Origin of the sequence: Hydrogenophaga sp. (assembly GCF_019264445.1) — a bacterium.
Classification (GTDB): Bacteria; Pseudomonadota; Gammaproteobacteria; order Burkholderiales; family Burkholderiaceae_C; genus Hydrogenophaga.
This window is the reverse complement of the sequence record NZ_JAHVAB010000063.1, coordinates 1-50,595: the sequence shown is the minus strand read 5'-3', so window position 1 is coordinate 50,595 and position 50,595 is coordinate 1. Positions and strand designations below refer to the sequence as shown.

The following is a 50,595-nucleotide window of genomic DNA, read 5'->3' as shown; positions in this document are numbered from 1 at the left end:
ACACCCGCATCGGCCAGACGCTGGAACAGGTGAAGGCGCTGGAAAAGGAAGTGGCCGCGCTCAAGGGCAAGCTGGCTTCGAGCCAGGGCGATGAGCTCGTCGCGCAGGCGGTGGACGTCAAAGGCATCAAGGTGCTGGCGGCGGTGCTCAATGGCGCCGATGCCAAGACGCTGCGCGACACCCTCGACAAGCTCAAGGACAAGCTCAAGACGGCGGCCATCGTGCTGGCCGCGGTGGACGGCGGCAAGGTGCAGCTGGCCGCTGGCGTGACCGCCGACAGCATGGGCAAGGTCAAGGCCGGTGAGCTGGTGAACTTTGTCGCCCAGCAGGTGGGTGGCAAGGGCGGCGGCAAGCCCGACATGGCCATGGCCGGTGGCACCGATGCCAGCGGCCTGCCCAAGGCGCTGCAGTCGGTTCAGGCGTGGGTGGCCGAGCGGCTGTGAACGCCTTGAACCGCCGGCAATGGATGGGTGCCTGCATCGGCGGTCTCGCCGCTGCCGGCCTGCCGGCGGTGGCGGGGGCAACCGGTGCAGCCCCTGCGTTTGAACGCAGCGCGTGGCCTCGCGGCACCCCCACGCCGGCGCTGGCGACGCTGGACCTGCAGGGGCAGGCCGTGCGTCTCGTCGATCTCAAGGGCCGGGCGGTGCTGCTCAACTTCTGGGCCAGCTGGTGCGAGCCGTGCCGCGCAGAGATGCCGCTGCTGCAGGACTTGCCCGCGTTGCTCGGCGAGGACAGGCTGGCGGTCATCGCGCTCAACTTCAAGGAGCCACCGCAGCGTGCCTTGCGTTTCGTCGCACAGACCAGCCTGAGCCTGCCCGTGTGGCTGGACCCGCTGGGCGAACACGCGCGCAACTGGGGCGTACGCGTGTTCCCCACCACGGTGCTGATCGACCGCCGGGGCAACGCACGGGAGCGCGTGCGCGGCGAGGTGGACTGGAGCAGCCGCGAAGCGCTGGGCTGGGTCGAACGGGTGATGGCGGCCTGACCGTGCCGCGGCGCACCCGGACCACGCGAGCGCCATAATCGGCCTCCCACGGCAAGCAGCGCTTTCCGTGACCCCTCAAGGCGATGCATCGCACCCTGTGTGTGTGGTTCCGCCGGTTTTTCCACATTCCGGAGCTCTCTACATGACCCCCGATCGCCGCCTGTTCCTGCAGCGCGCCGCCACGACCGTGGCCGCCGCTTCCCCCATGTTCCACGCCGCTGGAGCGTTCGCCCAGGCCGGTGCCGCCCAGCGCGAGTTCAATCCCCAGCCGGGCGCGTGGCGCACGTTTGACGTCACCACGCGTGTCGACATCGACGTGCCCCGTGGGGCCTCACAGGTCTGGCTGCCACTGCCTTCCGTCGAGAGCGACTGGCAGACCTCGCTGACCAACGAATTCCGCACCAACGGCACCGCGCGCCTGACCGAAGACCGCCACTACGGCGCGCGCATGTTGCACGTGCAGTTCCCGGCCAGCGGTCCTGCGCCGTTTGTCGAGCTCACCAGCCGTGTGCAGACGCGCAACCGCGCAGCCGATTTCGCGCAGACATCGGCGGCCACCGAAGATGCGACCAGCCTGCGTTTCTGGACGCAGCCCACCGCCTTGCTGCCCACCGACGGTATCGTGCGCGAGACCGCGCTCAAGGCCACGCGGGGCGCGCGCACGGATGAGCAGAAGGCCCGCCAGATTTACGACTGGGTGGTGGCCAACACCTACCGCGAGCCCAAGGTGCGCGGCTGCGGTGAGGGCGACATCAAGACCATGCTGGAGACCGGCAACCTGGGTGGCAAATGCGCAGACCTGAATGCCATCTTTGTCGGCCTGTGCCGTGCGGCAGGGCTGCCTGCCCGGGACGTCTACGGCATCCGCCTCGCCCCGTCGGCCTTTGGCTACAAGGAGCTCAGCGGCAACTCCGCCAGCCTCAAGGGGGCGCAGCATTGCCGGGCCGAGGTGCACCTGAGTGGACGGGGATGGGTGGCCATGGACCCCGCCGATGTGGCCAAGGTCATGCGTCTGGAAACGCCGGAGTGGATCAAGACGACGCAGCACCCGGTGGTGACCCCTGTGAACCGCGCGCTGTTTGGCGGCTGGGAAGGCAACTGGATGGCCTGGAACATGGCGCACGACGTGAAGCTGCCGCAGGCGCAAGGCCCTGAGCTGGGCTTCTTCATGTACCCCGTGGGCGAGACGGGCGGCCAGCGGCTGGACTCTTACGCGCCCGACGATTTCAAGTACCAGATCACGGCGCGCGAGCTCAAGGTCTGAGGTTTCAGGCCGGCCAGTCGAGCCTCCACCGGCTGTCAAACTCGCGGGCCTCGCCCGTGACGGGGTCGGTGAAGGCGATGCGCCGGGCCAGCAGGCGCAGCGGATCGGAGAAATCCTCGGGCTCGTCCGGCCCGCGCAGCACGCGCGGGTAGAACTGGTCGCCGGCGATGGGCAGGCCCAGTGCGTTCATGTGCACGCGCAGCTGGTGGCGCTTGCCCGTCACGGGCTCAAGCCGGTAGCGGGCCCAAGTACCGCGCGTGTCCAGGCGGTCCACGTGTGTTTCGCTGTTGGGCTCACCCGCGGCCTCGACCATGCGGAAGAAGGCCTGGTCTTCCTCCACGATGCGGCTGTGCCTCACCACAGGCCAGCGGTGGGCGGTGCTGTCAGGCGCGATGGCCTCGTACACCTTGTGCACGCTGCGCTCGCGAAACAGCGCCTGGTAAGCCGCACGGTCCTGCGGGCGCAGGCTGAAGAGCACCAAGCCCGCGGTTTCGCGGTCGATGCGGTGAATGGGACTCAAGCTGTCGATGCCCAGCCGGTTCTTCAGGCGCACCAGCAGGCTCTGCTGCACGTAGCGCCCGCCGGGCGTCACCGGCAGGAAGTGCGGCTTGTCGGCCACCAGCAGGTGGTCGTCCTGGTAGATCACCGCTTCTTCGAACGGCACCTCGGTTTCGTCGTCGAGCTCGCGGTAGTAGTAGACCCGGGTGCCAGGGCGAAAGGGCGCATCGGGAGGCAGCGGCTGCCCCGCCTCGTCCAGCACTTCCCCACGCGCCATGCGCTGGGACCAGGCCATGTGCGACACCGCGCTCAGGCGCTCGGCGAGGAATTCAATGAGATCCCCCCAACGCGCGGGCTTGTCGCTGGGCAGCGCCACGCAGCTGGCCGACACGCCACGGCGTGAGGGAATGGCAGCGTTTTTGGGTGGGCGCCCCATGGCGGCCAGCAGGTGTGCGCGTCAGACCCGGCGGAACACGAGGTCCCACACGCCGTGGCCGAGCTTGAGGCCACGGTTTTCGAATTTGGTGAGCGGGCGGTAGTCGGGCTTGGGCACGAAGCCTTCGCTGCCGGCGGCGGCCGTGTTGGCGAGCAGCGGTTCTGCGCTCAGCACCTCGAGCATCTGCTGCGCATAGGGCTCCCAGTCGGTGGCCAGGTGCAGGTAGCCGCCGGGCTTCAGGTGGTGCGCCAGCCGGTTCACGAACGGCCCCTGGATCAGGCGGCGCTTGTGGTGACGGCTCTTGTGCCAAGGGTCGGGGAAGAAGATGTGAACGCCATCCAGACTGGCTTCGCCCAGCATGTGGTCGAGCACTTCGACGGCGTCGTGCCGCAAGATCCGGATGTTTTCCAGCTGCTGTTCGCCGACCAGCTTGAGCAGGGCGCCCACACCGGGCTCATGCACTTCGCAGCACAGAAAGTTGTCTTGCGGCCGCACCGATGCGATGTGCGCGGTGGCGCCGCCCATGCCAAAGCCGATCTCCATGATCAAGGGCGCCTGCCTTCCAAACGCGGCAGCGGCGTCGAATGGCCCGGGTGCGTAGCCCAGCAGAAAGCGCGGGCCGTGTTGCTCGAAGGCGCGGGCCTGTCCCGGGCCCATGCGGCCGGCGCGCAGCACGTAGCTCTTGACCTCGCGCATGAAGGTCGTGTCGGCGGGTGCGGGGCGGGGCTGGGCGTGGCGGGGATCGGTCATGGAGGGCCTGAAACGAGCGGGGGAGCGCTGGATTTTAGGCGGCGCGCTGCATCAGGCCGACCAGGCACTCACCCAGTGCCGCAGCGCTTCGCTCACGCCCGAGCCCGGTGCCGGGGGCAAGCCCAGCGCCTGCGCTGCCTGCTGCAGCGCGGCCAGCGGGTGGTCCGCATCAAAAGGCTGCGCGCCGTTCTGCTTGCTCAGCTTCTCGCCGTTGTCACCGAGCACCAGCGGCGTGTGCCGGTAATACGGCTCGGGCTGGCCCAGCGCGCGCTGCAGCAGGAGCTGGCGCGGGGTGTTGTCGGCGAGGTCCTCGCCACGGACGATGTGCGTGATGCCCTGATCCGCATCGTCGACCACCACCGCGAGCTGGTAGGCCCACAGACCGTCCGCGCGTCTGAGGATGAAGTCGCCCACTTCGGTGGCCACGTTCTGCGTTTGGGGCCCCAGGCGAGTGTCGGACCAGTGCACAAGCGCGCGATGCGGCTCGATGGCGAAGCGCCACGCCCTGGGAGGCTTGCCTTGCAGGCCTCCCCGCTCGGGCCGGCAGGTGCCGGGGTAGACCGCGGCGTGGTGCCGTTCGCGCGTGACGCCGGCGGCCTGCAGCGCGGCTTCGATGTCCCTGCGGGAGCAGCCGCAGGGGTAGGCGTTGCCTTGTGCGATCAGCTGGTCCAGCGAAGCCTGGTAGAGCGCTCCCCGCGACGATTGCTGCACAACCGGCTCGTCACTCACGAGCCCGCAGGCCGCCAGCTGCCAGAGGATGTGTGCGCCCATGCCCGGCACGCAACGCGGCGTGTCCACGTCCTCCATGCGCACCAGCCAGATGCCGCCATGGGCACGCGCGTCGAGCCAGCTGGCGAGCGCCGCCACCAGCGAGCCAGCATGCAGGGGACCTGTGGGAGAGGGGGCAAAGCGGCCCCGGTAGGTGGCCATCCAGGGGGGCGGGTGGGGCTATCGCCGGGCGCGGCCCAACGCAATGGGAACGCGCCGCCTCACGCGACCGTGAGCGCCATTTCCAGACCGGACACAAATGCGTCTTCCACCCGGTGACCCAGGCACCAGTCGCCACACACGCCGATGCCCAGCGCCTTGTCGTACAGGTGGCTTTTGCCCAGCGGGGTCTGCGTCTGCGCAAAGCGCCAGCGGTGCGCCACCGCGTGGGTGGGCGTGGCACGGATGCCGGTGATTTCGGCAAAGCCCTTGAGCAGTTTGGCCTTGACGCGTTCGGCGTCGTCTTCCAGGTGCTTGGTCGACCAAGCCGGGCTGGCCTGCACCGTCCAGCGTTCGATCGGGTCGCGCCCGGGCTTGCTGGATTCGCGCGCCAGCCAGCTGATGCGGTGGTGCGTGCTGCGCGCGGCATTCCACTGCGGGCCCAGGTGGGGCAGGCCCGGCTGCATGGCTTGCGGGTAGGCCACCATCAGCGTCCAGCAGGGCGCCACGTGCACGGCAGTGAGGGCTTGGCGCAGCTCGGGCGCCAGACCGGAAGCGAGCAGCAGGTCATGGATCTGCGGGTGCGGCATGGCGAGCACCACGCGGTCGAAACCACCCAGCACCTGCTGGCCGCCCTGGGTGTCTTCCGAGCGCAATTGCCATTGCTCCGGGTGCAGCGCATCGCGCTCCACGCGGGTGACGCGCGTGTCCAGCAGCGTGCGCGCGAGCAGGTTGCCGTGCATGGCGGGTTGGGCCAGCGGCTGCGCCCACAGGTTGACCAGCGCGCTCATGCCGGGCGAGGCCACAAAGTGGGGTTCGGTGGGCGGTGGCGCGCTGGCCAGCACGCGGCCGAGTTCGTCGAGCACGCGCACGGTGCTGGCGCTCCAGGGTCGCACCACGGCGGTGGCGTTGCTGCGCAGTGCCGTCTCAAAGCGCGCATCGCGCACGGTGAAGTACTGCGCGCCGTGGTCGAAGCCACCAAATTCGGTGCGGCGTGTGGCCATGCGCCCGCCAAAGCCCCGGCTCTTCTCGAACAGCGTCACGCGGTGGCCCGCCTGCACCAGCGTGCGCGCGCACACCACCCCCGCCATGCCACCGCCGACCACCGCCACATGCAGCGGAGTGGCAACAGCCTTGCCGGCTCGGGATCGGGGGGAGGGCGCTGCGATTGCGCGAGGGTTTTTGGTGTTCTTCATGTCTCTGTGCGCGTTGGTGGGGAAGGTGTGACCGACTGTAGCAGCGGTGCGCGGGCTGCGCGGCGGGATTGTCAAATCTGGTGGTGGTTATTGAGCAGCGCGCTGCGCGTGGTGGGGTGCTGCAGGCGGTCCAGCCACCAGCGCAACGCTCGGCCGGTGTCGGCGGCGCCGCTCGACTGGCGCCAGGCGTACGAGACGCGCAGGCTGCGGTTGGGGCGCTGCACGGTTTTCACCACCAGCCGCCCGGCGTTGATGAAGGGCTGCGCCAGCGACAGGGGCAAAAAACCGCCGCCCAGCCCTCGCAGTTGCGCTTCGAGCTTGTGCTGCATGGTGGGCACCGTGAGCACGTCCTGCCCCGGCAGCAGGTTGTGGGTGACGCCGCGCCCGCGCTGGGTGCTGTCGGCCACCGCCACGGCGCGGTGCTCGCGCAGCTCTTCGTCGCCCAGGCTGTGCGTGGCGGCGGCCAGCGCGTGGTGCGGGGCCACGGCGTAGACGAACGACAGCGTGCCCATGGGCGCCGACTGGAATTCGGAGAGCGCCAGCTCGCTGGGCACGCCCAGCGCAATGTCGGCCTGGCCGCTCTGCAGCGCCTCGATCGTGCCCGACAGCGTTTCAGCGCGCAGCTTCAGCCGCGTGGGAGCGCCTTCGGCATAAAACGCCTCGCACAGTTCGAACAGCGTGGCGCGCGCCACGATCGCGTCGGCGGCGATGGTGATCTGGGGCTCCCAGCCGGTGGCCACGCGCTTGACCCGCTGCGCCACGGCATCCAGCTCGTTCAAGAGGTATTGGCCCGAGCGCAGCAGCTCGGCGCCTGCCGGTGTGAGCGCCGCGCGGCGCGCGCTGCGGTCAAACAGCAGCACGTCGAGCGCGTCTTCGATCTGCCGGATGCGGTAGGTGAGGGCGCTGGGAACCATGCCCAGCTCTCGGGCGGCTGCGGCCATGCTGCCCAGTCGGGCCACGGCGTCGAGCAAGCCGAGGTTTTCCGGGGACAGGGCGGCGCGGGGGGATGAGTTGGCCATGGTGTCGGGCGTTCCTGTCATTCAAATAATTTGAATGATGCCATCAAATCCGTGCAGCCACAGAGGCGTGTCACCGGCCCAGAATTCACCCCATGCCAGCCGCCACCGACCCGGTGAACCGGCCAGCCCCACCGACGACGGAAAGGAATCCACCATGCTCCAGATTCGACGCTCCGATGCCCGCGGCTACGCCGACCACGGCTGGCTCAAGAGCCACCACTCGTTCTCGTTTGCCGACTACTTCGACCCCGCCTGGATGGGCTGGGGCAACCTGCGCGTGATCAACGAAGACCGCATCGCCCCGGGCACCGGCTTCGGCACGCACGGCCACCGCGACATGGAAATCATCAGCTACGTGCTGCAGGGCAACCTGGCGCACAAGGACAGCATGGGCAACGTCAAGGGCATTCCCCCGGGGGACGTCCAGCGCATGAGCGCGGGCAGTGGCGTGCGCCACAGCGAGTTCAACCACGCGCCCAACAGCACCACGCATTTCCTGCAGATCTGGATCGAGCCCAACGTGCGCGGCATCGAGCCGGGCTACGAGCAGAAGAGCTTTTCCGACGACCAGAAGCGCGGCCAGCTGCGCTTGGTGGCCTCCAACGAGGGCAAGGACGGCTCGGTCACCATTCACGCCGATGCGTCCATGTATGCCGGCTTGCTCGACGGCCAGGAGACGGCCGAGCTGACGCTGAACCCGGCACGCAAGGCCTATGTGCACCTGGTGCGCGGCGAGCTGGACGTGAATGGCCAGCGCCTCAAGGGCGGTGACGCCGCCGTGCTCGCTGGCGAAAGCCAGCTTCAACTCGCCAATGGCCAGGACGCCGAAGTGCTCGTCTTCGACCTGGCCGCCTGATTTCCCTTTCCTTCCACCTTTCTTTTTTCCAAGGACTCACCATGAACGCTCTGCAAAACCCCCTGGCCCTGATCGGCCGCATCCTGCTGGCCATCGTTTTCATCCCGGCCGGCTTCGGCAAGATTGCCGGCTTTGCCGGCACCGTGGGCTACGCCACCGCCATGGGGTTGCCGCTGCCGCAGGTGGGCGTGGCCATTGCGCTGGTGATCGAGTTGTTTGGCGGTCTGGCGCTGCTGATCGGCTTTCGCACCCGCTACGCCGCGCTGGCCCTGGCCGTGTTCACGCTGGTGGCCAGCTACTTCTTCCACGCTTTCTGGGCCGTGCCGGCCGAGCAGCAGATGGTCCAGCAGCTGATGTTCTTCAAGAACATTGCCATCACCGGTGGTCTGCTCGCCTTTGCCGCGTTCGGTCCGGGGGCATTCAGCATTGACGGCCGCCGCACGGCTGCCTGAGCCGTAGATTCCAGTTTCTCCGCACGCGGCGCCGCGGCGCTGCGTTTTTTTCCTTCAACAGAAAGTCCAATCATGTCCAAAGTTGTTGTGGTTTATCACTCGGGTTACGGTCATACGCAGCGCATGGCGCAGTCGGTGGCAGAGGGCGCTGGCGCCGAACTGCTCGCCATCGATGCCGATGGCAACCTGCCCGAAGGCGGCTGGGAAACGCTGGCCGCTGCCGACGCGATCATCATGGGCTCGCCCACGTACATGGGCAGCGTGAGCTGGCAGTTCAAGAAGTTCGCCGATGCCTCCAGCAAGCCCTGGTTTGGCCAGCAATGGAAAGACAAGATCTTTGCCGGCTTCACCAACAGCGCCACCATGAACGGCGACAAGCTGTCTACGCTGCACTACCTGTTCACCCTGGCCATGCAACACAGTGGCATCTGGGTCGGCACCGGCCTGATGCCCAGCAACAGCAAGGCCGCCCAGCGCAACGATGTGAACTACGTCGGCTCGTTCAGCGGCGCGATGGCGCAAAGCCCGTCGGATGCCGGTGCCAACGAAATGCTGCCGGGCGACCTCGAAACGGCCAAGCTGTTTGGCCAGCGCGTGGCCGCCACGGCCGCGAAGTTCAAGGCCTGACCTTCCCTCGTTCAAGGCCAGCCGCTGCCCGCACCGCCGCTGGGTGTGCGGGTAGCATCCGGGCATGAAGTTCCTCAGCATCATTCCCTGGGCAGACTGGCTCGCGCTGGTCTGCTTTCTGGCTTTGTGGGTCGGCTATGCGTGGTTTGCGCGCGAGTGGGGCCGACGAATGGGCTCGCTCATCCACACCACCAACCGCTACCGCGGCTACTGGATGACGCAGACCACCGCGCGCGATCCGCGCATGCTCGACGGCGTGATCACCCAGACGCTCTCCACCACGCCGGCCTTCTTCTCGTCCACGTCCATCCTCGTGATCGGCGGCTTGTTTGCCCTGCTGGGCACCACCGACAAGGCCACCGAACTCATGAGCGAGATCCCGTTTGCGCAGACCACGACCCTGATCGTTTTCGAGTTCAAGATCCTCGTGATGGTCGCGATCTTCGTGTACGCCTTCTTCCGCTTTTCATGGTGCATGCGGCAGTACACCTTTGTGGCGCTGGTGATTGGCGCCATGCCGCCGGCCGAGGATTTTGATGCCGGCAAGCACGACCGGACTGCCTTCGCGCAGCGGGCAGCCGCCATGGTGGGTGCCGCCGCTGAAACCTTCAACGATGGCCTGCGGGCGTACTACTTTTCGTTTGCGGCGCTGGCCTGGTTCATCTCGCCGCTGGCCATGGTGATCGCCACCTTGGCGGTGGTGGCCATTCTTTATTTCCGCGAGTTTCGCTCCGAGGTGCTGGGCATTTTGAAAGACGAAATGCCACCCCCGAATTGAGCCTGGCGCCGCCGCCGCGGCTCCTAAAATGGCCCGATGTTCACCCATCTGCGCCTGCACACCGAATTCTCCGTCGTTGACGGCACCAACCGCATCGACGACGTGGTGGCCGCCGCCGCCGCCGACGCCCAGCCCGCGCTGGCCATCACCGACCTCAGCAACCTGTTTGGCGCCGTCAAGTTCTACAAGGCGGCGCGGGGCGTGGGCGTCAAGCCCATCATCGGCGCCGAGGTCATGCTGCAAGGCTTCACCGAAGAGACCCCCGGCGCCATGCCCGGCAGCCACCAGCCCGCCGCACCACGCGTGCTGCTGCTGGTGCAGGACATGCAGGGTTACCTCAACCTGAGCGAGTTGCTGGCGCGCGCCTGGACGCGCAATGCCGGCCGCGGCCAGGCACTGGTGCAGCGCGACTGGCTGCAGGAGTGCAACGCGGGGCTGATCCTGATCTCGGGTGCGCAGGCTGGCCCGGTGGGGCAGGCGCTCTTGCAGGGCGATGCCCAGCGCGCCGCAGACATTGCCCTGCAGCTCTCGACGATGTTCACGCACCGCTTCTACATCGAGCTGCAGCGCGCGGGCCGCGCAGACGACGAACGCCACGTGGCGCAGGCCGTGCAGCTCGCGGCCCGGCTCCACCTGCCGGTGGTGGCCACGCACCCGGTGCAGTTTCTCGACGCCGACGGCTACGAGGCCCATGAAGCCCGCGTGTGCATTGCCGAAGGCGAAATTCTGGGCAACAACCGCCGCGTGCGCCGCTTCACGCGCGAGCAGTACTTCAAGAGCACCGCGCAAATGCAGGCGCTGTTTGCCGACGTACCGTCCGCGCTGGCCAACTCGGTGGAGATTGCGCGGCGCTGCAACCTCACGCTCACGCTGGGCAAGCCGCAGCTGCCCAACTTCCCCACGCCCCTGATCGACGGCGTGCCCATGCCGATGTCGGACTTCTTCCGGCAGTCCTCCTTTGAAGGCCTTGAAGAGCGCCTGGCGCACCTGTTTCCCGACGTGGCCCGGCGCGACGCCGAGCGGCCGCGCTACGTGGAGCGCCTGGAGTTCGAGATCAACACCATCCTGAAGATGGGGTTCCCGGGCTACTTCCTGATCGTGGGCGACTTCATCAACTGGGCCAAGAACAACGGCTGCCCGGTGGGCCCCGGCCGGGGCTCGGGTGCAGGCTCGCTGGTGGCTTATGCGCTGAAGATCACCGACTTGGACCCACTTCAGTACAACCTGCTGTTCGAGCGGTTCTTGAATCCGGAGCGGGTGTCCATGCCCGACTTCGACATCGACTTCTGCCAGACCAACCGCGACCGCGTGATCGACTACGTCAAGGACAAGTACGGCAAGGACGCGGTCAGCCAGATCGCCACCTTCGGCACGCTGGCGGCGCGCGCGGCCATTCGCGATGTGGGTCGCGTGCTCGATTTCTCGTACGGCTTCTGCGACGGCATCTCCAAGCTGATCCCGAACAAGCCGGGCATGTCGGTCACGCTGCAGTACCCGCCCGTGCCGAAGAAAGACGGCGACAAGAACAACTACGCGATCGAGATGGAGCCGGTGCTGGCCGAGCGCATCCAGAAGGAAGACGACGTCAAGACGTTGATCGAGCTCGCCCAACAGCTCGAAGGCATGACGCGCAACATCGGCATGCACGCCGGTGGCGTGCTGATTGCACCGGGCAAGCTCACCGACTTCTGCCCGCTGTATGCGCAGCCGGGCAGCGAGTCCGCGGTGAGCCAGTACGACAAGGACGACGTGGAGGCCATTGGCCTGGTGAAGTTCGACTTTCTGGGCCTGGCCACGCTGACCATTCTGGAGATCGCGCGCGAGCTCATCATGAAGCGTCACCCGGGGCAGGAGAACTTCCGCTTCGAGGACGTGCCGCTGGATGACGCGCGGGTGTACGCACTGTTCTCGCGCGGCCAGACCGAAGCCGTGTTCCAGTTTGAAAGCCGCGGCATGCAAGGCATGCTCAAGGACGCCAAGCCCTCGCGCCTGGAAGACCTGATCGCGCTCAACGCGCTGTATCGCCCGGGCCCGATGGACCTGATCCCCAGCTTCGTGGCCCGCAAGCACGGCCGCGAAGAGGTGGAGTACCCGCACCCGGCCGTGGCCGAGATGCTGTCCGAGACCTACGGGATCATGGTCTACCAGGAGCAGGTCATGCAGACCGCGCAGATCCTGGGCGGCTACTCGCTCGGTGGCGCCGACTTGCTGCGCCGCGCGATGGGCAAGAAGAAGGCCGAGGAAATGGCCGAGCACCGCGAGAAGTTTCGTGCGGGTGCCCTGGCCACCCACGGCATCACGCAGGAGAAGGCCGACGAAGTCTTCGACTTGATGGAGAAGTTCGCCGGCTACGGCTTCAACAAGTCGCACGCCGCCGCATACTCCCTGCTCGCGTACCACACGGGCTGGCTCAAGGTGCACTACACCGCCGAGTTCTTCTGCGCCAACATGACCGTGGAAATGGACGACACCGACAAGCTCAAGGTGCTGTTCGAAGATGCGCAGAAGATGGGCATGGCGTTTGAGGCGCCCGATGTGAACCGGGGCTTCTACCGGTTTGAGCCCATCAGCAACAAGTCCATCCGCTACGGGCTCGGCGCCATCAAAGGCACCGGGCAGCAAGCGATCGAAGCCATCGTGGCGGCGCGCGAGGGTCGCGGCGAAGGCCCGCGTGGCCAGGACAGCGGGCCGTTCAAGAGCCTGTTCGACTTCTGCGTTCGCGTGGACCGCACGCGCCTGAACAAGCGCACAGTGGAAGCGCTCATCAAGGCCGGTGCTTTCGATTCCCTGCACCTCAACCGGGCCGAGATGCTGGCTTCGGTGGACCGCGCTTTCGAGTTCGCCGCGGCCAGCCTGGCCAACGCCAACCAGGGCGGCCTGTTCGACATGATGGGCGACGACGACCACGGCTCCAGCACGCAGGAGCCCGATCTGGTAGCGACCACACCCTGGGGCGTGAAAGAACGCCTCACGCTGGAGAAGACCGCCATCGGCTTCTACTTCTCGGGCCACTTGTTTGACGAAGTCGAGCGTGAAGTGCGCCGCTTTGCGCGCACGCCGCTGGGCGATGTGGTGGAGAGCCGTGATCCGGTGATCCTCGCGGGCATCGTGACCGACTTCCGCGTCATCAACGGCCAGCGCGGCAAGCTCGCGCTGTTCAAGCTGGACGACAAGACGGGCGTGTTTGAAACGAGTGCGGATGAAAACCTCATCAACGCGCACCGCAACCTGCTCAAGGACGACGAGCTCATCATCGTGCAGGCGGTGGCGCAGCCCGACCGTTTCTCAGGTGGCGTGCGGCTGAAGATCCAGCAGGTCTGGGACCTGGCTGCGGCCCGCTGCCGCTTCGGCAAGTACCTGCGCGTCGCTGTCAACGGCACCGCGCCTTCCATTGCCGAGCTGGTGCGCGAATTCCCTCCGAAGCGCGAGTTCACCGAGCAAGGTGAGCTGGTGCGCGGCCTGCCGGTGCGTCTGGCGCTGCTGCGCGAAGGCGCGCAGTGCGAACTGCAGCTGGACGACCGGGCCTTGTTCTTCCCCACCGATGCCGCGCTGGCCAGCTGGACGGCGCAAGCGCACGAACGGCGGGCCGAGATTGTGTTTGATTAGAAGGCTCCCCCCTGCGCCGCTGCGCGGCTTCCCCCCTGAGGGGGGACAGTGCCTACGGCCCGGCAAAGCCGGTTCCGTGGCACTTCTGGGTCGGGCATGTGCGCCGGAGACGTTTTTTGATCAGTCGAGCGGGCGCAGGCCGATCACGAGTGAGGAGGGCACGCGGCCGTCGGTGTCCTTGGGCAGGGTGCTGGTGCGGTCGATGGCGCGCAGCACGGCTTCGTCCCAGTCGGGGTTGCCGCTGCTCTTGACCAGGCGGCGCGAGGTGATCGTGCCATCGGGCTGGGTGCGCACCTCCACCTCGGCGCGCGGGTTGCCCGGCGCCACGTCGGTGAACACCACGTTGGGCTTGATGCGCGCGGCCACCTTCGCGCCATAGCCCGGTGTGGGGCCGCTGGACTGCTGGGCGGTGCCGGTGCTTTGCGGGCCACCGCTGGCGCCGGCCTGGCCCATCATGCGTTTGATCTGGTCGGCGCGGAGCTCGGCATTGCGCTTCTCCTCTGCGGCTTCCTTGCGCTCCTGTTCGCGCTTTTCTGCGGCGGCGAGTTTCTGCTGGCGTTCCTTCTCGGCAGCGGCTTTTTCTGCGGCCAGTTTCTTGTCGGCCGCCGCTTTCTCCGCCGCAGCCTTTTTCTCGGCCGCCGCTTTTTCGGCCGCCTTGGCCGCGGCCACTTTCCTGGCCTCTTCTTCGCGTTCCTTCTTCTCCGCCTCGGCCTTCTTCTTCGCCTGGGCGGTGGCAATCTCGGCCTGCGTCGGGCCAGGCGGTGGCGGTGCCGGGGCGGGCGCTGGTGCGGGTTTGGGTGCGGGGGCTGGAGGGGGCGCCGGTGCAGGCGGCGGGGGCGGTGGCTCGACCGCGCGAGGCGCTGCCTGCTGGGGCGTGCGCGACCACAGCTCGGCCTCCACAGACACCGGCTCCGCATCGTTCTGCCAGCTCACGCCCCAGGTGAGGGCCACGACCAGCAGGCCGTGCGCAATCAGCGCCAGACCCATGGGGCCCAGCCAGCGCCCGTTGCGCGGCGGTGCCAGGTCGAGGTGGTCGGCGGTCGATTGCATGGGTGTCAGGGCTTCAGCGCGAGGTTTGCACGGACAGGCCGACGCGCGCAATGCCCGCGCGCTGCAAGGTGTCCATCACGCGAACAACGGCTTCGTACTTCACGTTCTTGTCGGCGCTGATGACCACCGGCACGCCGCCTTCAGGTGGGGTGCCGCGCAGGGACTGCAGCTGCTGCACGCGCACCACCAGCTGGCTCAGGGCGACCGACTGAGGCTCGTCGCTCGACGAACCTTCGCGCACCTTGATCTGCTCGTCCTTGTCGATCACCACCGCCACGAAGCGGTCAGGCTGGCGCCCGGCCTGTCCCACGCTGGGCAGCGCGATCTGGCTCGGCGTGATGAGGGGCGCGGTCACCATGAAGATGATCAACAGCACCAGCATCACGTCGATGAAGGGCACCATGTTGATCTCGTTGATGGTGCGGCGGCCGCGGCCGCGTGAGGAGACGGCGGGCATGGCTCAGTGCCCCGATGCGGTCTGGGCCTGCGCGCCGAGGTTGCGCTGCAGGATGTTGGAGAACTCTTCCATGAAGGTCTCCATGGCGTTGGCCACCCGGTCGATGTCGTGCGAGAAGCGGTTGTAGAACACCACCGCCGGAATGGCGGCGAACAGGCCGATGGCCGTGGCCACCAGCGCTTCGGCAATGCCGGGCGCCACGGTGGCCAGCGTCACCTGGGCCAGCGCAGCCAGCCCGGTGAAGGCGTGCATGATGCCCCACACCGTGCCGAAGAGGCCCACATAGGGCGACACGGAACCGACCGAGCCCAGGAAAGACAGGTTGGTCTCGAGCACGTCGAATTCGCGCTGAAAACTCGCGCGCATGGCGCGGCGCGCGCCGTCCAGCAAGGCACCGTTGTCGGTGATGCGGCGCTCGCGCAGTTTCTGGTACTCGCGCATGCCGCTGGCGAAGATGCGCTCCATGGGCCCGCCGCGCCGGGCGTTCTGCGCGGCGCCGGCGTACAGGTCATTGAGGTTGGTGCCCGACCAGAACTCGCGTTCGAAGTCTTCGTTGAGGGCGCGCACGCGCTTGAGTGCGAACACCTTGCGGAAAATCGCGGCCCAGCTCATGACCGAGACCGTGAGCAGCAACACCACCACGGCCTGGACCACCCAGCTCGCGTTGAGCATCAATTGAACGATGGAGAGATCTTGGGTCATGGGTGTTCGGAGGCGGTGGATGAAAAAAAAGTTTCGCGGCGAACGGTCAACGTGGCGCCTGCAGCGCGGCCAGTACCTGGGCCGGAATGCGTTGGGGGCGCAGGTGCCGGGCATCGACCCAGCCGATGCGGATGGTGCCTTCGCAGAGCAGCAGCGGGGGCAAGTCGGCCTGCGCCGGCTGCAGAAACGCGCGCTGCTCGATTGTCAGCGAGGCCCGGCCGGCATCCCGGACGCGGGCTGTAACCAGAAGCAAATCATCCAGACGCGCCGGCCGGTGGTACTGCACCTGCGTTTCGCTCACCACGAACATGCCGCCCACCTCGTCGCGCAGGGCCTGTTGCCCGATGCCCAGCTGGCGCAGCCATTCGGTGCGCGCGCGCTCAAAGAACTTCAGGTAGTTGGCGTAGAAGACGATGCCGCCCGCGTCCGTGTCTTCCCAGTACACGCGCACGGGCCAAGTGAACGCGGCCTGTTCGCTCACAGGGCATGCTCCAGGCGGGCCACGGCTTCCTGGAGCTGGGCCATGGCATTGGCGGTGGAGAAACGCAGGTAGCGCCCCGGCGCGGCCAGGCCGAAGTCGCGCCCGGGCGTGGTGGCCAGCTGGCAGCGCTTCATCAGCTCGAACGCGAGGGCCCAGCTGCCGCCTTCGTCGGGCCGCGCGCCCGCGGGCGGCACACCCCAGCGCTGGCACAGGCCGGTCACGTCGGCCCAGGCGTAGAACGCGCCGTCGGGCATCACGGGAACGGTCAGACCCAGCCGGTTGAGCTCGGGAATGAAGTAATCGCGCCGGGCTTTGAACTCGTGACGCCGGCGTTCGTATTCGGCCAGGCTGTCGGGCTCAAAGCAGGCCAGCGCGGCGTGCTGCGCGATGGTGCTGGCGCAAATGAAGAGGTTCTGGGCGAGCCGCTCCACAGCGGGCACCAGGGCCGGCGGCAACACGAGCCAGCCCAGGCGCCAGCCCGTCATGTTGAAGTACTTCGAGAAGCTGTTGATGCTGATGACCTCGTCGCCGAGGCCATCGGGCAAGCCGAGCGCGCTGTGGCCGTAGGCTTCCTCGTAGCTCAGACCGAGGTAGATCTCGTCAACAAGCGTGATGCCCTGGCGGCTGCGCACGAAGCGGGCAATGCGCTCGAGCTCGTCGCGCGCGATGCTGGTGCCCGTGGGGTTGGACGGGGACGCCAGCAACACGCCGCGCGTGGCGCCGGACCACGCGGCTTCCACCTGTTGCGCGCTCAGCTGAAAGCGCTGCTCGGGGCCCGAAGGGATCAACACGGCGCGGCCCTCGGCAGCCTGCACGAATTGCCGGTTGCAGGGGTAGCTCGGGTCGGGCATCAGCACTTCGTCACCGGCTTCGATGAGCGCCAGGCAGGCGAGCTGCAGCGCGGCCGATGCGCCTGCGGTGACGACGATGCGCGCAGGATCGATGTTCAGGCCGAAGCGCGCCGCATACCAGCCGCTGATGGCCTCGCGCAGCGCGGGCAGGCCCATGGCCTGCGTGTACTGGCTGCGGCCGCCCCGAATGGCGCGCTCGGCCGCCGCCATGACGGCGGGCGGCGCTGTGAAATCGGGCTCACCGATGTTGAGGTAGATCATCGCCCGATCGCCCTCACGCGCTTGCTCGGCCATGGCAGAGGCGGCCTTGGCCAGCTCCATCACGTAGAACGGTTCCACGCGCTGCGCGCGCTGGGCGATCCTCATGGGGCGGGCTTGCGTGCGGCGGCGGGTGAGGCAGCCACTTCGGCCGGGCGCAGTTGGGAGGCCAGCTGGTGCAGCACGCCGTTGACGTACTTGTGGCCGTCGGTGCCACCGAAAGACTTGGCCAGCTCGATGCATTCGTTGAGCACGACGCGCCAGGGCACGTCCAGGCAATGCTGGAACTCGTAGGCGCCAATCCAGAGCACGCCGCGTTCGATGGGCGAGAGCTCGGCCAGCGGGCGGTCCAGCCGGGGCGTGATGAGCGCGTCGAGCGCGTCGGCTTCGGCAACGCAGCCATGCAGCAAGGCGTCGAAGTGCACGCTGTCGGCCTTGTGGAAACCGGCGAGGTCACGGGTGAAGGCGTCGATGTCGATCGCTGCGTTGCGCCCGACCAGGTGCTGGTACAGGGCCTGCAGCGCAAACTCGCGCGCGCGGGTGCGGGCCGACTTGTCGGCCGCCTTGCGGACAGTGCCGCCGGCTTTGGTGCGGGGTTCGCTGGTCGGGGTGTTGTGGTCTGCGGACATGGTCAGCCAATCTCTTGGAGCAGATGGGCCATCTCCACCGCGACGCGGGCGGCGTCTCGCCCCTTGTCGGTCTGGCGGGCCATGGCCTGCTCCAGGTTTTCGGTGGTCAGGATGGCGTTGGCAATGGGGATCTGGTAGTCCAGCGACAGGCGCGTGACGCCCGCACCGGATTCGTTGGCCACCAGTTCGAAGTGGTAGGTCTCGCCGCGGATGATGCAGCCCAGGGCGATCAGTGCGTCAAAGTCGTCGCGCTCGGCCATGGCCTGCAGGGCCACCGGCACTTCCAGTGCGCCAGGCACTTTCACATGGGCGATGTTTTTTTCTTGCACACCCAGCGCGAGCAACTCGGCCAGGCAGGCGTCGAACAGGGCGTTGGTGATGGCTTCATTGAAGCGGGCCTGCACGATGCCGATGCTGAATTTCTTGCCATCGAGCACACCGGGGGTGCCTTTGTCTGCGCCGAACATGAGGAAATCCGTTTCTGAAGGGAATTGAAGGGAAGAGGGTGGCTCAGTCGTTGCGACCGAGGTATCCCGTGATTTCGAGGCCGTAGCCCGTCATGCTGGGCATGCGGCGCGGATTGCCCATGAGCTGCATGCGGTGCACGCCGCAGTCGCGCAGGATCTGTGCGCCCACGCCGTAGGTGCGCAGGTCCATGCGGCCACGCTCGGGCGCCTGCGCGGAGCGCGCCGTGCCTTCGAACTGGGCGAGCAGCTGGGCAGCGGTTTCGCCGCAGTTCAACAACACAGCGACACCGGCACCGGCCTGCGCGATGTGGCGCAGGCTGGCCTCCAGGCTCCACGAATGCATGGAGCGGCCGACCTCCAGCGCATCGAGCACCGACAGCGGCTCGTGCACCCGCACGGCCACGCTGTCCTCCGGGCCCCACTGGCCTTTGACGAGGGCCAGGTGCAAGGCACCGCTGGGCGCATCGCTGAACGCGGTCGCCTGGAATTCGCCGAACGCGGTCTGCAGGCTGCGCGTGCCGAGCTTCTTCACCAGACACTCGTTGCGGCTGCGGTGCTCGATCAGGTCGGCAATGGTGCCGATCTTCAAGCCGTGTTCGGCCGCGAACACCTGCAAATCCGGCAGACGCGCCATGGTGCCGTCGTCTTTCATGATTTCGCAGATGACGGAAGCGGGGCTGCAGCCGGCCATGGCCGCAAGATCGCAGCCCGCCTCGGTGTGCCCGGCGCGCATCAGCACGCCGCCTTCGACCGCCTGCAACGGAAAAATGTGCCCCGGCTGCACCAGATCGCTGGCCTGGGCGTTGGGCGCCACGGCCACCTGCACCGTGCGTGCGCGGTCGGCTGCCGAAATGCCCGTGGTCACACCTTCAGCTGCTTCGATGGAGATGGTGAATGCCGTGCCCATCTTGGTGCCGTTGCGCGGCACCATGGGCGGCAGACGCAGTCGCTCGCAGCGTTCGCGAGTGAGCGTGAGGCAGATCAGGCCGCGACCAAAACGCGCCATGAAATTGATGGCTTCCGGGGTGACGTGGTCGGCGGCCAGCACCAGGTCGCCCTCGTTCTCGCGGTCTTCCTCGTCGACCAGGATCACGATGCGCCCGGCGCGCATGTCGGCCACGATGTCTTCAACGGGCGAGATGGTCACCGGGGTGGGGATTTCACGGGCATTCATGCGGAGTCCTTGGGTGTGAGTTGGCCGGCGCTGAGCATGCGCTCGACGTAGCGCGCGACGGTGTCGATTTCGAGATTCACCGTGCTGCCAGCGGCGAGTTCGCCCAGCGCGGTGTTCTCAACGGTGTGGGGGATGAGGTTGATGCTGAACTCGCAGCCCTGGGCGGTGTCCACGATCTGGTTGACCGTGAGGCTCACGCCGTTCACTGTGATCGAGCCTTTGTAGGCCAGGTATTTGCCGAGCTCAGGCGGCGCGTTCACCCGCAGTTCCCAGCTTTCGCCCACCTGTGCGAAGCGGGTCACAGCCCCGATGCCATCCACGTGGCCCGAGACGATGTGCCCGCCCAGGCGGTCGTGGGCGCGAAGGGCTTTCTCCAGGTTGACGCGCCCGCCCGCCTGCGCAAGGCCGGTTGTGCGGTGCAGCGACTCTGCGGAAATATCGATGGTGAAGCGTTGCTGGGGCAGATCCAGCGAAGTGACGGTCATGCAGGCGCCATTGAGGGCGATGCTGTCGCCCAAGCCCACGTCGTCGAGGTAGCCCGGCGGCGCCTCAAGGGTGAGTCGCTTGCCGTGGTCCAAAGAGCTGCCCAGGTCGTGGAGGGCGGCGATGCGCCCCACGCCGGTGATGATGCCGGTAAACATCGGCGTATTTTCGCAGGGTTTGCAAAACGCCCAACCCGCTAACGCGATCCGGCCCTGGATAACCCGGGAATAGGGCGCCTTTTAGCGGTTCCAGCACTCCTGGGCAGGCAAGGGCGCCGCCACGGTTTCGGTGGCAACCTGCGTCCTCACACCGGCTTCGTTCAGCTGAAAAGTCCCGCAGGGATCGGCGCTTTGTGCAGCATTGGGCGCTGCCTGCAGCACAAAGGTGGCGGCGTTGATCGCGCTGACGGCCACGTTGTAGCGCCCACCTTCCACCGCCATTACCCCCGCTGGGATTGCCGCAGCGGCCGGGTAGCTGCCCTGCGCGGTGGCGGCGCGTTCAAGCCATTGAGCGGTTTGCAGCAGTGCGGCCCGCGCGTTCGCGCGATGGCTGCGCTGAACGTATTGGGTGTAGCTGGGCAGCGCGATGGCGGCGAGGATGGCGACCACGGCAACCGTGATCATGAGTTCGATGAGGGTGAAGCCCTCTTGGTGGCTGAGGCGCTTGGGGCGATGGCCCCTCCATTGCAAGTGCTGGCTTCTCATTGGATTTCCAGCCAGTCGGCTCGCTTCCCTGGCACCTTGGTGGTGATGAGCGTTTGACTTGTCGGGCCGTTCCCGCGCAGCGAGATCAGGTTGTGGTTGTCGTCCGGTGTGTAGACGCGCGCGTATTCGTCACTTTCCTCTTCATGGCGAGAGGTGTCCGCCGTGTTCATGGTGGAGTCGGTATTGCCAAACGTCCGATCTCGCGGAGGTTGAGCGCCTCGGCGGCTGCGAATGCGCGCTGGTGGTCACTTTCGCTGCCCACCAGCTTCTCATGGAGCCACCCCAGCCGGGTGGCGGAGAGCACGATCAAGGTTGAAAGCAGAAGCATCACCATCACGGTGATGAGCGATATCCCCTTTTGATGCCGGGGGAGATGCATCGGGAGGTTTGTCATGCGTCGACGTTTCGCAGCTTGAAGACACGAAAAAACACCCTGCGCAGGCGTCCGTCGTTTGCGATCGGCTCGGCCTGGCAGCCTGTTGTCGCAGCGCCCGGGTTGTCGGTAAGTTCTCCAACGAGTCGCAAGCAGATGCGCACGCTCTCCACCTGGTTCCAACGTGCAGGCGTCAGCACGGCCAGCTCGCTCGCTGTCACGTAGCGCAATCCCCCTCCTTGTCGCAGGCCGTACCACACTTGAAGATCTTCAACGCCGCTTATGAGTGCCAGGGCACCTTGTGTAGGGCCAGAGCCGTCGCACCGCAGCATCCCGTTGTCGACACTGAAGGTGTCTCGCACCCCGTTCAAATCGGTGCTGGCCTCACCGATGCAATCCACGCTATCGGCCACTTGTGCCTGGCTGTCCCGGTGGATGGTCAATGTGTCGGGAGCGGTTCCTTCGCCGTCTGTGCCCATGATCCAGATGGGTTGCCACGGTGTCGGATTGTCGGCAATGCCCGTGTAAGCCGTGTTGAACACCACGCGACCGCTACCGGTGGCTGTATCGATCAAGCGCCATGCGCCGGCCTGACGCGCTGATCTGCCCATGATGCGGAAGACTGTCGTGGCGTCTTGCTGCAAGCGTGTGCTGTCGCCCACCGCCCGCGAGGCTGTGCGGGTGGAGGCGAGTGTGCCGATTGCCACCAGAACCACCAGCAGACCGATCACCAGGCTGACCATCAGCTCGACAAGGCTGGTGCCAGACTGCGCGTTGATCTGGATGTGACGGTGTGCAAGAGGCAGTGCCATGGCGATCAGGGACGGATGAAGGTCAGATGACAGGTCTGCTGCGCGGGGCACGCGATGTTGGCCAGACCCGTTCCCGCCTGCCCCAATGCGTCCTGCACGGCGACGGCCTGCGAAAACAGCGCACGTTCGTTTTGCCCCGCGGTGCTTTCGTTCTTGGCGGCAGCTTCAGTCCACGCAATCAGAATGCCAAGTTGGTTCGGGTCGGTGTCCGAGGCAAACACCCTTGCGTCGCCCGACGGCAATGCCATGGCCAGGCCTGCCTTCCACTGTGCGAGATCAAACGCCGCGAGTTGCGTGCCATCGCAAGGGACGAGTGCGCAATCCATCTCCGGTTCTGGCGCTTCGCCCCACGTCGTGATGTAGGGGTTAACGATGGGAGGCGCATTCCGGATGGCTGCGTTCGTCTGGATGCGATCGAGCAGGTCATCCGTGGCACGCACAGCCTCTGCGCGCAGTTGGGTGACGCGTGTGCTGGTCAAGGTGCGGACCTGAATGGCTGCCATGCCCAGAACACCCAATGCCAACACCAGCATCGCGACGAGGGTCTCGATCAGGCCGACGCCTTGTTGCCGTGATGGACGTTCGCGCGTCATGGTTCCGGCCCGCATTGGGTGGCGTTACGGACCCTGCGCGTTCGTGTGGCCGTGGAGAAGCAGACCAGTTGCCCTGTCTCAACGGGCATCAGTTCGTCGGTGACGGTGCCGACCCGGAACTGGCGCGTGATGTTGGCGAACGACGGGGCGGCGAGGGATGCCAGCACGGCCAGCAGCGCGACCGCAACCATCAACTCGATCAACGAGAAGCCGCGAGCGCTGCGTTTGTGTTCGCCAGAGGTGGCCTTGGCCTTTTGCATGCCGGCACTCTAGCGACAAAAATGAGCACTAAAGATTTATCTGACGAGCGTTTTTCAAACCGGGATAGGCGGCTTTCCTACACCCTTGGCGGTATTGACGCAGCTTTGGCTTTTGGTTTTTCCCGTATGCCCTGTTACGTGGCCGGCGCATGCAGGAACTCGTCGTGACCCTGCACACGCGCGACGATTCGCAGATCGAGCCCCACATGGCCGACGGACGCATACCGCAGCATGGGGCCGTCTTCCAGCCGTTGTAGCGGTCCGATGTTGGTCAGCCCGGCACCTTGACCGAGCAGCTGGGGTGCCTGGTACATCAACAACTCGTCCACGAGGCCTTCGCGCAGCAACGAGCCGTTGAGCTTGTGGCCCGCTTCGACATGCAGCTCATTGACTTCGCGCCTTGCCAGGTCGGACATCACATTCGGCAGGTCCACCTTGTCGTTGGCGCCGGGCATGTGGATCAACGTGGCGCCTGCTTCGCGCAGAGCGGCTTCCTTGCTGGCGTTGCGCTCGGCGTGATAAATCCATATCTGGCGCGAAATGCCATTGGCGGGCGTTGTGAAAAGTCGAGCGTGCGTGGGTGTTTGCAGGCGACTGTCGATCACCACCAGATGAGGCTGGCGTGGCGCGTCCACCAGGCGAACATCAAGGGACGGGTTGTCCTCGAGCACGGTGCCGATACCCGTGAGCACCGCACAGGCCCGCGCGCGCCAAGCGTGTCCGTCGGCGCGAGCCGCCTCGCCCGTGATCCATTGGCTCACGCCATTGTTCAGCGCGGTCACGCCATCCAGCGACGCAGCCACCTTCATGCGTACCCAGGGGGTCCGTCGGATCATGCGGCTGAAGAAGCCGATGTTGAGCTCTCGTGCTGCGTGAGCCGTCGGGTGATCTGCGGGGAGCAGCACCACCTCAATGCCTGCCGCGCGCAGTCGATCCAGACCACGGCCCGCTACCTTGGGGTTGGGGTCTCCCGTGGCCACGACCACCTTCGCGACCCGAGCCGCAATCAGCGCGTCGCAGCAAGGTGGGGTGCGGCCGTGGTGCGAGCAGGGTTCGAGCGTGACGCATACCGTGGCGCCCACCACAGACTCGCCCCGAGCCTGTGCGTCGCGCAAGGCCATCACCTCTGCGTGCGGACCGCCTGCTTGTTGAGTGTGACCGATGCCGATTTCCCGGCCGTCTGCGGTCGTGATGACGCAACCGACTCTGGGGTTGGGGTTGGATAGGGTGAGCGCCGCTTGCGACAGATCCACTGCGCGCGACATCCGCGCGCCAACGTCGGTCACTATCGGCCCCAGCAATCCAACGTCAGCTGCGCGCGGTTGTTCAGCACGCCACCGGCGCCCTTGATGTTCTGGTTGTTCAGCAGCAGCGTGCCGCAGACGTCGTTGGCTTGGGCACCCGCTGGCACTGCCTGCAGCAGGAAAGTGCCCTGGTCAGGATTGAGGGCCGGTGCCACTGCGGGCGCAAACGTGATGTTGTATCGAGCAGGTCCACCCACGGGCACCACCCCAAAGCCAGTGGCAGTGATGAAGGCGTTGGTGATGGCGGCGCCATCCTGTGCTGCGCTGTAGCGGCCCGAGAGCGAGTAGTTTTGTTCCAACCGCTGCGCCACAGCCTGAAGATAGTTCTTTGCCTCGGCCCGGTGACTGCGTTGCACATAGGCGGTATAGCTTGGCAGCGCTATGGCGGCCAGGATACCGATGATGGCCACCACGATCATGACCTCGATCAGGGTGAAGCCTCGGTTGCGGACGCGGGAGGTGTTCATGGTGTTCATTTCGTCAGGATTTCACGCCAGCTGTATCGGCCGCGAGGTGCACTGGAGCCCAATAGTCTAGGGGCATCAGGGCCCTTGCATCCATCCTGGTTGCACACCACAGTCTGTCTCGCGTCCGTGTTGGTGTAGGTGTTGCTGACCTTCACCACACCTGACGAATCGATGGCCACGCCACCAACCACCTGACCATTGACGACGAGGTCCCCGATGCGCCCCGAGCAGATATTGACTGCCATCAGATAGCCTGAATTGCCCGGAGTACAGACGTCACCCCGGGGCTGTGTCGTGGCGAAAAGCACCGCACCAGTGTCTGGCGGAATGGTGGAGTTGGTTAATACACGCTCACCTCCGGTGAAGCTCATGCTCCAGCCGCGCGCGCCGTTCAAGTTCGGCGTGCTCCAGTTGCGCCCGACCTGACCACTGCCCAGATTGACAGAAGTGAAGGCGCCCATCGGGACCACACTGGCTGCAGGAACGGTCAGTGCCGACGAGGGTGAGTTGTCAAGGATGTTGTAGAAGCCGCGCGTGGCGGTGTCGGCATAGTCGGTGTCCTCGTTGAGTTTGCCCGTGCCGAACAGAACGTTCCAGCCCGAGCCCTGGCACGCGGCTACCACAGAGGGTGCCGTGGTGATCGGTTGGGTGGTGGAATACACCACACCCAGATAGCGCCAGGCACCACCGGTTTCAGCGGGCCTGGCCAGCACGAAGTCAGTGCCAGACGCCCGAGAGAACTGGAATTTGTGCAGATTACCTCGTATGTCTCCGGCGTAAACGGTGTCCATCAATCCGTCGCGGTCGGTGTCCACGGGGGTGGGTGAAGACAGGCCATTCTCCCCAGCTGTACCTGTGGTGTTGGTGTAGGCCACCAGCTTCGTAGATGCAGCTCCGGTGTTGGCGTCCAGCAGGTAAAGTGCGGCATTGCCAGCCGTCGAACCATAACCGTTGCCCACGGCTACACGCCAAACGCCCGTGGCGACCGTGGCGTCGGCGAATTTGGCAATCTGGCGGTAGGCGCCGGTGCTTGGGCTGATGGACGGTTCGTTGAAGGTAAAGCCCAGATCGGCATCCTGGGCCGACGTGAATTCCCAGATAGGCAGCGAAGAAGCAAGGGCCGTTTCGCTGTCCGTGGCAAACGTGCTTTGCGAGCTGATGTCCAGCGCGTAGTAGCCTCTGCCGCCCGCACCCAGACCTCCCACAAGGAGGGTGCCCCAGCTGGGCGAGGCTGCGGTTGAGCCGGTCTTCTCGAAGTCACCCACCATGGGGGTGCCGTCCACCATGTAGTCATGACGGAAGTTGAAGGCGGAGAAACCGACCAGCTTGCTCAGCACCGTGCTCGGGACATAGCCAAACAGCTCTCTGCCTGTAGTGCCCGAGAACGCATGCAGCATGCCGTCGTTGCTGCCGACATAGACCACTGCTGGACGGGTGCGCGTGGTGTTGCGGTAAGCGGTGTGCCCCGGGAAGTTCGCCCCGATCAATGCTGGGCCTGGGCCTGCGACATAGGTGACGCCAGAGTTGACGATGTCGCCCAACAGGTTGCTGGGACGCACGCGGAACAGAGAGCCCTCGTTGGCCCGACTTCCGCGAACGAATTCGAGCCGCGCCGCACCGTTGCCGTCTGCGTTGAGCGTCGCTTGTTGTGCCGAGTTCAGGCTGTCCCATTGAAACCGCATCGTCGAAAACGCGAACGGCGTGGTTGGTGCCCGGTACGAGGTGATGATTTTCCGGGTGCTCGGGGTGAGCTTGTTGGCTGCGGGTACCGAATTCGTCGCGCTGTCTAACCAGTGCGACGCATCCCACGTTGGCGTGGCATTGCACTGGGTCGCCGTCTGGCTGGGCGAGCACGATCGCACACTGCCAGTCCAGTCCCGGGGCTGGTAGCCCGCGTAGATGATCTCGCTGCTGGAGGTTTGCCTGTTGGAGGTGACCGCAGCGCTGGATGCAGCGGCAGCGCCAGCAACGATGTTGATCCGGCTGAAGGCAGCCGACAGGCTGGACCTCAACAGGGTGGGCGTGCTGCCAGCAAACCAGTTGTCGGGCACACCGTCTCCGTTGATGTCCCAGGCCAGTGGATCCGTGGCCGTCAGGCGGACATTGGGGTTGTCGCCGGGCGCCATAGTGGTATCAAAGCCGCCGTATTTGGCTGCCAGCCAGTACTGCGTGCGCAACGTCCCTGCAGCCGGCATGCCTCCCACACCGTTGCCATTCTCAAGAACGTCCACCCAATAGGTGGACATGGTTTGATTGCCCGACAAGTCGCTGCGAATGTCGTTGGTGTTGGCCCAATGGGCCAGTGCTGCAATGTAGGGCGTGCCGCCGCTGGCGCCACCTGTCCAGGATGTCGAGCCTTCCTGACCTGTCAAACGGTTCCAGAGCGTGTCGACATTCAGGTTGTCAGGATCAGCTGGCCCGAGCAGACGCCCCGGAAGTTGGCCATCCTCGTGGGTGTAGATGTCGCCAATGCCCAGCATGAAGTTGCGCTGGCAGGTGTTGATCATCGGATCTCGCGCACCGCCACGTTGGTGCGCCGCCCCTGTGATGACCGGGAACCCGTCTTTGCCGGCATCTGTCAGGTTGTTGACGTACTCATTGGGGGGTGCGTAGCCGCGCATGTAACGCTGTGCTGCGTAGTACAGCTCGCTCACGGGGTCGTTGCCCTTGTAGCCCGCCGCGTAGCCGAACTTGTTGAGGTAGTTCATCAGGCCGGAGTTGGCGACGTTGCTGGCGGTGGCGTCGACCGGATCCGGGTTGGCCAGGATCACGCCCGTGCTGGTATTCCATTCCACATTGGTGTTTGCAACAACACCCGTGCTGGTGGCGGCCACCGGTCCGACGCTCTTCATGGCGGAGCGCAGCACACCACCATTTCGCAGGTTGCCGGTTTCGTTCAGGTAGCCAAACGCGCCAAACCGCAGGGTGGCTGCGTATTCTTGAATCAGGCCTTCAGGCTTGGCCACGCCGGAATATCTGGCCTGGCAGTTGGCTTCGCGGGTGTTTCCGGTCACCCCTTGTGCTGGAGACATCACACAGGCCGACACCCGGATGTTGAAGCAGACGCCACTGGAAGGCAGAGTGGTGTTTGCACACGTGGCCCGCTGCTGCGTATCGCCTAGGTCGGCAAAATTGTTGCTCGTAGAGACAATGAATTTGGAGCCGTACCCGCCGGAGCGCACATACCGCGCGGTGGTGCTGCGCAAGTCGCTCGGGATAGGGTCTTATTGCGGATGCGCTTGACGGGGTTGTAGCTGTTGCGGTCACTGAACGAGCGGATGAGCACCGTGCGCGCAGTGGTGTCGCCAGGGTGGCTGGCGTTCTTGGTCGAGAAGTTGTCGCGCGTGCCGCCGGTCATCACCGAGCGGAACTGGTCGATGTTGGTCATCGTCAGCCAGTTCAACAGGTTGCCGTTCCACTCCGCGTTCGCGCAAGTGCCGGTGGTTGTGATGGCACTCGTGGGGTTAAACACCTCGTCGGTGGTGTTGTAGGTGTAGCACTTGCGGTTGTCAAAGTAGCCTTCGTACCGCAGCAGGTTGTTGTAGTTGGTGGTGTCGTAGGACACCTGCAGGCCAGTGGGGAATTCGACGGAGAGGGCCAGCATCACGTTGCCAGGCACTGCCGTGGTGGAGGGGGGTTGCGTGCTGGGGGTGAAAGCCCAGGCGGCCGTGGCCATCCACGTGACCAGCAGGCCAGTCGCAAGACGTCGAAAGGTCGGGGTGTTCATGTGAATGTTCCCTGGGCGTGATTCAAAGCGGGGAGAAAACCGATTGCAGCGTCACTGAAGTGCGCCCGGCCAACCCTTGCGTGCGACCGAAGCCCACAGCGGTGATCCGGAAGAAGAGCTTGTTTGACGTCGGTGTGATGTTGAGATCATCGGCGCGAAACATCTCGATGATGTAGCGTGGGGGCACGGTGCCATTCGGGCCATTGAAGGGTGCGTCTGTGAAGGTGCCGTAGGCGACCGTCGGTACCGCTGCGGCAATCGTGCCGGCACAGCTGCGCGCGGGATTGGCGTTGTCCTGCCAGTTGGCTCCGCTCCATACCGGCATGCCACAGGCGGTTGCCGAGCGAGCGGTATACAGACCCTGGAGGCTGGCGTCTCCGCCGAGACCGCCGTTGTCCAGCCCGATGTCGTCAATGACCGGGTTGGCCGCCACCCAGAAATTGCCAGCGTCCAACGCACTGGTGGGACGTGTACCAGCGGGGCGGACAACGCCGCAATTGGTGTTGCCGTTGGGAAGCCGGCAATAGGTGGTTCCATCGAATCGCAAGCCCAACACATCGCGCTCGGCATCGCGCAGGGCTAGCTCGGCGAACTCGCGCGCCACAGCCAGATCGCGGTCGTTGGCGGCCATGCGCTCGCCAAACAGTGTGCCGCGCAGGGCCATGACGCCCAGCAGTGAAAGCACGATCAGGAAAATGAGGCTGGTGACCAGCACGAAGCCTCGTTGGAGATGCGGCCTGTTCATGCGGTGCTCACAAAGGGGTAGCAAACACGGTGTTGCGCAACGACACCACCGAGGTGTAGCGCTTCCACAAGCGGGTATCGCCCGCAGCGCGTGCGATATTGGCGTTGAAGGCGCCATCGGCGGCGCGCGTACATGTCGGGCGGGTGGTCTGCAAGGCGTTGGTGCCTGGAGCAGCAGGGCCACTGGTGGTGGGGGTTGCCGACACGATGCAGATTTCAACTGCCGTCACGCCCGCCCAGCCCTGCGGATTCGTCCCTGCGTTCGATACAGCGGCAGCGTTCACGTAGCGCTGCTGCCCGCTGCCTGCTGCAGCAGGGTTGAGGGGGTCGCCAGGTGCCGCTAGCTGGTAGCGAAGCACGAATTCTTCAACACCGCCAGCAATGGATTGCGCGCCGGCGGCGCCGGAGCCCTCACAGTTCATTTGCGACACCGCACCCGCTGCGGGCGCGGGTGCAGAAAACCGGTTGATCACCATCACCTGGCCAGCAGGCGGTGTGCGTTGCAGGCAGTCGAGACCGTCGCCTGTGACTGCATTGGCGGGTAGCAAGCTGTTGGGCAGGTTGGCCGCACTCAACGGCACGCCTTGGTAGGCGATCTGGAGGGTATGCCTAGTGGCATTTGCGGCGCCGCACGCGGGTGCTGCTGGCGGCGGAGACGTCAGGATGGTGTTGGGGGCTCCAGCCATCGCGCCATCGCAGCCAAAGATCGGCACAAGACCTGGGAAAAACTGGCTGAGTGGCGCAAACACGGGCGGTGACGTTCCACCCGTCGCGCGCACGAACATGTTGCTCAGCGTCGTGTTCCCCGGCACAAAGAGCGAGGCCGCACGAGCCCTGTTGCCCGCATCCAGGTCGAATATGTCCACATAGCCCGCCAGCGTGAGGTTGTGCTTGAGCATGCGCATGACGTTGTAAGCGGGGTCATCCAGCTCGGCCAGGTTTTCACGCTGGCGGGTGGTGTTGGTGGTGTTGATGTAGGCGGTGCCGATGGCCGTCAGGATCACCAAACCGATCGCGATGCTGACCAGCAGTTCAATCAACGACATGCCGCGTTGATGGCGGGGAAAGCGATAGCGTTTCATGGGGTCACCCACAGGTTGAGACAACGCACGCCCGCAACTTGGGGCGCCGGGCAGCTGTCATCGGTCGCTTCGACCGCGGCTTGTCCCGCCACGTTGTCTGTAGCGGCTTGCGCTTTCTCGCGCCACATCACCACCACACGGCGTGCGTTGGGCTCTGTCACCCCCGCGCCTGTGGCCACAGCAAAGAGGGCGCCTCGCCCGCCTGGCAACTCGCGCGCCAGCGACTGGCGCCACTCGCGCAGGTCGCGTTGCGCCGATTGCGCTGCCGTGCATACCGGTTGCGCGTTGAGTCCACAGGCTGGATCGTCGGGAAGCGCGCCGTCTTCCGGATCGGCAGCGGCATAGCCGTCTGGAGCGAGGTAGGCGCCTTCCGGGGTCGCTGCCGCTGCCGCCAGGTTGTTGAACCGCAGGGTGGCGTTATTGACCCGCATCTTTTCGATGATGAAGTCGGCCTGCGTGAGCGCCTGGGTCCGTACAGAAGACGTCTGCTGGTATCGCGTGGACGCCAGTTGCAGCCCGGCAGCGCCGAGCAGCCCAACCGCCACCACCAGCATGGTGATCAGCACCTCGAGAAGCGAAGCACCGCGTTGCAGGTGAAGACGGGGGCTTGATTTCGTGTGTGAACGCATACGCCTGTGCAGGTCAGTTGCAGATACTGGGGTTCGTCACCGTGATCCGGGCTGTGCGGTTCATCGTGACCTGTCGGGACATGGCGTTGAACGCGGCCTCGGTAGGGCACACACGCAGTGTGTTTCCCACAAAAGTGGCCGCCGGTTGTCCGTTGGGCAGAAACGTAACGGCCTGGCTTGCGAGTGCGTTGTCGGTGAACGTGGTTCGCACCCGCGGGCGGCCCGGCGTGTCCTGGAGAATGGGAGGAGCCGCTGCGTCGGGCAAACCGACGAAAACTACCCAGCCAGCCTCCAGACCGCTGTTGGTGCAAGCCGTACCGTTTGAGCTGGGGCAGACCGTCACGGGCGCGTTCTGCCTGACAGCCTCAGTCTTGGCAAAGTAAACCGAGAGTGTGTAGTCGTTGACAACCGCCCGTATGGCGTTGCGCGCTTGCAGCGCGCGAAAGCTGGGCGTTGCGATCATCGCCATGACGGCAACAATGGCCACCACCACCATTAACTCGATCATCGTGAAGCCCGCGTGGCGTTGTCGCAGCGACCTGAAAGCGGACTGGCGGAGATTGGACATCGCCGAAGTCTGCCTGTTACAGCTGCTAACGATCCTCGGCGCCCGATGAATGCGAGGCGCCTCGCGACAAACGGGTGGGGGTATCTGACGCGCGCCGAAAGCAGGCGTGCTAGCGCCGGACTTCGTCCACCAGTGCGCGGAATTCGTCGATGTCTTCGAAGCTGCGGTACACGCTCGCAAACCGGATGTAGGCGACCTTGTCGAGCTTCTTGAGTTCGCGCATGACCATTTCACCCAGGCGGGCGGCGGGCACCTCGCGGGCGCCCAGGTTCAGCAGCTTCTCTTCGATGCGCTCAATGGCTGCGTCGACCTGCTCGGTGCTGACCGGGCGCTTGCGCAGCGCAAGTGCAAACGAGGCGCGCAGCTTGGCTGGCACGTAGTCGACGCGCCGGCCGTCCTTCTTGACGACGGCCGGGAAGCTCACTTCTGGCCGCTCGTACGTGGTGAAGCGCTTTTCGCAGTGCCCGCACTGGCGCCTGCGGCGGATGAAGTCCGCGTCTTCGGAGACGCGGGTTTCCACCACCTGCGTTTCGAGATGGCCGCAAAACGGGCACTTCATGCAAGTGGCCCTCCCGTGGTGCGGCGGCAGCTCACTTGTAGACCGGGAAACGTGCGGTCAGTGCATTGACCTTGGCGCGCACCGCTTCGATGTTCGCCGGGTCGCGCGGGTTGTCGAGCACGTCGGCAATGAGGTTGGCGGTGATGCGAGCCTCTTCGTCCTTGAAGCCGCGCGTGGTCATGGCGGGCGTGCCAATGCGCACGCCGCTGGTGACCATCGGCTTTTCCGGGTCGTTCGGAATGGCGTTTTTGTTGATCGTCATGTGCGCGCTGCCCAGCACAGCTTCGGCTTCTTTGCCGGTGATGCCTTTGGCACGCAGATCCACCAGCATCACGTGGCTTTCGGTGCGACCACTGACGATACGCAGGCCGCGAGAAGTGAGCGTTTCGGCGACGATGCTGGCGTTTGTGAGCACTTGTTGCTGATAGGCGGTGAATTCAGGCGTCAGTGCTTCCTTGAAAGCCACGGCCTTTGCAGCGATCACGTGCATCAGGGGGCCGCCCTGCAGGCCCGGGAAAATGGCGCTGTTGATCGCCTTCTCATGTTGGGCTTTCATCAGGATGATGCCGCCGCGCGGGCCACGCAGACTCTTGTGCGTGGTCGATGTAACCACATCGGCATGCGGCACAGGGTTGGGGTAGACGCCAGCGGCGATCAAGCCAGCGTAATGCGCCATGTCGACCATGAAGATGGCACCAACGTCTTTGGCGACCTTGGCGAAGCGCTCGAAATCGATGCGAAGGCTGTAAGCCGAGGCGCCAGCGATGATGAGCTTGGGCTTGGTTTCATGTGCCTTGCGCTCCATCGCTTCGTAGTCGATCTCTTCCTTTTCGTTCAGGCCATACGACACCACGTTGAACCACTTGCCGCTCATGTTGAGGGGCATGCCGTGGGTGAGGTGGCCGCCTTCGGCCAGGCTCATGCCCATGATGGTGTCGCCAGGCTTGAGGAAGGCGAGGAACACGGCCTCATTGGCCGATGCGCCGCAATGGGGTTGCACGTTGGCGGCGTCGGCGCCGAAGATCTGCTTGACGCGGTCGATGGCCAGCTGCTCGGCCACATCCACATACTCACAGCCGCCGTAGTAGCGCTTGCCTGGGTAGCCTTCTGCGTATTTGTTCGTCAGCTGGGTGCCTTGCGCCGCCATGACGGCAGGCGATGCGTAGTTCTCGCTGGCGATCAGTTCGATGTGGTGTTCCTGGCGTGCGTTTTCGGCCTGGATGGCGGCAAACAATTCTGGGTCGGTTTGCTGAATGAGGATGTTGCGGTCGTACATGGCAGTCCTTCAAGACGTGGAACCTTGCGCGGAGACAAGGGCTGCCCAGGCGAACGGCTGAACGCCCGGCCTGTCTGACCGGGCGGTACGCTTCCCAGTGGTTGTCCCTGCGGACGATCTCGGATCGGGCAGGGGGGCCACGTCAGCGGCTACCTCCAGAAGTGGAACATCCGGTGGTGCGCGCCTATCGCCAGTTGCGTACCCGGCTAGTTTAGCCGAGGGTTGCGTCCCCGGCCCGGGGTTGGCGCTGCGCGGCCACCGCCGCCCGTGACTCAGGAGCGCGTAAGGGGCGCGCCCGCGGGCAGCGGTGTGGTGGGAGCCGGGCCTTCGGCCTCGATCTCCGTGCCCGGCGCCACAGGCGCAGGCGCCACGACGGGCGTGGGGCGAACCTGAGGCGCCGTGCGCTGCACCGGCTTGCCGAGTGCCACGCTCTGAATGCGCATGTGTTCTGCCATGACCTTGTTGATGTACCAGCTGCCATCGGTGGTCACCGCACCCACGTACAGTCGCAGACCTCCTTCTACCGACCCGGCGCGTTTCACAGCTTCTTGCAGCACCCGGGCACCCACACGCAGGTTGGACACCGGATCGAATGCGGCCAGCTGACCACCGAAGTCGTTGTATTTGTCGGTATGCACCCGGGTCAGCACCTGCATCAGGCCCTGCGCGCCCACGGGGCTTTGTGCAAACGGGTTGAAGCGGGATTCGACGGCCATCACGGCCAGGATCAGTGTCGGATCCAGCTTGGCTTTTTCGCCGACTTCAAACGCCTCGGCCACCAGCACACTCAGGGGCTCGGGAGCCACACGGTACTTGCGGCTGAGCCAGTAGGTCACATTGGCTTGCTGTTTGGGCAAATCCCCTGGCTGGGCGGCGGTCACGCGATCAATGGCGGTGGGCTCGGCGGTGTACACCGCATCGGCTGTGGCGGCTTCCTGCCGCTCAAGCAGCCAGCCCAACAGTTGCTCTTCGGCGCTGGCGCGCAAATCGGCGCGTGCGCTGAGGGTGATCAGGGCCACTGCGAGCACGGTGCCAAGCAGTGCGAGGCTGTTGTGCGTGATGTCGAAGAAGCCTTGGTAGGCATCAGCGACGGCGGTTTTCAGGGATGCCACGGCACCTGAGGTGCTCTTGGTTGGCGTTGCGTCGTGCGCGGTCATGTTGTCGCTCCTTTCTGTGCCGGCCTGGCGTTGAAGCTGGGCTGGCTGGATTGGGTCGCCATCGACAGGGTCACCGCAGAGGTGAACAGTCGAGTTAGCCGTTGGGCAGCGGTTCGGGTTTACCCTCCGGTGGGGCAAAGCTGGCGCATCCTATGGGCTTATTAATATCGAGTCAATGTTTATGAGTCGATCCAAGCCTACTTTTAGATATTAAGAATCGCCCAAAAACGCCAGCGCGGCGGCATTGCTAGCGGGAATCCCGCGTGTGGCAAGGGTTTCAGCTGCGTCCAGGCCCCTTGACCGCTTGTCGGCTCGCGACCACCTTTCATGTTCCAAAACGTGATTCCGACCTCGTTGAATGGCCACCAGTGTCGCGATTGAAAATCTCCATGGCGATCGACCCGTTGCCGTATTGATCTGCCAGAACGAGCGGAGTAACCTGCGGCTGTCCGTCTGAGGACGGGCATTTGCTGGCAACGCGGTGAACCGCAAGCCAGCCCCCAACGGGAGCAATCTGTTGCTTCCAGGCTGGAGAGACATCCAACTCCCTCCGCCAAAAACGACGGCATGAGCTCATTGCCCGCCGTCAACCCCGGCAAGCCTCGCTTGCCGGGGTTTCTTGTTTCTGGAGAGCGTTTGTCGAGTAGAGGTCGTGCCGCGCATGGCCCGCAGTTCGACGACACTCCCGGGATGCGCTGGCAATCGATCGCACGATGAACACATTTCTCTCCAGGCTGCCGCAAGGCCGCTGGGCCCGACGCCTGCTGATGGCGGTGCTGGGTCTCCTCTTGTTGTGGCTGCTGGGCTGGGTAGGCGTGCCACCGCTGCTGAAGTGGCAACTGCAGAAGCAGGCAAGTGCCGCACTGGGCCGGCAAGTGAGCGTGGAGCGCGTGGATTTCCGCCCGTGGTCGCTGGAGCTGGCCATCGAAGGCTTGCGCGTGGCGAATGCGCAGGGCGATGGCGCACAGTTGTCGCTTTCACGCTTGTATATAGATGCCGAAATGCAGTCGCTGCTGCGGCTTGCGCCAGTGATCAACACCTTGACCCTGGAGCAGCCCAGGCTGGCCTTGCGCCACCTGGGCGAGGGCCGCTACGACGTGGACGATGTGCTGAGCCGCCTTCGCCCAAAGGACAACGAGGCACCCTCAGATCCGGCCTTGTTTGCTCTCTTCAACATCCATCTTTCGGGTGGGGAGCTCGTGTTCGTCGACGACAGCGTGGGCGTGACACACAAGATGACCGATCTGACCGTCGGTGTGCCTTTCTTGAGCAATCTGCCGTCTCGCCTGAAAGTGGTTACCCAGCCTCGACTGGCTTTCGTCCTCAACGGCAGCGCCTTCGACTCCAACGCGAGTACCACGCCATTTGCCCAGACGCGCGACACGGATGCCCGCGTGGATGTTCCTGCGCTGGACCTGGCGCCTTACTTCCCTTACTGGCCTGCCCAGTGGCCAGTGAAGCCCGAAGCCGGCGTGTTGCAGCTGGCGCTCAAGCTGGGCTTTGAGCTGCAGGACACCCCCCGTTTGTCGATTTCGGGCACTGCGGCGCTGTCCGGGTTGCGTGTGGTGGAGCGCGCGGGCGCATCGCAGACGCTTCCGCTGCTGGCCTGGGACCGCCTGGGCCTGCAGCTCAACCGCGTCGAGCCGCTGGCAGGCGTGGTGGATCTGGCGGCCATCGAGCTGAAGGCGCCGGACGTGACGCTCGCGCGCGATGCTGCCGGGCGGCTGAACCTGCAGCGGTTGGCGCAGGGCTGGGTGGGCAAAGCGACGCCAGGTGCGGCACCGGGGGCCGAGAGCGCCCCGCCGCCGGCAGCCGCGCCTGCGCCAACGCCATGGAAGGTCAACGTCGAACGACTCGCGATGGAAGGTGGGACCGTGCGCTGGAGCGATGCGTCGGTGCAGCCCGGCGTGCAGATGGTGCTGAGCGCACTCAATGTGCAGGCGCAGTCGATCAAGTGGCCCATGCAGGAGGCGGTCCCCTTCGAGGTGGCGGCACTGCTCGGGCAGACGCCGCTGTCCATCAAGGGCGCGGCAACCCCCATGCAGGCCAGCGCGCAGTTGGCCTTGGGGGAGCTGCCCTTGGCCACATGGGCTCCTTACGTTGCTACCGTGCTGGTGCCGGAGCTTGATGGGCGGCTCAGCAGCGATCTGCAGCTGGAATGGCGAGCGGCCCAGGCCGATACCGACATGGGTTTGACCGTGAATGCGTCCCGCATCGAGCTTGCCGATGTGCGGCTGGGCCCCAGCCGCCAACCATGGGCCGCCTTGCGCAGCTTGCGGGTGCAGGATGCGCGCGTGGACCTGGCGGCAAAAAGCGTGGGCGTGGGCCAGGTGGTGCTCAACCGGCCGCAGTTGCGTGTGCAGCGCGACAAGGAAGGGCGGTGGATGGTGGAGCGCTGGTTGAGGGCGCAGCCAGAAGCGCCGACGCCCGCGAGCGCTGCGCTGAAGCCAGCCTCTCCCTGGCAACTGACGCTGGCCGACGTGCAGATAGACGCAGGAGCCGTGTCGGTGGAAGACCTCGGGTTGGCGCAACCCGTCAACTTGGATCTGAGCCAGATCAAGCTGCAGCTCAAGAACCTCCAGCCGATGGCTCGCAGTCAGCCCGACATGCCGCTGTCGCTCCAGCTTCGCATGGCCACTGTCAAAGGCGACAGGGCAGAACCCGGCAAACTCTCGCTGGAGGGCTCGCTGCGCTTGCCGGGCACTGGCGAGACGGCGGGCGCCGGCCTGCGCACCCAGCTCAAGGTGCAAGCCGACCGCCTTCCGGTGCATGCGCTGGAGCCTTACTTTGGCGACCGCCTGAACCTGGACTTGCTTCGTGCTGACGCCAGCTACCGTGGCACGGTTGACGCAGCGTTGCCATCCACCGGGCTGCGACTGGCGCTGGCGGGCAACGCGGCACTGGACGACTTCAGGGCCAACACCCTGTCGCCGGCCGAAGATCTGCTGGCATGGAAGTCCCTCCAGGTGCGCGGCTTGAAAATCGGCATGGCGCCGGGGCAGGCCACGCGTGTGTCCGTCGATGAAACCGTGCTCAGCGACTACTTTGCGCGCCTCATCATCGACGAGGCTGGGCGCATCAACCTGCAAGGGCTGGTGAAGAGCCAGGCTGAAGGGGCGGGGGCTGCGGCCACACCCGCCGTTGCAACGCCAGTGGCGGATGCAGGCCCGCCGCCCGACATGCGCTTTGGGCCGATCAGCTTGGTCAATGGCCGCGTGCTGTTTTCAGATCGCTTCATCAAGCCGAACTACTCGGCCAACCTCAGCGAGCTCACTGGCAGCCTGAGCTCATTCGCCAGCGTCCCGCCCGGCGGTGCGCCGCAAATGGCCGACCTCTCGCTGCGTGGACGCGCCGAGGGCACCGCCGCCCTGGAGATCGACGGCAAGCTCAACCCCTTGGCCCAGCCGCTGGCGCTGGACGTGCGGGGGCGTGTGCGCAACCTGGAGCTGCCACCGCTGTCGCCCTACACCGTGAAATACGCGGGGTATGGCATTGAGCGCGGCAAGCTCAGCGTGGACGTGGCCTACAAGATTGAACCCGATGGTCAGCTCACGGCCTCCAACCAGATCATCCTGAACCAGTTGAACTTCGGCGACCGCGTGGCCGGCAGCGAGGCGCCCAACCTGCCCGTGAAGCTGGCGGTGGCGCTGCTGGCCGACCGCAACGGAGTGATCGACATCAACCTGCCGGTGAGTGGTTCGCTCAACGATCCGCAGTTCAAGCTGGCGCCGCTGATCTTTCGTCTCATCTTCAACCTGATTGGCAAGGCCATCACGTCGCCGTTCTCGTTGGTCGCCAGCGCCTTCGGTGGTGGCGGCGAAGAAATGAGCCAGATCGCTTTCGACCCGGGCAGCCGCGTGCTGGACGACGACGGCAAAAAGCGGCTGGATGCCGTGGCCAAGGCGCTCACCGACCGACCTGGCTTGCAGGTCACGGTGGTGGGGCACGGTGATCTGGATGCCGAACGCGCTGGCTACCAGCGCGCAAAGCTCGACGAACGGGTGCTGGCTGAAAAACGCCGGGCCCTGGCGCGCGAGGGCGCGCCCATCAGCGATGCGCTCACTGTGTCGCCGGCCGAGTACCCGGCGTTGCTCAAGGAGGTCTACCGCCGGGCCGAAATACCCAAGCCGCGCAATGCGGTCGGTATCGCCAGGGACCTTCCGCAGGCCGAGATGGAGGCCTTGTTGCTGGCGTCGATTCCTGTCACTGACGATGCGATCCGGGAGCTCGCGGTCGCACGCGGCGTGGTCGTCAAGGAGTACCTGGCGGCCCGACAGCTGCCGGAAGATCGCCTGTTCCAGGGCGCGCCCCAGCTCGTCAGCCGGGGTGAAAAGTGGCGGCCCCAGGCCGAGCTGAAGCTCGCACCGCGTTGAATGGCCAGCAGGCCGGCCCCAGGCGGGGCCGGTGCGCGGCAACTGCGGCGACAATACGCGCTGGTCGCGCCGCCGTGGCGCTGGCACCCGAATTGATCGAGCCCTCTTTTTCATGTCGCTGTTTTCCCTGCGCAAAAACCCGTCTTCGTCCAACGCCTCCGACCCTGCCGTGAACACGCCCACTTCTCCCAAGCCCGCCGGATCGAACGCCGCCCACCCTCTGGATGCCGTGACCGGCGGCGCGTTTTCTGCACCCACGTCGGGCGAGCGCGCGGCGCGCATCCGCGACTGGCTCGCGACCGACCCCGCGCTCGAGCAGATGAACGAAGTGTTCAAGGAGCTCTCGCACCGCGATCGCGGGGCCGCCAAGCCGCTGAAGGAAAAGCTCGACGAACTCAAGCGCCAGAAGTCGCAGGAGCAAATGTCGGTGGAGTGGGCTCAGAAGGCGCAGTCGCTGATCGAGCAGTCGCGCCTGAACTTGGCCGATGCCCTGGCCTGGCAGCGAGACGCTGCCCGCGCAGGCGCGCCACTGTCGCGCGAACCGCTGGCCACATTGCGCCAGGCGCTGGCCGAACGCGTCAAGGCCATTGAAGACCTGCAACACCGTGTGCAGGTGGAGCGCGAAGCCGCGGTGCTGATTGCCCAGCGCATCGAAGTGCTTTCCACCAAACCCTGGCGCGACGCCCAGCAGATTGCGGAAACCTTGCGCACGGACGTGGCCCAGTGGCAGCAGCAGGCCAGCGGCTTGTCGCAGGACGTGCAGTGGCCCAGCGTCGACGCCAAGTTCCCCCCCATGCTCGATGCATCACGCCAACAGCTGCAGCTGGTGTGGGATGCATTCGAAGCCGCCCTGGCGCAAACCGTGGCCGCCGACGCCAACCCGCAGGCGCCGCTGCCGGCCGTGCCGGTCTGGGCCGACGAGTTGCGAGTGGCGCGCGGCCAGGACGTGCCCGCACCCGCTGAGAAAGCCCCCGTGGATCCCAAGGTGCAGCAGGAAAAGCGCGCTCGCGTCGCGGCCGAGCTCGACGAGGCGCTGAAGGTGCTGGAGCGCGAGCTGGCAGAGGGCCACGGCAAGGCCACGCCCAAAGCCGCGGCCGATGTGCGCGCCTTGCTCAAGAGCCACGGACGTCTCGTGCCCGCCGAGCTGGACGCCCGCGCCCAGGCGGCGCTGGGCCAGGCTGGCGAACTCGAAGGCTGGCAGCGCTGGCGCGCAGACCAGCTGCGCGAAGAACTGGTGGCCAAGGCCGAGGCCCTGCTGCAGGCGCCGGAAGGCCAGCGGCTGGGCGGGCGCAAGATGCAGGAAACCCTGCGCAACCTGCGTGACCAGTGGAAGAGCACCGACCAGGGCGGACAGCCCAACCACGCGTTGTGGAAACGTTTTGACGAAGCTTGCACACAAGCCCACAAGGTGGTTGAAGCGTGGCTGGTGCAAGTGCGCCAGCAGAGCGAGGCGCACAAGGCGCAGCGCGCGGCCATCATCGAAGAGCTCAAGGCCTGGACGTTGGCGCATGCCGACAGCACCGACTGGAAATCCCAGGTGCGTGAACTGCACGCGTTCTCGGAGCGCTGGCGCGAAGCCGGGCACCTGAGCGAAAAAGCATTTGCCGACATCCAGCCCGTCTGGAAAGACGCGATGCACCAGGCGCACGAGCGCCTGGAAGCGGCACAGGCCGAGAGCACCGCGCGCCGCAAGGCACTGATTGATGAAGCCGTGGCCCTGGGCGCCGCACCCATGCTGCGCATCGATGCCGTCAAGGCTTTGCAGCAGCGCTGGCAAGCCGAAGCCCATGCGGTGCCACTGGAGCGCAAGCACGAGCAGAAGCTGTGGGAGGCGTTCCGCCAGCCGATTGACGAGGCCTTTGCACGCAAGAGCACCGAGCGCGAGAAAGCCGCCACAGCCCTGAACGCGCACGACCAGCGTGTGCTGGACGCGTCGCGCGCGCTGGAAGCCGCCAGCGCCAGCGGCGATGCGCAGCGCATCCGTGCGGCCATGAACGAACTGGAACTCGCGCTGGCCGGGCAGGCCGCCGCGCCTGCTGCCGTACCGGCTGTGGCCCCGGCGCAAGCGCCTGCCGCGCCCGTTGCCCAGGAAGGTGCCGAGGCTGTTGCGGACGATGCGGCTGTGCCTGAGGCGGCCGAGTCTGCTGGACCGGCTCGGCCTGTGACACCTGCTGCGCCACCCAAGAAAATCGTCGCCGTGCGTGGTGACGACCGCCCCGGCATGAAGAAGGCTGAGCCCGTGGCCCGCGATGGCCGTCGGGATGGCGGATCGGGCCGCCCCGATGCACGCGGCGGTCGCGACGCCCGCGGTCCGGGTGGCGCGTCGCCCTGGCGCGATGCGCGGCCCGAGCGCGAAGCGCGTGGCCCACGACTGGGCGACGCAGCGTTCCGTGCACAACGCCAGGCCATCGAAGCCGCGCAGGCCAGCCTGCGCAAGCTCGCGGCCCAGGCGCACGGCGAAGTGCTCACGCAGTTGGTGACGGCTTGGCAGCAACGCGATGCCGAGCAGCTGCCGACCGCTCAGGCGCTGGGCCCTCGCGTGAGCGCGGGCAACCGCGCGGCCTGGGCGGGCGCACTGGGCAAGCCCGCCACTGCGCTGTCGGGTGAAACCTTGCTGCGCCTGGAAATGGCGGCCGAAGTCCCCACACCCGCCGAATACCTGAGCGAGCGCCGCATGCTGCAGCTGCAACTGCTCACGCGCCGCCATGCCGCCGCGCCTGCCGACACCTGGGTGGACGATGTGGCCAGCGTGCTGGCCTCGGGGTTTGATGCGGGTGCCGAGCGGCGCCTTCAGAACGTGCTGAAGGTCCTGCTCAAGCGCTGATGCCCGCCCGCGCGCCTCAGCGCGTGGCGCGGCCTGGATGGAAGAAGCCGTCGTACAGCGGGATCAGCTCGGCAAACTCGGCTTCGAAGCGCGCGCGGTTGACGAAGTAGGCCTCGCACGTCACGGCGAAAAATTCGGCGGCGTCCTTCGCCGCGTAGTCGTCCAGCCAGGGTTGCTCGCCACCGAAACGTTCGGCCATGGCCACAGCCTCGCGGAAACGGTCGTAGCTCGCCTGCATGGTCTGCCGCCAGCGCGCGCGGGCCTGCGCCGGGTGACGCGTGCCCAGGAACCCGGTGGGCAAGGGTGGGGCGCCATCCGGCGCTTCTCCCATCGACATGTCGTGCATGTCCAGCTTGTGCACGAACTCGTGGATCACCACGTTGTGGCCGCGTTCTGCCCACTGGCCCGCCTGGGCCACGTCTTCCCAGCTGAGCATGAGGGGGCCGCGGTCCATGGCTTCGCCGGCCAGCACCTCGTCGTAGTGGTGAACCACGCCGGCGCCATCGGTCGTCTTGCGCCGCGCCACCACAGCGCCCGGTTGCACGACGATGCCGACAAAGTCGCCATACCAGTCCAGCAGCTTCAGAGGGTCGCGCACAGGCTCGCCCGACACGCCGTGCATGTGCAGCAGGGGCAGGCAGGCTTGCGCGGCAATGGCCAATGCCATGGCGTCGGTCACCGCTTGCCCGTTGGCGCCGTGGAACTCTTTCTCCAGCAGGAAGTGGGTGCACAGCAGGCGCAGGCGCTGTTGGTCGTCTTCGTCGAGCGCCGCCAGAAACGGGTGTTGGGCGATCGTCGTGCGCCACAGCGCGTCGGGGAGGGGCGTGGGCCGGCGCAGCGCGCGCGGCAGCCAGCGTTGGAGCAGGTCGATCATGGGCAGGGCTCAGCGCGCCAGGGGCAAGCGGTGCACGCCGCGAGCGTCCAGCCGGAGCACTTCGGCGCGCGCCGGCTGCGCGTTCGCATCCCAGTCGCTGAGCACGACGCGTTGCAAACCGTCGCCCAGCGCGTGGGTGGCGGGGCGGTGCGTATGACCATGGATGAGCGTGGGCGCGTTGGCGTGTCGCAGCCAGGCGCGCGCTGCGCTGGTGTCCACGTCGGCCCACAGGCTGGGGTCTTTGCCCGTGCTGCGTTTGCGCGCTTCGCTCTGCGCACGCAAGTCGCGCGCAAGGGCCTCGCGTTGCGGCAGCGGTTGCGCAAGGAATTCGTGTTGCCAGGCGGGGTCGCGCACTTGCGATCGGAATCGCATGTAGTCCGTGTCGGCCAGGCAGAGGGCGTCGCCATGGCTGAGCAACCAGCGCTGGCCGTTGAGCACCAGCACGCTGGGGTCGCTCAGCCGCTGCATGCCACAGGCGTCCAGCGCGGCGGGCCCGACCAGGAAGTCCCGGTTGCCCGCCATGAAGTACACCGGAGCGTGGTCGCTGTAGGCGCGCAGGGCTTGTGCGCAGGCGCGCCAGAAGGCGTGGTCGGTGGAGGTGTGCGCGCGTGCGCCCAGCACATCGTCGCCCACCCACACCTCGAAAAGATCACCCAGGATGAACAGCGCATCGGCGCGTTCGCTGGATGGCCGTTGCAGGTAGTCCAGCCATGCGCCGAACGTGTCGGGCTCGCTCGCCTGCAAGTGCAGATCGGAAATGAAATCGACCGCTTGCCAGCCCGCGGGAGCGATGCATTCGGCGAAGCGGTCGATTGGGGTGTCGGTCATGCAGATCGGGGCGGGGCGCCCCATGCATCAGATCGCGACGGCTTTTTCAATCACGACGTCGTCCTTGGGCACGTCGTCATGGAAGCCCTTGCGGCCGGTGGGCAGGCCTTCGATCTTCTTGACGATCTCGCTGCCCGACACCACTTTGCCGAACACGGCATAGCCCCAGCCTTGTGCGCTGGGCGCCGTGTGGTTGAGGAAGCCGTTGTTGGCGACGTTGATGAAGAACTGCGCGGTGGCGGAGTGTGGGTCGCTGGTGCGCGCCATGGCCACGGTGTAGGTGTCGTTCTTCAGGCCGTTGTTGGCTTCGTTGGTGATGGGTGCGTCGGTGGGCTTCTGGTTCATGCCAGGCTCGAAGCCGCCGCCTTGCACCATGAAGCCGGGGATCACGCGGTGGAACACGGTGTTGTTGTAGTGGCCCTTGTTCACGTAGGCGAGGAAGTTGGCGGTGGATGCGGGGGCTTTTTCAGCGTCCAGCTCGAGCGTGATGACGCCGTGACCGGTGATGTGCAGTTCGACTTTCGGGTTGGCCATGTTTATTTCTCCAGGGTGGCTTTGAGGATGGTGATGGGGGTTCTGGGCACGTCGGTGGGGAACGGGCCGCCAGCGCCGGTGGGCGTGTCCTTGATCTTGTTGACCACGTCCATGCCGGAGACGACCTTGCCGAACACGGTGTAGCCGTAGAGTTCGCCGGCATTGAGCAGGCTGGCGCGCGGCACGTCCTTGTACACCTTGCCACGGTACTCGAACTGCGGCACGGGGTCGCCGGGCGGAATGGGTGTGGGGTCCAGGAAGGCGTTGTCCTTGACGTTGATGAAGAACTGCGACGAGGCGGAGTTGGGGTCGTTGGTGCGGGCCATGGCCACCGTGCCGACCACGTTGCGCGGCCCGCCCTGGGCGATGGCCGCCTGGCCTTCATGGGGGACGGGCGGGCGCGTGGGTTTTTGCGTGTAGCTCTGATCGAAGCCACCGCCCTGCACCATGAAGTTGCTGATCACGCGGTGGAACACCGTGCCGTCGTAGTGCTTGTCGCGCACGTACTGCAGGAAGTTCTCCACCGTCTTGGGCGCCTTGTCGGGGTAGAGCTCGATCACGATGTCGCCCATCGAGGTGCTGAGCTTCACGCGCGGTGCCGTGGTTTGCGCACCGGCCGTCATCGGCAGCCAGGCTGCGCCGGTGGCCAGGGCAATGGCCATGACGGCCGCACGGCGCCGCAGGGGGTGGAGGGACAGTTTCATCAGATCGTTCCTTCAAAAAAGATGGTCCAGCGGTCTTGTTCGCGCACCCAGTACTGGCGCTTGGTCACACCCCGGCTCTGGCCGGCGGCCACCTCGCCAAAGGTGACCACCATGGTGTCCTCCTGGTCGCGCCAGCGCAGGACCGAGAGGTCTTTCATCTGCAGCTCGCGCGAGCCGTTCGCGCGCAGCTCGGTTTCCACACGGGGCCACCACTGGGCCAGATCCCGCCCCTGGCTCATGAAGCGCTGCGAGTAAAACGACTTGAGTTCGTCCAGGTTGCCGGTACTGCGGGTGCGGCGCCAGGAGGCCAGCACTTCCTCGAACTGTGTCAGGTCGCCTGCGAGTGCGTCGGGCTTGACCCACTGCAGCGAGGGCGCGATCACCACCGGCGTGGTGCGAATCTGCACGGTGGAGAGCAGGCGCTGCAGGTCGGGGTTGGACAGCACCACGCAACCGTCGGACGCCTGCGGCGCGCGCACGAACTGCTCGCTGGGCGTGCCGTGCAGCCAGATGCCGCTGCCTGTCTTGCCGCGCTGCACATCGAGCGGGTTGGGGTAGTTGATGGGCAGGGCACCCACGCCGTAGAGGTCGGGCAGATCGGCCGGATTGAGCGTGCTGGTGATGTAGTACACGCCCAAAGGGGTGCGCTTGTCGCCTTCAACAGACTTCTCGATGCCCGACAGGCCGACCGAAATGTAGAAGTCACCAAGGAGTTTGAGGCGTGGTGTACGACCCGTCTCAGTGCCGTTGCGCGCCGCGGTGAGGTTTTCAAACAAATACAGGCGCGAGCGGGAGGCGTCGATGGCGATGGCGTGGCGGCTCTGGGGCGAGAGGGTGAGGAACTGCGTGGGCACGCTGCCTTCGGGCGGCCGCTCGGTCAGGGCCAGCAGGCGGCGGCGCGACTCCTCCCGCAAGGCGCTGAGCTGCGCAGAGGCGGCCATCGCCTTGGTATCCGGTACGTCGCCCAGCAGGCGCACGGGGCGTGTCTGGAGGGTCAGCAGATCGCCGAGCACGAGTTGCGCCAGCTGGAAGTTCGGGTGGTCTCGCACCAGCGACTCGGCGAGCTTCAGGGCCTCGCGGTGCTGTGCATCGCCAATGAGCTGGTAGATCTCGATGAGACGGGCTTCCGCTCGCCCCATCATGGGCTTGGTTTGTTCGAGCCGCTGGCCGCTGAGGGTGACTGGCTCCAGCCCTGAGGGTGGCGGTCCCGCCAGGCTTTGGGCGGCCTCCTGCACGCGGGCCACAGCGGTGTCGAGGAGCGATGTGGGTGCTTCGCGCGGCGGGGTCGCCGATGCCGGCGCGTCGCGTTCGGACGCCGGCCTGTGCAGCAAGGCGGCTGCCACCACCAGGACGGCCAGGATGCCTGCGGCCCATGCGGCACGAGGCCAGCGTCTGGAAGCCTGTGAACCGTAGCCTCGCCCCGGTCTGAGCAGCTCGGTCGAGAGGCTGGCATGGCCCCGTTGCGCGAACCGCCGACTGGCCATCAAGAGCCCGTGGATTCCCGAACGATCAGCCAGCGGCCGCCGCTTTTGACCAGCTCCAGCGTCTTGCGGCTCGTGACGTTCAAGGTGTCGGAGGTGTAGTCCTGACGGAAGCGCGCGGTGGCGCGGTCGCCATTGACGGTGATGTTGAGGTCGCTCACGTCGACCCCGATGCGCGAACGGGGCTCGATGCGCGAGCGGCGCTCCGCTTCCCATGCAGCGCGGCTCATGCCGCCCGGGGGTGTGAAGGCCGGGCCATAAGACCCGAGGTAGCTGGCGACATTTTTCGAGGCCCACGCACGCGCCCACGCGTTCACCGCGGCTTCGGCCTCGCGTTGGGCATCGCCGCTGGCGGCGGGCGCAGCGGGTGCGGAGGCCGGCGGTGGTGCCACGGGTGCGGCGGCAGCGGCAGGCGGCTTCGGCGCTGGCGCAGCGGCTGGCACCGGTGCAGCTGCCGGCGCCGGGGCGGCCGCGACCGAGGTGCTGGTGCGCGCGCCCCGCGTGTCGGCCGCAAACAGGTTGCGGATCAGGCTGAGCTTGGGGGGCACGCCCTGGTTGCTGCCATCGAGCTGCAGCGCCTTGCTGTAGGCCTGGCTGGCGAGCTTGGCGTATACGTCGCCGAGATTCTCGTGCGCCGTGGCATAGCTGGGGTTGGTGCGAATCGCCATTTCGAGGGCGGCGCGCGCCTTGTCGAACTGGCTCTGGCTGGCATAGAGCACCGCGAGGTTGTTGTAGGGCTCGGGCAGTTCGGGGAAGTCTTCGGTGAGCTTGGCGAAGGTGCCGATGGCCTCGGTGGCCTTGCCGCTCTCGGTCTGGATCACGCCCTTGAGGAACCGCATTTGAGGGTCACGCGGCTTGGCGGTCAGGTACTGGTCGGCCTTGGCCATGGCCTCGCCCAACTGACCCGCACGCACCAGCCGGTTGACGTCGGCATATTCGTCGCCTTGCGCCCAGGCCATGGGCATGCCCAGGCTGGCTGCGGTGAGCGTGGCCAGCGCGAGCCGACGCAGGTGAGGCGTGAGGCCGCTTTGGCTGGGCTGTGATTTCGCGGGGTGTTGCATGGGACCTCGGAAGCAAGCCTGGGCATCCGCAAGGGATGGGGCCAGTGAGACGTTGATCGAATGCCTGGAGGCGTGCTGGGGCGCGCCACCGGGCTGGATATACTGGCGGATTGTATCTGAGGGGTCTTGTTCCGATGGCCGCGCCAGACCGTATGGAACACCCGCAAGGCCCGTTGCGCGGAGGGTGCAGCGCACGGCCTGACCGAGCCGGTTTTCCACCCCCGATCACCGCCCTGAATTCCGCGCCTCCCGCCGCCCATGACCCTGAAAATCTACAACACCCTGTCGCGCCGACTGGAGGACTTCCAGCCGATCGAACCCGGGCACGTGCGCATGTACGTCTGCGGCATGACGATCTACGACCTGTGCCACGTCGGCCATGCCCGGATGATGATGGCTTTCGATGTCGTGCAGCGTTGGCTCAAGGTCAGCGGCTACCGCGTGACCTACGTGCGCAACATCACCGACATCGACGACAAGATCATCAAGCGCGCGCTGGAGCGAGGCATCACGTTGCGTGCGCTGACGGACGAGATGACGGCGGCCATGCACCAGGACATCGGTGCGCTGGGCATCGAGCCGCCCAGCATCGAGCCGCGCGCCACTGAATACGTGCCGCAGATGCTGTCGTTGATCGAGACGCTGCAGCACAAGGGCCTGGCCTACCAGGCCGACAACGGCGACGTGAATTACGCCGTGCGCAAGTTCCCTGGGTACGGCAAGTTGTCGGGCAAGTCGCTGGACGACCTGCGCGCCGGCGAACGCGTGGCGGTGGCGAGCGACAAGAACGACCCGCTGGACTTCGTGCTCTGGAAATCGGCCAAACCGGATGAGCCCGAAGAGGCCAAGTGGGCCAGTGCCTACGGCGCCGGCCGCCCGGGCTGGCACATCGAGTGCTCGGCCATGAGTTGCAGCACCTTGGGCGAGACCTTCGACATCCATGGCGGCGGTGCAGACCTGCAGTTTCCCCATCATGAAAACGAGATCGCCCAGAGCGAAGGCGCAACCGGCAAACCGCTGGCGAACTTCTGGGTGCACAACGGCTTCGTGCGGGTGGACAACGAAAAGATGTCCAAGAGCCTGGGCAACTTTTTCACCATTCGCGAGGTGTTGGCCAAGTACGACCCCGAGACGGTGCGGTTTTTCATCCTCCGCGCGCACTACCGCAGCGCGTTGAACTACAGCGACGTGCATCTGGACGACGCCCGGGGCGCACTCAAGCGGCTTTACACCGCGCTGTCCCACGTGCCTGCAGCGCCGGTGGGCGCGATCGACTGGACGCAGCCGCATGCCCAGCGCTTCCGCGATGCCATGAACGAAGACTTCGGCACGCCGGAGGCGGTCGCGGTGCTGTTTGATCTGGCGGGCGAGGTCAACCGCAGCAAGGACGTCGCGTTGTCCGGCTTGCTGCGCGCGCTCGGCGGGACGCTGGGCCTGTTGCAGGCCGATCCGGCCCTGTACCTGCAGGGGGGTGGTGCCGAGGCAGGCTTGGGCGAAGCCGACATCCTGGACTTGATCGGCCAGCGGGCCCTTGCCAAACAGGCGCGCAACTTTGCAGAGGCCGACCGCATTCGCCAGCAGCTGCTGGACCAAGGCGTTGTGCTCAAGGACAGTGCCGCAGGCACGACCTGGGAGCGCAGCTGATGGCACCCACCGCGATGCCGGAACTCAGCGCAGACGCGCCCGCCTACTGGGCTGAGGCCTGTCGCCATCTCATGAAGCGCGACCGGGTCATGAAAAAGCTCATACCCCAGCATGGCAGCGCATGCCTGCAGTCGCGTGGCGATGCATTCGTCACGCTGGCTCGCAGCATCGTCGGCCAACAGATTTCGGTGAAGGCGGCCCAGTCGGTGTGGGACCGCTTTGCCGTATTGCCCAAGAAAATGCTGCCCGCCCAGGTGCTCAAGCTGAAGGTGGACGACATGCGGGCCGCAGGGCTGTCGGCCCGAAAGGTGGAGTACCTGGTGGATCTCGCCTTGCACTTTGCCAACGACCAGGTGCACGTGAGCCAGTGGGCCGAGATGGATGACGAAGCCATCATTGCGGAGCTGGTGGCCATTCGAGGCATCGGCCGCTGGACGGCCGAGATGTTCCTGATCTTTCACCTCATGCGGCCCAACGTACTACCCCTGGACGACATCGGCCTGCAGAACGGCATCAGTCGTGCCTACTTTTCCGGCGAGCCCGTCAGCCGCAGCGAGATTCGCGAAGTGGCCCATACCTGGGCGCCCTATTGCAGTGTGGCGACTTGGTATATTTGGCGGTCGCTCGATCCGCTGCCGGTGAGTTACTGATCGCACCGGGACGTCGTTGCCACAAGACCAAAGGAGCCCACCTTGGCCAAAAAGAATTTTCTCGACTTCGAGCAGCCCATTGCCGAGCTCGAAACCAAGATTGAAGAGCTGCGCTACGTGCAGACGGAATCGGCGGTCGACATCTCTGAAGAGATCGAACAGCTCGCTGGCAAGAGCCTTCAGCTCACCAAAGACATCTACAGCAGCCTCACGCCGTGGCAGATCACCAAGATCGCGCGCCATGCCGATCGGCCTTACACGCTGGACTACGTGCGCGAGATCTTCACGCACTTTCAGGAGTTGCATGGCGACCGCCACTTCGCGGACGACCTGAGCATCGTGGGCGGGCTGGCGCGTTTCAATGGCCAGCCCTGCATGGTGCTCGGCCACCAGAAGGGCCGTGACACGAAAGAACGTGGCCTGCGCAACTTCGGCATGACCAAGCCCGAGGGCTATCGCAAGGCGCTGCGGCTGATGAAGCTGGCCGAGAAGTTCAAGCTGCCCGTGTTCACGTTCGTGGACACACCCGGTGCGTATCCGGGTATCGACGCCGAAGAGCGCGGTCAGTCCGAGGCGATCGGTCGCAACATCTTCGAGATGGCGCAGCTTGAAGTGCCGATCATCTCCACCATCATTGGTGAAGGCGGCTCGGGTGGTGCGCTGGCCATCGCGGTGGCCGATCAGGTGCTCATGCTGCAGTATTCCGTGTATTCGGTGATCAGCCCCGAAGGCTGTGCCTCGATCCTCTGGAAGACCAGCGACCGCGCCAGCGATGCCGCCGATGCCCTGGGCATCACGGCGCACCGTCTCAAGGCACTTGGCTTGGTGGACAAGATCGTCAACGAGCCCGTAGGCGGTGCCCATCGAGACCACAAGCAGATGGCCGCCTTCCTCAAGCGCGCGCTGGGCGACGCCTGGCGCCAGGTGGCAGACCTCAAGGTCAAAGAGCTGGTCGACCGCCGTTACGCGCGGCTGAACAGCTACGGTCGCTACACCGACACCAAGGCCGAAAGCAAGGACAAACGCTGAGGTGAATACCCCGGCCCAGCCACTCGCCAATCCCTGCGATCAGGCGTTGGCAGCGTGGTGGGCGCGTGGGGTGGGCGACGCGGGCGCCGTGCTGCCGGACCGCGTGGCCGTGGCCTTCAGTGGCGGGGCCGATTCCACGGCCTTGCTGCTGGCTGCGCACCGGCGATGGCCGGGCAGGGTGGTGGCCCTGCATGTGCACCATGGCTTGCAGGCAGCGGCCGATCAGTTCGAGTCCCACGCGAAAGCGTTCTGTGCCGAGCACGGCGTGCTGCTTGAAGCGGAGCGCGTTCAGGCTCGCCACGCGCCAGGCGAGAGCCCGGAGGACGCGGCGAGGCAGGCTCGCTACGTGGCACTCGCGCGCATGGCCCGGCAGGCAGGTGCGGCCGTGGTGC

General features: G+C 65.9%; 52 protein-coding genes and 1 riboswitch. Of the genes, 14 read left to right on the top strand and 38 right to left on the bottom strand.

From position 1 onward, the window contains the following. The 3 genes from KXJ60_RS13350 to KXJ60_RS13340 form a co-directional block, all read left to right on the top strand. The coding region (locus KXJ60_RS13350) for a DHHA1 domain-containing protein (RefSeq protein WP_291128342.1) at window positions 1-443 on the top strand (443 nt) is incomplete at its 5' end. Then, the gene (locus KXJ60_RS13345; protein WP_291128339.1) at window positions 440-985 is read left to right on the top strand and encodes a TlpA disulfide reductase family protein; all 546 of its coding nucleotides are present in this window, start codon (window positions 440-442) and stop codon (window positions 983-985) included. The genes KXJ60_RS13350 and KXJ60_RS13345, both read left to right, overlap by 4 nt. A 142-nt stretch (window positions 986-1,127) precedes the next feature. Next, the gene (locus KXJ60_RS13340) at window positions 1,128-2,249 is read left to right on the top strand and encodes a transglutaminase domain-containing protein (protein ID WP_291128336.1); all 1,122 of its coding nucleotides are present in this window, start codon (window positions 1,128-1,130) and stop codon (window positions 2,247-2,249) included. A gap of 4 nt (window positions 2,250-2,253) precedes the next feature. Here KXJ60_RS13340 and KXJ60_RS13335 read toward each other — a convergent pair whose 3' ends face one another. The 6 genes from KXJ60_RS13335 to KXJ60_RS13310 all read right to left on the bottom strand — a co-directional run bounded on the left by KXJ60_RS13335 (window position 2,254) and on the right by KXJ60_RS13310 (window position 7,231). Further along, window positions 2,254-3,183: a pseudouridine synthase gene (locus KXJ60_RS13335; RefSeq protein WP_291128333.1), complete on the bottom strand. Its 930-nt coding sequence runs from the start codon at window positions 3,181-3,183 to the stop codon at window positions 2,254-2,256. Window positions 3,184-3,204: 21 nt separating this feature from the next. After that, on the bottom strand, window positions 3,205-3,933 hold the full coding sequence (gene trmB / locus KXJ60_RS13330) for a tRNA (guanosine(46)-N7)-methyltransferase TrmB (RefSeq protein WP_291128330.1): 729 nt from the start codon (window positions 3,931-3,933) through the stop codon (window positions 3,205-3,207). Between the two features lie 51 nt (window positions 3,934-3,984). Continuing rightward, window positions 3,985-4,863, bottom strand: coding sequence for a tRNA glutamyl-Q(34) synthetase GluQRS (gluQRS, locus tag KXJ60_RS13325; RefSeq protein WP_291128327.1), 879 nt, complete (start codon window positions 4,861-4,863; stop codon window positions 3,985-3,987). Window positions 4,864-4,922: 59 nt separating this feature from the next. Then, on the bottom strand, window positions 4,923-6,056 hold the full coding sequence (locus KXJ60_RS13320) for an FAD-dependent oxidoreductase (protein ID WP_291128325.1): 1,134 nt from the start codon (window positions 6,054-6,056) through the stop codon (window positions 4,923-4,925). A gap of 71 nt (window positions 6,057-6,127) precedes the next feature. Further along, on the bottom strand, window positions 6,128-7,075 hold the full coding sequence (locus KXJ60_RS13315; RefSeq protein ID WP_291128321.1) for a LysR family transcriptional regulator: 948 nt from the start codon (window positions 7,073-7,075) through the stop codon (window positions 6,128-6,130). Between the two features lie 21 nt (window positions 7,076-7,096). Beyond that, on the bottom strand, window positions 7,097-7,231 hold the full coding sequence (locus KXJ60_RS13310; RefSeq protein WP_291128318.1) for a hypothetical protein: 135 nt from the start codon (window positions 7,229-7,231) through the stop codon (window positions 7,097-7,099). Here KXJ60_RS13310 and KXJ60_RS13305 point away from each other — a divergent pair. From KXJ60_RS13305 to dnaE, 5 genes are all read left to right on the top strand, one after another. Continuing rightward, window positions 7,230-7,931 carry a pirin family protein gene (locus KXJ60_RS13305; protein WP_291128315.1) on the top strand — a complete coding sequence of 234 codons (702 nt, stop codon included), beginning with the start codon at window positions 7,230-7,232 and terminating at the stop codon, window positions 7,929-7,931. The genes KXJ60_RS13310 and KXJ60_RS13305 overlap by 2 nt on opposite strands. A 41-nt stretch (window positions 7,932-7,972) precedes the next feature. Then, window positions 7,973-8,383 carry a DoxX family protein gene (locus tag KXJ60_RS13300; protein ID WP_291128313.1) on the top strand — a complete coding sequence of 137 codons (411 nt, stop codon included), beginning with the start codon at window positions 7,973-7,975 and terminating at the stop codon, window positions 8,381-8,383. A gap of 72 nt (window positions 8,384-8,455) precedes the next feature. After that, window positions 8,456-9,010: a flavodoxin family protein gene (locus tag KXJ60_RS13295; RefSeq protein ID WP_291128311.1), complete on the top strand. Its 555-nt coding sequence runs from the start codon at window positions 8,456-8,458 to the stop codon at window positions 9,008-9,010. Between the two features lie 64 nt (window positions 9,011-9,074). Next, window positions 9,075-9,788 (top strand): DUF599 domain-containing protein, encoded by a 714-nt coding sequence (locus tag KXJ60_RS13290; protein WP_291128309.1) that lies wholly within the window; start codon window positions 9,075-9,077, stop codon window positions 9,786-9,788. Between the two features lie 36 nt (window positions 9,789-9,824). Continuing rightward, window positions 9,825-13,394: a DNA polymerase III subunit alpha gene (gene dnaE, locus KXJ60_RS13285; protein ID WP_291128307.1), complete on the top strand. Its 3,570-nt coding sequence runs from the start codon at window positions 9,825-9,827 to the stop codon at window positions 13,392-13,394. Window positions 13,395-13,514: 120 nt separating this feature from the next. On the opposite strand, the gene tolA is transcribed toward dnaE, so the two are convergent. The 26 genes from tolA to KXJ60_RS13155 all read right to left on the bottom strand — a co-directional run bounded on the left by tolA (window position 13,515) and on the right by KXJ60_RS13155 (window position 34,201). Continuing rightward, window positions 13,515-14,444 (bottom strand): cell envelope integrity protein TolA, encoded by a 930-nt coding sequence (gene tolA, locus KXJ60_RS13280; protein WP_291128304.1) that lies wholly within the window; start codon window positions 14,442-14,444, stop codon window positions 13,515-13,517. Window positions 14,445-14,457: 13 nt separating this feature from the next. Beyond that, window positions 14,458-14,901, bottom strand: a complete 444-nt coding sequence (locus tag KXJ60_RS13275; protein ID WP_291128302.1) for a biopolymer transporter ExbD — start codon at window positions 14,899-14,901, stop codon at window positions 14,458-14,460. A 3-nt stretch (window positions 14,902-14,904) separates the two neighbouring features. Further along, window positions 14,905-15,603 (bottom strand): protein TolQ, encoded by a 699-nt coding sequence (tolQ, locus tag KXJ60_RS13270; protein WP_291128300.1) that lies wholly within the window; start codon window positions 15,601-15,603, stop codon window positions 14,905-14,907. A 46-nt stretch (window positions 15,604-15,649) separates the two neighbouring features. After that, the gene (gene ybgC, locus KXJ60_RS13265; protein ID WP_291128297.1) at window positions 15,650-16,084 is read right to left on the bottom strand and encodes a tol-pal system-associated acyl-CoA thioesterase; all 435 of its coding nucleotides are present in this window, start codon (window positions 16,082-16,084) and stop codon (window positions 15,650-15,652) included. Further along, entirely contained in the window at window positions 16,081-17,301 is a 1,221-nt protein-coding gene (locus tag KXJ60_RS13260) for a pyridoxal phosphate-dependent aminotransferase (RefSeq protein ID WP_291128294.1), read from the bottom strand. Before KXJ60_RS13260 ends, ybgC begins: the two co-directional genes overlap by 4 nt. Continuing rightward, on the bottom strand, window positions 17,298-17,822 hold the full coding sequence (gene nusB, locus KXJ60_RS13255; RefSeq protein WP_291128291.1) for a transcription antitermination factor NusB: 525 nt from the start codon (window positions 17,820-17,822) through the stop codon (window positions 17,298-17,300). Before nusB ends, KXJ60_RS13260 begins: the two co-directional genes overlap by 4 nt. A 2-nt stretch (window positions 17,823-17,824) precedes the next feature. Next, window positions 17,825-18,289, bottom strand: coding sequence for a 6,7-dimethyl-8-ribityllumazine synthase (ribH, locus tag KXJ60_RS13250; RefSeq protein ID WP_291128288.1), 465 nt, complete (start codon window positions 18,287-18,289; stop codon window positions 17,825-17,827). Window positions 18,290-18,332: 43 nt separating this feature from the next. Continuing rightward, window positions 18,333-19,463: a bifunctional 3,4-dihydroxy-2-butanone-4-phosphate synthase/GTP cyclohydrolase II gene (gene ribBA / locus KXJ60_RS13245; RefSeq protein WP_291128284.1), complete on the bottom strand. Its 1,131-nt coding sequence runs from the start codon at window positions 19,461-19,463 to the stop codon at window positions 18,333-18,335. After that, window positions 19,460-20,104 carry a riboflavin synthase gene (locus KXJ60_RS13240; RefSeq protein ID WP_291128281.1) on the bottom strand — a complete coding sequence of 215 codons (645 nt, stop codon included), beginning with the start codon at window positions 20,102-20,104 and terminating at the stop codon, window positions 19,460-19,462. Before KXJ60_RS13240 ends, ribBA begins: the two co-directional genes overlap by 4 nt. A gap of 81 nt (window positions 20,105-20,185) precedes the next feature. Next, window positions 20,186-20,650 carry a type IV pilin protein gene (locus tag KXJ60_RS13235; RefSeq protein WP_291128279.1) on the bottom strand — a complete coding sequence of 155 codons (465 nt, stop codon included), beginning with the start codon at window positions 20,648-20,650 and terminating at the stop codon, window positions 20,186-20,188. Beyond that, complete coding sequence (locus KXJ60_RS13230; RefSeq protein ID WP_291128276.1) at window positions 20,647-20,820, bottom strand: hypothetical protein; 174 nt, start codon at window positions 20,818-20,820, stop codon at window positions 20,647-20,649. The genes KXJ60_RS13235 and KXJ60_RS13230 overlap by 4 nt, the downstream gene beginning before the upstream one ends. After that, window positions 20,817-21,044: a PilX N-terminal domain-containing pilus assembly protein gene (locus KXJ60_RS13225; protein ID WP_291128274.1), complete on the bottom strand. Its 228-nt coding sequence runs from the start codon at window positions 21,042-21,044 to the stop codon at window positions 20,817-20,819. The genes KXJ60_RS13230 and KXJ60_RS13225 overlap by 4 nt, the downstream gene beginning before the upstream one ends. Next, on the bottom strand, window positions 21,041-21,835 hold the full coding sequence (locus KXJ60_RS13220; RefSeq protein ID WP_291128272.1) for a PilW family protein: 795 nt from the start codon (window positions 21,833-21,835) through the stop codon (window positions 21,041-21,043). Before KXJ60_RS13220 ends, KXJ60_RS13225 begins: the two co-directional genes overlap by 4 nt. Window positions 21,836-21,840: 5 nt before the next feature. Beyond that, window positions 21,841-22,428, bottom strand: coding sequence for a type IV pilus modification protein PilV (gene pilV / locus KXJ60_RS13215; RefSeq protein WP_291128271.1), 588 nt, complete (start codon window positions 22,426-22,428; stop codon window positions 21,841-21,843). Further along, entirely contained in the window at window positions 22,425-22,688 is a 264-nt protein-coding gene (locus tag KXJ60_RS13210) for a prepilin-type N-terminal cleavage/methylation domain-containing protein (protein ID WP_291128269.1), read from the bottom strand. The genes pilV (KXJ60_RS13215) and KXJ60_RS13210 overlap by 4 nt, the downstream gene beginning before the upstream one ends. A 134-nt stretch (window positions 22,689-22,822) precedes the next feature. Continuing rightward, window positions 22,823-23,953, bottom strand: coding sequence for a bifunctional diaminohydroxyphosphoribosylaminopyrimidine deaminase/5-amino-6-(5-phosphoribosylamino)uracil reductase RibD (gene ribD, locus KXJ60_RS13205; protein WP_291128348.1), 1,131 nt, complete (start codon window positions 23,951-23,953; stop codon window positions 22,823-22,825). Between the two features lie 20 nt (window positions 23,954-23,973). Beyond that, window positions 23,974-24,468: a type IV pilin protein gene (locus tag KXJ60_RS13200; protein ID WP_291128267.1), complete on the bottom strand. Its 495-nt coding sequence runs from the start codon at window positions 24,466-24,468 to the stop codon at window positions 23,974-23,976. Further along, a complete protein-coding gene (locus KXJ60_RS13195; RefSeq protein WP_291128263.1) occupies window positions 24,465-27,665 on the bottom strand; it encodes a PilC/PilY family type IV pilus protein in 3,201 nt (1,066 codons plus the stop codon). The genes KXJ60_RS13200 and KXJ60_RS13195 overlap by 4 nt, the downstream gene beginning before the upstream one ends. Then, window positions 27,578-28,186, bottom strand: coding sequence for a hypothetical protein (locus KXJ60_RS13190; protein ID WP_291128260.1), 609 nt, complete (start codon window positions 28,184-28,186; stop codon window positions 27,578-27,580). Before KXJ60_RS13190 ends, KXJ60_RS13195 begins: the two co-directional genes overlap by 88 nt. Before the next feature lie 22 nt (window positions 28,187-28,208). Beyond that, complete coding sequence (locus KXJ60_RS13185; protein WP_291128257.1) at window positions 28,209-28,901, bottom strand: PilX N-terminal domain-containing pilus assembly protein; 693 nt, start codon at window positions 28,899-28,901, stop codon at window positions 28,209-28,211. Between the two features lie 37 nt (window positions 28,902-28,938). After that, complete coding sequence (locus tag KXJ60_RS13180) at window positions 28,939-30,012, bottom strand: PilW family protein (RefSeq protein WP_291128254.1); 1,074 nt, start codon at window positions 30,010-30,012, stop codon at window positions 28,939-28,941. After that, window positions 30,009-30,641, bottom strand: coding sequence for a type IV pilus modification protein PilV (pilV, locus tag KXJ60_RS13175; RefSeq protein ID WP_291128251.1), 633 nt, complete (start codon window positions 30,639-30,641; stop codon window positions 30,009-30,011). The genes KXJ60_RS13180 and pilV (KXJ60_RS13175) overlap by 4 nt, the downstream gene beginning before the upstream one ends. Before the next feature lie 13 nt (window positions 30,642-30,654). Beyond that, window positions 30,655-31,209 carry a GspH/FimT family pseudopilin gene (locus tag KXJ60_RS13170; protein WP_291128249.1) on the bottom strand — a complete coding sequence of 185 codons (555 nt, stop codon included), beginning with the start codon at window positions 31,207-31,209 and terminating at the stop codon, window positions 30,655-30,657. A gap of 109 nt (window positions 31,210-31,318) precedes the next feature. Then, on the bottom strand, window positions 31,319-31,768 hold the full coding sequence (gene nrdR / locus KXJ60_RS13165; protein ID WP_291112203.1) for a transcriptional regulator NrdR: 450 nt from the start codon (window positions 31,766-31,768) through the stop codon (window positions 31,319-31,321). 31 nt (window positions 31,769-31,799) lie between these two features. Further along, a complete protein-coding gene (gene glyA, locus KXJ60_RS13160; protein ID WP_291128246.1) occupies window positions 31,800-33,044 on the bottom strand; it encodes a serine hydroxymethyltransferase in 1,245 nt (414 codons plus the stop codon). A 36-nt stretch (window positions 33,045-33,080) separates the two neighbouring features. Further along, a riboswitch (ZMP/ZTP riboswitch) is annotated at window positions 33,081-33,252 on the bottom strand. A 64-nt stretch (window positions 33,253-33,316) separates the two neighbouring features. After that, window positions 33,317-34,201: a lytic transglycosylase domain-containing protein gene (locus tag KXJ60_RS13155; protein WP_291128244.1), complete on the bottom strand. Its 885-nt coding sequence runs from the start codon at window positions 34,199-34,201 to the stop codon at window positions 33,317-33,319. A 713-nt stretch (window positions 34,202-34,914) separates the two neighbouring features. On the opposite strand from KXJ60_RS13155, the gene KXJ60_RS13150 reads away from it, so the two are divergent. Beyond that, the gene (locus KXJ60_RS13150; protein ID WP_291128242.1) at window positions 34,915-38,574 is read left to right on the top strand and encodes a DUF748 domain-containing protein; all 3,660 of its coding nucleotides are present in this window, start codon (window positions 34,915-34,917) and stop codon (window positions 38,572-38,574) included. Window positions 38,575-38,686: 112 nt separating this feature from the next. Then, entirely contained in the window at window positions 38,687-41,398 is a 2,712-nt protein-coding gene (locus KXJ60_RS13145; RefSeq protein ID WP_291128240.1) for a DUF349 domain-containing protein, read from the top strand. Window positions 41,399-41,414: 16 nt separating this feature from the next. Here KXJ60_RS13145 and KXJ60_RS13140 read toward each other — a convergent pair whose 3' ends face one another. The 6 genes from KXJ60_RS13140 to KXJ60_RS13115 all read right to left on the bottom strand — a co-directional run bounded on the left by KXJ60_RS13140 (window position 41,415) and on the right by KXJ60_RS13115 (window position 46,880). After that, complete coding sequence (locus KXJ60_RS13140; RefSeq protein WP_291128237.1) at window positions 41,415-42,272, bottom strand: M90 family metallopeptidase; 858 nt, start codon at window positions 42,270-42,272, stop codon at window positions 41,415-41,417. 9 nt (window positions 42,273-42,281) lie between these two features. Further along, a complete protein-coding gene (locus KXJ60_RS13135) occupies window positions 42,282-43,100 on the bottom strand; it encodes a UDP-2,3-diacylglucosamine diphosphatase (RefSeq protein ID WP_291128234.1) in 819 nt (272 codons plus the stop codon). Window positions 43,101-43,127: 27 nt separating this feature from the next. Next, window positions 43,128-43,634: a peptidylprolyl isomerase gene (locus tag KXJ60_RS13130; RefSeq protein WP_291128231.1), complete on the bottom strand. Its 507-nt coding sequence runs from the start codon at window positions 43,632-43,634 to the stop codon at window positions 43,128-43,130. 2 nt (window positions 43,635-43,636) lie between these two features. Then, window positions 43,637-44,338 (bottom strand): peptidylprolyl isomerase, encoded by a 702-nt coding sequence (locus KXJ60_RS13125; RefSeq protein WP_291128230.1) that lies wholly within the window; start codon window positions 44,336-44,338, stop codon window positions 43,637-43,639. Further along, complete coding sequence (locus tag KXJ60_RS13120; protein ID WP_291128227.1) at window positions 44,338-45,480, bottom strand: L,D-transpeptidase; 1,143 nt, start codon at window positions 45,478-45,480, stop codon at window positions 44,338-44,340. Before KXJ60_RS13120 ends, KXJ60_RS13125 begins: the two co-directional genes overlap by 1 nt. Before the next feature lie 341 nt (window positions 45,481-45,821). After that, the gene (locus KXJ60_RS13115) at window positions 45,822-46,880 is read right to left on the bottom strand and encodes a tetratricopeptide repeat protein (protein WP_291128224.1); all 1,059 of its coding nucleotides are present in this window, start codon (window positions 46,878-46,880) and stop codon (window positions 45,822-45,824) included. Between the two features lie 258 nt (window positions 46,881-47,138). Between KXJ60_RS13115 and cysS the strand changes: the two genes are divergently transcribed. The 4 genes from cysS to KXJ60_RS13095 all read left to right on the top strand — a co-directional run. Further along, on the top strand, window positions 47,139-48,524 hold the full coding sequence (gene cysS / locus KXJ60_RS13110; RefSeq protein WP_291128221.1) for a cysteine--tRNA ligase: 1,386 nt from the start codon (window positions 47,139-47,141) through the stop codon (window positions 48,522-48,524). Further along, window positions 48,524-49,174 (top strand): DNA-3-methyladenine glycosylase 2 family protein, encoded by a 651-nt coding sequence (locus KXJ60_RS13105; RefSeq protein WP_291128219.1) that lies wholly within the window; start codon window positions 48,524-48,526, stop codon window positions 49,172-49,174. Before cysS ends, KXJ60_RS13105 begins: the two co-directional genes overlap by 1 nt. Before the next feature lie 42 nt (window positions 49,175-49,216). Then, window positions 49,217-50,203: an acetyl-CoA carboxylase carboxyltransferase subunit alpha gene (locus tag KXJ60_RS13100; protein ID WP_291128216.1), complete on the top strand. Its 987-nt coding sequence runs from the start codon at window positions 49,217-49,219 to the stop codon at window positions 50,201-50,203. Window positions 50,204-50,273: 70 nt separating this feature from the next. Further along, on the top strand, window positions 50,274-50,595 hold a 322-nt coding region (locus tag KXJ60_RS13095), incomplete at its 3' end, for an ATP-binding protein (protein WP_291128345.1).

What these genes read in the sequence shown, in the direction of transcription:
- KXJ60_RS13340 (WP_291128336.1), top strand. Translation starts at nt 1,128, where the DNA reads ATGACCCCCGATCGCCGCCTGTTCCTGCAGCGCGCCGCCACGACCGTG.
- KXJ60_RS13335 (WP_291128333.1), bottom strand. Translation starts at nt 3,183, where the DNA reads ATGGGGCGCCCACCCAAAAACGCTGCCATTCCCTCACGCCGTGGCGTG.
- trmB (WP_291128330.1), bottom strand. Translation starts at nt 3,933, where the DNA reads ATGACCGATCCCCGCCACGCCCAGCCCCGCCCCGCACCCGCCGACACG.
- gluQRS (WP_291128327.1), bottom strand. Translation starts at nt 4,863, where the DNA reads ATGGCCACCTACCGGGGCCGCTTTGCCCCCTCTCCCACAGGTCCCCTG.
- KXJ60_RS13320 (WP_291128325.1), bottom strand. Translation starts at nt 6,056, where the DNA reads ATGAAGAACACCAAAAACCCTCGCGCAATCGCAGCGCCCTCCCCCCGA.
- KXJ60_RS13315 (WP_291128321.1), bottom strand. Translation starts at nt 7,075, where the DNA reads ATGGCCAACTCATCCCCCCGCGCCGCCCTGTCCCCGGAAAACCTCGGC.
- KXJ60_RS13305 (WP_291128315.1), top strand. Translation starts at nt 7,230, where the DNA reads ATGCTCCAGATTCGACGCTCCGATGCCCGCGGCTACGCCGACCACGGC.
- KXJ60_RS13310 (WP_291128318.1), bottom strand. Translation starts at nt 7,231, where the DNA reads ATGGTGGATTCCTTTCCGTCGTCGGTGGGGCTGGCCGGTTCACCGGGT.
- KXJ60_RS13300 (WP_291128313.1), top strand. Translation starts at nt 7,973, where the DNA reads ATGAACGCTCTGCAAAACCCCCTGGCCCTGATCGGCCGCATCCTGCTG.
- KXJ60_RS13295 (WP_291128311.1), top strand. Translation starts at nt 8,456, where the DNA reads ATGTCCAAAGTTGTTGTGGTTTATCACTCGGGTTACGGTCATACGCAG.
- KXJ60_RS13290 (WP_291128309.1), top strand. Translation starts at nt 9,075, where the DNA reads ATGAAGTTCCTCAGCATCATTCCCTGGGCAGACTGGCTCGCGCTGGTC.
- dnaE (WP_291128307.1), top strand. Translation starts at nt 9,825, where the DNA reads ATGTTCACCCATCTGCGCCTGCACACCGAATTCTCCGTCGTTGACGGC.
- tolA (WP_291128304.1), bottom strand. Translation starts at nt 14,444, where the DNA reads ATGCAATCGACCGCCGACCACCTCGACCTGGCACCGCCGCGCAACGGG.
- KXJ60_RS13275 (WP_291128302.1), bottom strand. Translation starts at nt 14,901, where the DNA reads ATGCCCGCCGTCTCCTCACGCGGCCGCGGCCGCCGCACCATCAACGAG.
- tolQ (WP_291128300.1), bottom strand. Translation starts at nt 15,603, where the DNA reads ATGACCCAAGATCTCTCCATCGTTCAATTGATGCTCAACGCGAGCTGG.
- KXJ60_RS13260 (WP_291128294.1), bottom strand. Translation starts at nt 17,301, where the DNA reads ATGAGGATCGCCCAGCGCGCGCAGCGCGTGGAACCGTTCTACGTGATG.
- nusB (WP_291128291.1), bottom strand. Translation starts at nt 17,822, where the DNA reads ATGTCCGCAGACCACAACACCCCGACCAGCGAACCCCGCACCAAAGCC.
- ribH (WP_291128288.1), bottom strand. Translation starts at nt 18,289, where the DNA reads ATGTTCGGCGCAGACAAAGGCACCCCCGGTGTGCTCGATGGCAAGAAA.
- ribBA (WP_291128284.1), bottom strand. Translation starts at nt 19,463, where the DNA reads ATGAATGCCCGTGAAATCCCCACCCCGGTGACCATCTCGCCCGTTGAA.
- KXJ60_RS13240 (WP_291128281.1), bottom strand. Translation starts at nt 20,104, where the DNA reads ATGTTTACCGGCATCATCACCGGCGTGGGGCGCATCGCCGCCCTCCAC.
- KXJ60_RS13235 (WP_291128279.1), bottom strand. Translation starts at nt 20,650, where the DNA reads ATGAGAAGCCAGCACTTGCAATGGAGGGGCCATCGCCCCAAGCGCCTC.
- KXJ60_RS13230 (WP_291128276.1), bottom strand. Translation starts at nt 20,820, where the DNA reads ATGAACACGGCGGACACCTCTCGCCATGAAGAGGAAAGTGACGAATAC.
- KXJ60_RS13225 (WP_291128274.1), bottom strand. Translation starts at nt 21,044, where the DNA reads ATGACAAACCTCCCGATGCATCTCCCCCGGCATCAAAAGGGGATATCG.
- KXJ60_RS13220 (WP_291128272.1), bottom strand. Translation starts at nt 21,835, where the DNA reads ATGGCACTGCCTCTTGCACACCGTCACATCCAGATCAACGCGCAGTCT.
- pilV (WP_291128271.1), bottom strand. Translation starts at nt 22,428, where the DNA reads ATGACGCGCGAACGTCCATCACGGCAACAAGGCGTCGGCCTGATCGAG.
- KXJ60_RS13210 (WP_291128269.1), bottom strand. Translation starts at nt 22,688, where the DNA reads ATGCAAAAGGCCAAGGCCACCTCTGGCGAACACAAACGCAGCGCTCGC.
- ribD (WP_291128348.1), bottom strand. Translation starts at nt 23,953, where the DNA reads ATGTCGCGCGCAGTGGATCTGTCGCAAGCGGCGCTCACCCTATCCAAC.
- KXJ60_RS13200 (WP_291128267.1), bottom strand. Translation starts at nt 24,468, where the DNA reads ATGAACACCATGAACACCTCCCGCGTCCGCAACCGAGGCTTCACCCTG.
- KXJ60_RS13190 (WP_291128260.1), bottom strand. Translation starts at nt 28,186, where the DNA reads ATGAACACCCCGACCTTTCGACGTCTTGCGACTGGCCTGCTGGTCACG.
- KXJ60_RS13180 (WP_291128254.1), bottom strand. Translation starts at nt 30,012, where the DNA reads ATGAAACGCTATCGCTTTCCCCGCCATCAACGCGGCATGTCGTTGATT.
- pilV (WP_291128251.1), bottom strand. Translation starts at nt 30,641, where the DNA reads ATGCGTTCACACACGAAATCAAGCCCCCGTCTTCACCTGCAACGCGGT.
- KXJ60_RS13170 (WP_291128249.1), bottom strand. Translation starts at nt 31,209, where the DNA reads ATGTCCAATCTCCGCCAGTCCGCTTTCAGGTCGCTGCGACAACGCCAC.
- nrdR (WP_291112203.1), bottom strand. Translation starts at nt 31,768, where the DNA reads ATGAAGTGCCCGTTTTGCGGCCATCTCGAAACGCAGGTGGTGGAAACC.
- glyA (WP_291128246.1), bottom strand. Translation starts at nt 33,044, where the DNA reads ATGTACGACCGCAACATCCTCATTCAGCAAACCGACCCAGAATTGTTT.
- KXJ60_RS13155 (WP_291128244.1), bottom strand. Translation starts at nt 34,201, where the DNA reads ATGACCGCGCACGACGCAACGCCAACCAAGAGCACCTCAGGTGCCGTG.
- KXJ60_RS13150 (WP_291128242.1), top strand. Translation starts at nt 34,915, where the DNA reads ATGAACACATTTCTCTCCAGGCTGCCGCAAGGCCGCTGGGCCCGACGC.
- KXJ60_RS13145 (WP_291128240.1), top strand. Translation starts at nt 38,687, where the DNA reads ATGTCGCTGTTTTCCCTGCGCAAAAACCCGTCTTCGTCCAACGCCTCC.
- KXJ60_RS13140 (WP_291128237.1), bottom strand. Translation starts at nt 42,272, where the DNA reads ATGATCGACCTGCTCCAACGCTGGCTGCCGCGCGCGCTGCGCCGGCCC.
- KXJ60_RS13135 (WP_291128234.1), bottom strand. Translation starts at nt 43,100, where the DNA reads ATGACCGACACCCCAATCGACCGCTTCGCCGAATGCATCGCTCCCGCG.
- KXJ60_RS13130 (WP_291128231.1), bottom strand. Translation starts at nt 43,634, where the DNA reads ATGGCCAACCCGAAAGTCGAACTGCACATCACCGGTCACGGCGTCATC.
- KXJ60_RS13125 (WP_291128230.1), bottom strand. Translation starts at nt 44,338, where the DNA reads ATGAAACTGTCCCTCCACCCCCTGCGGCGCCGTGCGGCCGTCATGGCC.
- KXJ60_RS13120 (WP_291128227.1), bottom strand. Translation starts at nt 45,480, where the DNA reads ATGATGGGGCGAGCGGAAGCCCGTCTCATCGAGATCTACCAGCTCATT.
- KXJ60_RS13115 (WP_291128224.1), bottom strand. Translation starts at nt 46,880, where the DNA reads ATGCAACACCCCGCGAAATCACAGCCCAGCCAAAGCGGCCTCACGCCT.
- cysS (WP_291128221.1), top strand. Translation starts at nt 47,139, where the DNA reads ATGACCCTGAAAATCTACAACACCCTGTCGCGCCGACTGGAGGACTTC.
- KXJ60_RS13105 (WP_291128219.1), top strand. Translation starts at nt 48,524, where the DNA reads ATGGCACCCACCGCGATGCCGGAACTCAGCGCAGACGCGCCCGCCTAC.